Genomic DNA, 56746 nt, shown 5'->3' with positions numbered 1-56746 from the left:
CCACTTGGACATGCGGTGATAGTGGGCGTGAGTGTCGGCGTAGACATAGACCGAGCCTTCACGGTGGCGGTCGAGGATCTTGTCGCCGGCAGGCGAGTGGGCCCGGTTCGGGTTGATGATCTCGTAGCTGGCGTTACTGGCCGACTCGGCGATAAAGATCTTGCTGGCCGGGGTCGTGATCTCGCCGATGTTGCCGCCCGAAATCCCTCCTCGGAACTTGGAGACCGTACCGTCCGGCAGCGTGATGTCGTGGTCGAGGCGGTAGAAGTAATAGTTCAACGCGTACGACAAGAGCTCGCCAGGCACCGTCGGTCCGTCCGGTTCCGGGTTGTGCGCCAGTCCGGACGCGTCGGTCGGGCACCGGAACACCTGCTTGTTCTTCATGTAGGGCATGAGGACGTCCGCCCACGTCAAGCCGGCCACGCCCGCACCCTCCTTCCACGAGAATTCGGTGAAGGGCGGCCCCTTGAAGTACTTGTCATAGTTGGCCATCGGCAGGACGTCGTCGTCGTCTTGCAGGTACAGGTAGAGGCCCGTGCCCATCTGCTTGGCGTTGGAGAGGCACTGGGTCTGCTTGGCCGACTCCTTGGCCGCGGCGAAGACAGGGAAGAGGATGGCGGCGAGGATCGCGATGATCGCGATGACCACCAAGAGCTCGATGAGGGTGAACGCTCGTTGTCGCATAGTCTGGTACACCTAGAGGGCCAAAGTATACGATGTCATCGTCATTCAGAGTACGTTGCGTGAACGGATTACGGCAGGAACACCTAACGTACTTTAGGAGAGTCCAAGAAACAAGGCAGTATCTTGGGAACTCCTTATAAGATAACGCTAAAGAAAGGCTTGGCGACTGTGCGAGACACGGTCGGGCACGGAGCTGGACCGCCCTCTCCGGCTTTCGGGTGCTGGAGAGGGCGGGGAGGGGTGGTCAGGCCGGATCCAGCACGAGGTCGTGACCGGAGGGGACCGACAGGAGACCGCGCAAGTCGAGCCTGTCCTGGCAGAGGGTCACGAGGACGGCGTCCTGTGCCGTTCCCAGGTCGACGGCCGTGCCGGGAAAGGCGTCGACCTTATTTTGGAAGCCGCGACGGAGGTCGTTCAGGATCTTCTGCTTCATCGCGCCTTCGACGGCGCCGTCCATGAATTCTTCGACGATCTTCGTGATGCCGAGCGTGATGCCCGTGACCCACCAAGGCCAGTCGACGTCGACCGCAAAGCTCTTGTAGACGGCCAGGACTTGACCTTCGGGCGACATCCCGATATCGATCCGGGCGTCGACGTCGACGTCGGGGTCGAAGAAGTTGTCGATGGCGAGCTTCAACCGCAGCCGTAGGACGATCCCCGAGGGTTCGATCTCGACGACCGACTCCTTCCGCTTGGACACTGGATGGTCCTTGTTCTTCGGATCGGCGTTGTATTCGGCGAGGCTCTGATCGACACTGGCCAGGACTTCCGGCCGGACCAGGTCTTCCGGGATCTCCCGGACGACACAGCCGCTCGTGTCCACGGAGATTCCGACCGTACCGAGCGTCTGCGAGACTCCGGCCGCGCCGCAGTCCAATCGGTAGAAGACGGACCTCACGGGGTGTATCGTCCTTGATCCCTTCCGCGGGACTTGTCCGTGGTTCAGCCGGACGGAAAGGCCGCACGTGGCGGGAACATCGACGTCCCAACTCACAGTGACGGTCTCTCCGGCCTTCACGGAGGACTTGTCGGCTCCGAAGTGGACCAAGCGGGTTTCGCCGAGGCATTCCACGGCTTTTTCGATCATTTCTCTGGTAGGGGGCATTTGTGTTTCCTCTCTCCTTCTTGGTAACACGGCCCCTGGTAATTCGAACAGTCACTTTCGTCAGGGAAGGGCCCTGACGGACGACAGGGCGGTCGGGTCAGAAAGCGACCGTTATCAGGCCAAGGACCAGAGCTTCGAAGAGGACGTTGACCACGACAGAAGCGTAGTAGGTGCGAAGGAACGTCACCTTGACCGTCTTGTGCTGGAACACGGCCTGTCCGATGGCTCCGCCCGGCCAACCGCCGAGGACGTCGAACGTGTGCAGCGTGGTCTCTGCGATGCGCCACCCGCCCGTCACGGCCGTCAACTTGTCCACGCCGTAACCCAGGAACGACAACGCCGATACGAGGACGCTGACCGTGCCGGGCCAGTGGGACAGGCCGATGGCCGCACCGGCGAGCGAAAGGGCCGCCCAAAAGACCAGACCAAGGACGATCAGGAGCGTCCGGGTCTTACGGGGAGCGCCGAGCGGAGCGTCTTCACCGACGTACGTGACGAGCGCGGCACGCTTGTCGGTACGCCGTCTGCGACGAGGGTCTGCCGGAGCGACCCTGACTTCGTAGAGGACGGTGTCGCCGATGCAGGGCGAGCGCTTTCGGTTGACGAAGGCCGATTTGGGTAAGAACACGAGGTCCCCGGCGCCCGCTCCTCGGGGACGCACGAACCCGAAGCCTTTGTCGTCGGACCATTCGACGATTTCGCCCTGATAGCGGACCGGCGGCCCCGTGGACATTTTCGCAATCTACCTTGACCCTGGGAGGACCGGAACTTGGCCGGTCCGGATCCGATCACGGTAGCATCGGTGCATGCACAACGCCCATAACCGGCTCCGCGGCCGACTGCCGAAGGTCGGGATCCGACCGGTCATCGACGGCCGTTACGGTGGCGTCCGCGAATCGCTCGAGGGGACGGTCATGGGGATGGCGAAGGCGGCGGCGGACCTTGTCTCGTCTTCGCTGCACCATTCGTGCGGGCTACCCGTCGAATGCGTCGTCGCCGACGGTTGCATAGGGGGAGCAAGCGAAGCGGCCAAGTGCGAGGACAAGTTCCTGTGCGAAGGCGTCGGCCTGAGCCTGACCGTGACGCCTTGCTGGTGCTACGGGAGCGAGACGGTCGACCTCCATCCGACGCGACCGAAAGCGATCTGGGGGTTCAACGGAACGGAGCGGCCCGGTGCCGTCTATCTCGCCGCGGCCCTTGCCGGACACGCACAGAAGGGAGTCCCGTGCTTCGGGATTTACGGGCGCGACGTCCAGGAATCGGGCGACGCCACCGTGCCGGCCGACGTCCGCGACAAAATCTTGCGGTTCGTACGGGCGGGAACGGCCGCCGCGACGATGCAGGGGAACTCGTATCTGGCGATCGGCGGCGTCAGCATGGGAATCGCCGGGTCGATCGTCGACCAGCCGTTCTTCGAGAAGACGCTCGGTCTCAGGGTCGAGACGGTCGACATGTCGGAAATCGACCGACGGATCGCCCACGGCGTGTTCGACGTGGACGAATACGAGCGTGCGCTGTTGTGGACGCGCGCGAACTGTAGGGAAGGGAAGGACTGGAACAGCGACGACAAGAAGCGTTCGCGGCACCGTCACGACGAAGAGTGGGAGACGTCGGTCAAGATGGCCCTGATCGCGCGCGACCTGATGGTCGGGAACCCGAAGCTTGCCGAAATCGGCCATCAAGAGGCCGCTGAGGGCCACAACGCCCTCGCCGCCGGGTTCCAAGGACAGCGACAGTGGACCGACTTCCGCCCGAACGGGGATTATATGGAAGCCGTGCTGTGCTCCAGTTTCGACTGGGACGGCGTGCGTCAACCGTACGTTTTTGCGACCGAAAACGACTCGCTTAATGCGGCTTCCATGTTGTTGGGGCACCTGATGACCGGCACGGCCCAACTTTTTAGCGACGTCCGCACGTACTGGTCGGCCGGCGCGGTGGAGCGCGTGACCGGTTGGCGTCCGGACGGTGTCCTCGAAGGGGGGTTCATCCACTTGATCAATTCGGGCCCGTCGGCGCTCGACTGGACGGGGGCCGCAGGCGGACGTGTCAAGCCTTGGTGGGAGATGACGGAGTCCGACGTCGAAGCCTGTCTGCAAGCCACCGAGTGGTGCCCGTCGATGACGGAATACTTCCCGGGCGGAGGCTGGTCGACGGACTTCTTGACCGTCGGCGGTATGCCTGTCACGATGTGCCGGATCAATCTGGTGGGTGGCCTCGGTCCGGTCATACAGGTCGCAGAAGGTTGGACGGTCGATCTTCCGCCTCACGTCCACAAAGTGCTCGACGAGAGGACGAACCCCACGTGGCCGACGACCTGGTTCGTTCCGAGACTGACGGGTCACGGCCCGTTCGAGAGCGTGTACGGGGTCATGGCCGCCTGGGGCGCGAACCACGGCGCGATTTCCTACGGGCACATCGGCGCCGACCTGGTCACCTTGGCCTCGGTCCTGCGTATCCCGGTCGACATGCACAACTGCGACGACGTGTTCCGTCCCGCTGTCTGGTCGCGATTCGGGGCCCTTGAGGAACAAGGGGCGGACTTCCGTGCGTGCAGCGCCTTCGGTCCGCTCTGGGGATAGTCTCGTTCGCGTAAAGCTATGCGTTCCCTCCACGCAAGCCGCCCGTCCTCTTCCGGTATCCTTCGGCTTCTATGACCGACGTCAGGAAGAGGCTCGAAGCGATCGTCGCCGAACACAACTTGCTGAACCACCCGTTCTATCAGGCCTGGAGCGCCGGCACCCTGCCCAAGGAAGCCCTCGCCACTTACGCCGCCGAATGGGGCAACTTCGTCGCTCTCGTCCCGAAAGGCTGGAGCGCGCACGGCGAGGACGCGATCGCCGCAGAAGAAGTGACGCACGTCGCCCTCTGGGACGACTTCGCGAAGGATCTCGGAACTCAGGTCGCTCCGGCCTCGATCCCGCAAATGCAAGCCCTGGAAGGGGTCTGCGACCGGAACTTTTCCGACGCCGTGACGTCCGTCGGCTCGCTCTACGCCTTCGAGGCCCAGCAGCCGCACACGTCGACGTCCAAGCTCAAAGGTCTGCAAGAGCACTACACCCTTTCGGCCGAGGGCGAAGAGTACTTCCGCGTCCACTGCGACGACGTCCACGAAATGGAAGTCCTCGCGCAACACGCCGAGCGCATGTCCCCTGAAGACCAGGACCGCACCGTCGCGGCGTGCGAAGAGACGGCCAAGGCTCTGTGGAACGCCCTGAGCGGCGTCCACGACGTGCACTGCGCCGTCGCCTGAGCTTTTGACCGACGACTGCCTCGGTGCCCTAGGCCCGAGGCAGCTTTCGTACGGCCCCCCTCGACGCCATGTCCGACCGGATCGAACTGACCCGCACCGATGGGAGCGATGAAGCGTTCCGACTTCTCACCATGGAATTGGACGCGTTCCTGAACGTCCTCGACGGCCCGGATTCGGCCAAGTTCCAGGCATTGAACCAGAGCGGACCGATGATGTCCGTCGTCGTCGCCCGGCTCGACGGCAGGCCCGCGGGCTGCGGCGCTCTTCGAGCCGTCGACGCGAAGACGGTCGAAATCAAGCGGATGTACGTCCGACCGACGGCGAGAGGCCAGGGCGTCGGTGCCGCCGTTTTGCGCGAGCTCGAAACTTGGGCCAAGGAGACGGGCTATGAGAGGGCCGTCCTCGAGACAGCAGTCGAACTTCGACCTGCCCAAAGGTTGTACGAGTCGTCCGGTTTCGTCAGGGTCCCGAACTACGGGCCGTACGTCGGGATCGAAAGAAGCTTGTGCTACGCCAAGGACCTTGAGGCGTCCTAGCGGCCTTGACCGATCGGCTCGGGGAGCCGGAGAGCGTCCTGGAAGCACCGTGCCAGGAGGGAGTAGCCGAAGTCGTTCAGGTGCACGTTGTCGCTGAAGACGTCGTCGCGGCCCTTTAACCTGCGATAGGCGTCGACGTACGTCACGTGCCGTCCCAGCGACTTTTGTTCGAACACGACGCTCTTCAGCATGAAGTCGAACAGCTCGCACCGGGCGGTTTCGCCCGGGCCCTGGTCTTTACCGAGCAGCACGTTGGACCACACGATCCTCACGCCCGGGTCAGCCGAGAAGACGGCGTCGGCCAAGTCGCGGTAGTGCTGGAGCGACGCGATCCAAGGTGACGGGTCGTTGCGGCCGATCATGAGGATCACGACGTTCGGCCGGTACATCGAGACCCAATCCGCGGCCGTGCCGGATCCGTCTTTGCCGAACAAGAGGTCGGACGTCGTCCATCCGCCGTGACCGTCGTGCTCAGGATCGGTCAACGGTCCAGGGAAGGTCGTCAGACTCCCGACGAAATCGATCCGGTCGCCGAGGGCGTCCTTCAGGTAGGCGCGATACCCGCCGCCGCGGTTTCCTTCACCCGACCCGAGCGTCAGGGAATCGCCGATGCAGTGGACGGTCACGGCCGCATGGGCGAAGACGGCGCCCCAAAGAGCCAGGGCCACGGCGATGATCCTGGTCACGGTCATCACGTTACCATCCGCCCGCTCACGGCTCTTGTGCAGTACGGACCGATGAGGTTCAACACCGGTAAGGATGCCGGTCAGACTGCGGAGACGCTGCTGTCGTCTTGGTGGGCAAGGAGGGACTCGAACCCTCACGCCTCGCGGCGCTGGAACCTAAATCCAGTGCGTCTACCAGTTCCGCCACTCGCCCGGTCGGTCGCAGGGTACCTGAGGCCGGATCGATGGTCGCACGGACGGTCAAGACGCCGACTTAATGAGCGTCAGGTGCGTCGAGTCGCATTCCAGCCCTTCCTTTAGCTAGAATGGGCCCGATGGACCCGATGACGAGAAGGGACGTGCTGAAAAAGACCGGAGCCGCCGCGGCGGCCGTGACGATCGCGCCGTTCGCCAAGGCGGTGGACGTCGCGACACCTTGGAAGAGGCCGGTCTCGGCCAACGACAAACTGGTCGTGGGTCTGATCGGATGCGGCGGAATGGGTGCATCGAACATGCGGACGTTGATGCAGTACGACGACGTCGAGTTCGCCGCCGTGTGCGACGTCGACACTTCGCGCATGCCTGGCGACATCGCCGAGATCAAGAAGAAGTACGGCCGGGATCCCCAGGTCTACAAAGACTATCGTCAGATGCTCGACAGGAAAGACATCGACGCGGTGATCGTCGGGACTCCGGACCACTGGCACGCCTTGAACCTGATCCACGCCTGCCAGGCCGGAAAGGACTCGTACTGCGAAAAACCGATCTCGCACAACATCACCGAAGCCGTCGCGATGGCGGCCGCGGCCAAGAAGTACGGTCGGATCGTCCAGGTCGGGACGTGGCAGCGGTCGACCAAAGAGTTCACCGACGCCCTCGCTTATGTCAAGTCCGGCAAACTTGGCAAGATCGTGCTGTGCCGCGCTTGGATCTCCGATGGGACGCGGATCGGTCGAAAAAAGCCGATCGCCCCGCCGAGCAACCTCGATTACGACATGTGGATCGGCCCGGCCAAAATGGTGCCTTACCAGGACAACAAGGTCCACTGGAACTGGCGGTGGGTCATGAACACGGGAGGCGGACTGACCACCGACTGGGGCGTCCACATGATGGACATCGCACTGCTCGGCATGAGCAAGGGTATCGACCTCGTCATGCCGACGGAGGTCAGCACCGTGGGCGGACAGTTCGCGTTCAAAGACGACGACCGTGACGCTCCGGACACGATCGAATCGATCTATCGCTTTAAGGACCCTGACTTCGTGATGCATTGGTCGGTCAACCGCGACCATCCAGGCAAACCTGGCCACGGCACGGAGTTCGTCAGCGAAGACGGGAAGACCGTCCGCGTCTGGCGCGGCGGCTGGACCGTCCTCGATGCCGATGGAAAGGAACTGCCCAAGGAAGAGGCCCCGGCGCCTGAGAGCCACTGGCGTCAATGGGTCGACTGTGTGAAGAGCAGGAAGGCTCCGATCGCCGACGTTTCCTCGATCGCTCAGACCACCATCGTCTGCCATCTGTCCAACGCCGCCCTGATGTCCGGAGAGACCGTCCGGTGGGACAAGTCGAAAATGGACATCGTCGGCAAGGCCGGGAAGAACACCATGGCTTACCGTCGGGAATACCGGAAGCCTTACGCCCTACCGAAAGTTTAGGCCCGGCCCCTGGCTGTCGTCGAAATCGACGACGGAGGCGCCCTGACGGTGAACGATCGTCGTCAGAGCGCCAAGAATAGTCGGTGATGGGCCATGGGATCTTAGGCCGTACGGCCACCCTGCTGTTCGCGGACGGACAAAGGTCGGCGGCGAAAGTCGTCGGCGTCTCCGCCGCCGGGTGGATCCTGGAGGGCGATGACAGTCTGGCCGGCCTTCACGGCGCCGCCTATGCCCTTGTGAACGAGGCCGGACTGCTCGAAGCTTGGGCGTGCATCGTCGACGGAGGGGACGTCCGGAGGGTCGACGTCCGCCTCTCAGGCGACCGCGTGACCGTCTTGAACGGCAGACGGGAACGCTCGCACGTCCCAGGCCTCACCGTCAAGTCCGAGGACGGGACGACACTGACCGTCACGGACGTTTCGGAGCGAGGCTTCGGCTTCGTATGTGCCGGACTGCCGCACATCGGCGTTTTGTCCGCGTTCACCGCCTCGCTGGACGGCGTCACCGTACGGCTGACGGGCTACCAGTCCCACATTGTCGAAATCCTTCCCGGGCTCTATCGGGGAGGCGTGTCTTTGCGTCTGCGGAACGCTCAAGAACATCGAGAGTGGACCGGCTTCTTGGCCCACTCCCACTCGCGGACCGCGGCCTAACGCCGCTCTTGGCCGGCCCTGCTCGCCTTGACGATCTGCTCCAAGACCTTCTCCGTCAACGGGTCTTCCGTGCTTCCAGGGAAGCCTTGCCAGCGGACGATCCCGTCCGGACTGACGATCATCACGTGGGGGATGCCTTGAACTCCAAGGGCCTTCGACGTTTGTGACTTGGTGTCGACGGCGATGTGGTAGTCCATCTTGGTCGAGGCCATGAACTTCGTGACCGTGTCCTCGGATTCGTTGCTCAGCCCTACGAAGACGATGTCCTTCCCGAACTTTTTCGACCATTGGTTGACTTCAGGGATCAGCTCCCGGCAGGGGCCGCACCAGGTCGCCCAGAAGTCGACGAACAGGATCTTGCCCTTCATCGATTCCGGTGCGCCGTTGAGCCACTTTTCGATCTTGAGTTCGGGCGCTTTCTTGCCGCGAAGGTCGTTCTTCGCGTAAAGGGTCTTCTTGACGGACGGGTTCGGGTAGCCGTCTTCGACCGTTCCGGCCATGCAGACGGCCGCAGCGATGACGAGGACCGGCGAAAGGAAGCGTCGCATGCCCCCAATATAGTCGAATCTTGCTAGATTTGTTCGCTCCGGCTTGGTCGGAGGACGGGGACACTGGATTTATACTGGTACGAGGCGGCACGAGACCGCCAAGGTGTTTGACTTGATCATGAGAAGCCTGTTCGTCTTTTCGGGAGCCGTCGTGCTCGCGTCGGCCGCGTCTGCACAGTACGTCGGCCCGTCGCCTTATCTATCCTCGGCCGATTCACCCTTCGCCGGCGCCGTCATCGAAGACTTCGAGGACGGTTCGTTATCGTCCTGGGCGACCGCCAGCGGAGGAGTCGCCCTTGGCCCGGGCGCCCAGACCGATTCGGTCGACGGCGACGACGGCAATCTGGACGGCTTCGGGAACGCGGGTCACAGTTGGTATCTGAACGTCCCGTCCGTCACGTTCAAGTTCGACGCGGGACGGCTCGGCGGACTCCCGACCAAAGCCGGCCTCGTCTGGACGGACGTCGGCGCCGTCTCGTCGGGCGACTTCGGGTTTGCCGACGTCACCTTTGAGGCGTTCGACCAGAACGGCGCGTCGCTCGGAGTGACCGGCCCGTTTCTGCTCGGCGACGGGCAAATTTCAGGCGGTGCCGCGGAAGACCGGTTCTTCGGCATCGTGAACGCGGGCGGCGTCAGTGCGATCACGGTGTCCGTGGCGTCGAGCAGCGACTGGGAAGTCGACCACGTCCAATACTCGGACGTCGTCCCCGAACCGGCGCTTATGGGAGCCCTTGCTCTCGGTTCGGCGTTGCTGAAGGGTCGACGGAAGGCCGGGAAGCGCTGAACGGCGGCTAGGCCCGGAAACTTTTCAGGAGGGCCGTCCGTACAGTGCCCTGTGAGACAGGCACGAATTTGGACGGCCCTCTTGGCCGTCGCCCTCGCCGCGGGAGCGTTTGCGGCCGACGTGACCGGGAAGTGGTCTGGCAAGATCGAGATCGAGGGGAACCCGGAGATCAAGGCCAAGGTGAAGGCGCAGGGCGGCATGCAAGGCCCGACGATCACGATCGACCTAAAGTCGGACAAGACGTACAAGGCCGATCAGACGGGCATGCCCGGGGGTAAGGCGATGGCTTCGGAAGGTAAGTGGAGCGTGTCCGGCAGCACCGTCACCCTGACGCCGACCAAGCGCGACGGCAAGGCCGTTTCGGGCGAGGCTGCAAAGCCGAAGGTCTACACGTTGTCGAAAGACGGCAAAACGCTGACGATGGACATCTCCGGCATGGTCCGGGCCCAAGTCAAAGGGAACGACAAGGCGAAGGCAGCTATGCCCGCCGACTTGAAACTGAAAGTCGTCCTTCACAAGGCTTGAAGCGTCAAACCCGGTCGAGCTCCGTCCGGGTCAAGTCTCCGCCCGCGTCACCCGTATTGAGGGTGGACGCGGGCTCGAAGAGCATGACGCACACCTCCTCTTCGGCGACCGGCCGGTGCTCGACGCCTCGTGGCACCACCAAGAACTGTCCTGCCGTCAGTCGGACGTCGCCGTCGCGAAGCTCCATCGTGAACGATCCTGACACGACGAAGAACATCTCGTCTTCATCCTCGTGGCTGTGCCAGACGAACGGGCCCCGGAACCGGACGAGCTTGACCTGCTGACCATTGAGGTCGGCCACGATCCGGGGGTTCCAGTGGTCGGCGAACAGTCCGAACTTCTCCCTGACGTCTACTTTCTGCAACGGCACCGCCCAGTCTGGCACTCGTGCCCGTCGGGACGTCCGACCCAGATCGTTGTTGCACGGAAACCTGAAACCGTGCAAACGTGTATCTTGGTGACATGACGGCGACGACAATACTGCGAACGTCCACGAAGGACCTGATCCTGGACGCGACAGACCGCTTGATGGCCCGGTTCGGTTTTCGGAAGATGACGATGGACGACGTCGCAAAGGAAGCCGGGATCAGCAAGCGGACGATCTACGTCCATTTCCAGAGCAAGGAGGACGTCGGTCTCAGCTCGATCGGCCGCGTCGTCGAACGCGTCCACGACGAACTGCGCCAGATCGCGTCCGAGGACCTTCCGCGCGACGAAAAACTGCGTCGCATGTTGCGCCGGAGGGTCCTCGGGCGTATCGAACAGGTCCGCGATTACGCCCACAGCCTCGACGAGCTGTTCGAAGCCGTCCGTCCGGCGTATATGGCCCGCCGTGCGATGGTCTTCGCTGTCGAGCGCGGCCTGATCTCGAACGTCCTCGCCGATGGCATCCCGCCTTCCCCGAAAGTCGAAGCGATGGCCGAAAACCTCCTTCTGGCCACCAACGCCTTTTTGCCGTACAGCCTCAGTGTCCGCGAACTCGGTTCCCCCGAATCTCTCGGACACAAACTGGACTCCATGATCGACACCCTCCTTTACGGCGTCACCGCCTGAACACCACCATGACCCTTACCCCCCTTCTCGCCCTCTTCGCCGTTCTCGCGCCTGTCCCGCCGGCCCCCCAAGTCTCGGCTTCCGCTCCGCCGTCTTCGTCGAACGTCGACAAGGCGACGCGCACGGCCACGGTCGAAACCTTGATCAAGGAGATGAACGAGCGTTATGTCCTTCCCGATGCGGCCAAGACGATCGAAGGGTCGCTTAGGAAATGGATGTCGGAAGAGTCCTTTGCGTCCCTTGACGATCCGCTGGCCTTTTCGGCGAAAGTCAACGAGATCCTGAAATCCGGTGCGACCGACGCGCACTTGCGGTTCCGGTATTCGGCGTCCTCGCTTCCGAAGCGGGAACGTCCGACGGAGCCGTCTTCTGACGAACTTCGGCGGTACGCCGAACAGACCCGGTACGCGAACGCGAACTTTGAGAAGGTCGAACGCCTTCCTGGGAACGTCGGCTACGTCCGGTTCGGCGGCTTCGCCGATCCGAAGGACATGGAACGGCCGCTGGAGGGCGCCATGCGCTTTTTGGCCAATGCCGACGCGTTCATCGTCGACCTGCGCGGCAACGGAGGCGGCGACCCCGCCGGCGTCCGGTTGTTCTGCAGCTACTTCTTCGAAGCGAAACCGGTCCACTTGAACGATATCTTCTTCCGCAACGGGGCCAAGGTCGAGAAGCAGGAGTTCTGGACGTTGAAGAAGGTCGCCGGCCCGAGGTTTCCGAACGCGCCCCTCTTCGTCCTGACGAGCAAGCGGACCGGCTCCGGAGCGGAGGAATGCGCCTACAACTTCCAGCAACTCAAACGCGGAACGATCATCGGGGAACCGACTTGGGGCGGCGCCAATCCGGGAGGCATGGTCCGTCTCGGTGACCACTTCGCATGCTTCATTCCGGTCGGACGGGCCCAGAACCCGTATACGAAGACCAACTGGGAGGGCACAGGCGTTCTTCCGGACGTGAAAGCCGACCCGACGACGTCTCTGAAGGACGCTCACGTGATGGCCTTGAAGAAGCTCATTGCCGACAGCAAGGACGCGGAACGGAAGCGCCTGCTGGAGCAAGTGCTGGAAGAGACCGTCAAAGGAGCCTGACGACAGCCGCCGTCTTCTCCCTGTCGGAAGGGCCGATGGGGAGAAGGGCGGCTCGACGACCCGCGTTCCGGAACCCGGCCGACGGCGACCGAGTACATTGGCCTCAGTGAAACTCGCTTTCTTCACCCTCTGTTCCGTCCTATCTGCGGTCGTTTTCGCGCAGTCGGACGACCTTCCGCGCAAGGCCGCTTTCGGGGTCTCGCTCGGCCCGGCCACGGAGGCCGAGGCCAAAGCCGCCGGGATCCCCGCGAACGTGGCGGCGAAGATCACCCGCGTGTCGCCCGGAATGACGGCCGCGGCCCTGGACGTCAAAGTCGGCGACATCCTCGTCACCTTCGGCGGAGAAGCCTATAGGGGGCCCGCCGTCATCGGCGCCTACTGCAAGAAGAACCTTTCGGGTTCGCCCCTTGTCGTGGAGGTCTTCCGTGACGGGAAGAGGACGAAGCTCACCGGGAAGCTGATCGAGCGTCCGCGCCAAAGGGAGGAAGGACTCGACGTCCTCTACACGAGCGTCACGAGCAAAGGAAAGAAGATCCGCGTCATCGTCACGTCGCCGAAAGGAAAGACTTCGTCCCCGACCCTGTTCTTGATCGGCGGGATCGGCGCCTACAGCATCGACGGTGACTACGCAGGGACCGCCTACGGCAACGTTTTGGGACCGATCGCCCGCAAAGGCTATGCGATCGTCCGGATCGACAAGCCGGGCCAAGGGGACAGCGAAGGGCCTGACTACGGCGACCTGCTCTTCGATGACGAATGCGACGCCTATCTCCAAGCGCTCAAACTGGTGAAGACGCTACCCGTGGTCGACAAGGACCGGATCGCAGTCTTCGGGCACAGCATGGGCGGAGCTTTCGGCCCGATCGTCGCCGCCCAGGAGAAAGTCGCCGGCGTCGCCACGTACGGGACGATGTCGAAGACGTGGCTCGAGTACCAGTTGGAAAACATCCGCAGGCAATCCTTGCTCGCGGGAGCGGCTCCCGCTGAAGTCGACAAGATGATGCACTCACAGGCGGAAGTGAACTTCTACGTCTTCGGGAAGGGCATGAGCCTCGAAGACCTCCGGAAGCAGCACCCCGAACTGGAGGAAGCCCTGCGTGAATTCGCGCCGGACGGCAAGACCTATTCCGGGGTCGGCATCCCGTTCTTCCAGCAGCTCGCGACGAAGAACCTTCCCGAGGCCTGGGCCAAGGCAGGATGCAACGTGCTGGCGATGTACGGCGAGAACGACTTCATCACTTGCGAGGCCGACCACCGCTTCATCGCCGACACGGTGAACGCCGCTTCACCTGGAAAGGGCGAATTCCAACTCGTCGCTCAGAGCGACCACGGCTTCATGAAGACCGCGTCCCAAAAGGAGAGCATGACGAACTGGGGCAAAGGCGGAACCTTCAACCCGGCCGTCATCGACGTCCTGACCGCTTGGTTGGAGAAAGTGATCGGGAAGGGTGCGTAGGAAAGACCATTGCGTGACGGCCCGACGTCGAAGAGAGTTGTGACCGACCGCCGCCTTGCCCTCGCCAGGCTTCTCGATCATCTGCCAGAAGCCGGCCCGGGCGCGGATGCGGAGCTACGGATCCGGGCGGTGCTCCGACCGCTCGTTGAGGCGGCGGTCGCTTCCGACGAAGTCGGCCCCATCGCGACCGAACGTGGTGCCTGTCCGAACTGCGGGACCGCACACCGGGCCGAACGCACCCCCTACTGCAGTCCGGAGTGTCGCGATAGTGCCGCGTTCGTCCGACAGTTCCGACAGTCGGTGACTGACGGTACGCTGTCCGACCCCGAGCGTCAGGCGGGCATGGGCCAGGCCCTCTGGGCGGTCCAGGGCGGCGGATATCCGCGGCGGCAAGCCATGGTGCCGGACCGAGTGGTCGCCCAAGTCATCGCCAGGCACGAAGGGAAGTGCTCGGTGTGCGGCGCCCCGGCCACCGGGGTCGACCACACCGGGTCCGGGTGAAACCGCCCGATCAATCTGCGGGCGGTCTGTCCGCAGTGCAACCGCGCCCGGGATTTCGGTGAAGCCGACCTCGGCCCTGCCGTCTTGCGCCTCTACCGCGAGCTCGGTGAGCGGATCGCCGCCGTGCGTCCGGTCCGACCGTGCGACGACGCGGCGACGTGGGACTGGCGGGCGTGGCTGCGCGGACGTCAGATGCCGGATCCTTCATCCCTGGCTTAGGCGAGGAATCGCGACCACGTCTTCAGGAGGTTTGACGAGGGGCTTCCTGGACTAGAGCGCTGGGGCAGAGGAAAAGAACGACGGAATTCCGATCCGAAAGGAGCGAGCTTCGTCCCCGACCATCGGCTACTATTCCGTCATGAAACGTGCCTGCATCGTTTCGACGCTGATCCTCTCCGTGAGTGCCGGGGCTGCACAGGTCCGCCCGACCGGAACCATGGAACTCGCGCTAGTCCGGGAGCGGCACAAGACTCTCTTCGGTGCGCTCGGCATGCCCGAACCTAAGAACGCGATCGCGCTTTTCAAGCTCACGTACGCTTCTCGCGACCCGAGGGGGCGATCGACGACGCTCAGCGCGCTCGTCGCTGTTCCGAAGGGCGTCGCACCGCGCGGACTTGTGGTCTATTGTCACGGGACGCAGACAGAGCGGGCACAGTCACCGAGCAAGTTTTCGGGCAAGAACGGAGTCGCCGAGGCAGAAGCGGCCGTACTCGGCCTCGCCACAGGCCCCTATGTCGTGCTGTTGCCCGACTATCTGGGTCATGGCGACCATCCGGGAGTGCACCCGTATCCGATGGGTTCAGTCAACGCCGACGGCGTCCTCGATGCGGTCCGAGCTTTGCGCAAGGTTCCTGGAAGGCCGTTCGCGCTCGGTTCGAAGCTGTTCGTCACGGGCTATTCGGAGGGCGGCGCGGTCGCCATGTGGTCGACGAGGAAGATGGAGTCAGCTTCCGACTTTGACTTCGGCCCGGACTACTCCGTGCCGATGTCGGGCCCGTATGACCTGCAGGACACGATCGTCGACTGGCTGACTTCGAAGACGACCGACGGCAAGCTTTACGCGTTCAAAGTGCTCGGCCTGGCGTATTCGGCTTATGGGCTCCAGCGCAATCGACCCGGGCTGAAGCTGGACGACTTTTTCGTGCCCTCGTTCGCGAGTTACGTCCCGAAAGTGTTCGGTGGCGACGAAACGAAGATCGCGCAGCGGCTACTGGTCAAGGCTGTCCAGCTTGGCGCACTTCAACAGGTCGATCGCATCGTGCAGCCCAAGTTTCTCAAAGCGATGCAGGAGAGGGACCGCAAGAACCCGCTCGTGGCTGCGTTCGTGCAGAACACCTGCCTCGATTGGACGCCTCGGACACCGATGACGCTCGTCTACCTTCCGACGGACACCGTCGTCGTGCAGCGACACACGTTGAAGGCGGTCGCGGAGTTCCGTCGGCGCGGGATTTTGGAAGATCAGGTGAAGGTGGTCGCGCTTCCGCCCGGCCAACTCGGACATGTCACAGCGATGGTGCCTGCGTTGTCTGTGGCACGACGGGCGTTCGACGGTCGATAGTCCGTCTCGCAAGCCTCGCCTTGCACGTCACTTGTCTTCTGCGACGGCTCCACGGCCACCTTTCGAGGGTGTAGCCGTCAGTTTTCAAACGGCCACGTCGGCAGGGTTCGCGCCAACGGTTTGTCCGACCGGTAGCCCATCTCGTACTCGGCCTGCATGAGGGTGTGGATCTCGTGGGTGCCTTCGTAGATCATCGCGCCGCGCGAATTGCGGAAATAGCGCTCGACGGGGAACTCGTCGCAGAACCCGTACGCGCCGTGGATCTCGACCGCTTTGTTCGCCGCGTCGAAGGCTGCCTCGCAGTTCACCCACTTTGCCATCGAGACTTCGCGCGTGTGCCGCAGGCCTTTGTTCTTCATCCACCCGACCTTGTAATAGAGGAGCCTGCCGATCTCGCGTCCGCGCACCATCGATGCGATCATCTGTTGCACGAGCTGTTTGCGCCCGATCGCTTCTCCCCCGACCGTCCGCTCGTCTGCGTACCGGACACACGCGTCGAGGCAGGCCGTGATGATGCCGACGGCGCCGGCCGCGACCGTGTAGCGGCCATGGTCGAGGGCCGACATCGCGACTTTGAAGCCGTCCCCTTCTTGGCCCAACATGCAGTCGGCCGGGACGCGCATGTCTTGGAAGAAAATCTCGCCCGTGTTGCCCGCCCGCACGCCAAGCTTGCCGTGAATGGGGCGGCTCGAAAATCCGGGAGTGTTCCGGTCGACGATGAACGCGGCATAAGGAGCTTTGGCATCCGTCTCCGCGAGGCGCGTCACGACGAGGAAGGCGTCAGCGTAGTCGCTCAGGCTGATCCAGGCCTTCTGCCCGTTGATCACATAGGAGTCGCCGTCTTTGCGGGCCGTAGTCTTAAGGTTCGCCGCGTCGGATCCGGCGCTCGGTTCGGTCAGTCCGAACGCGCCGATCCGCTTGCCCGTCGCGAGGTCGGGGAGCCAGCGGCGTTTCTGCTCGTCCGTGCCCCATTGCATGAGGGTCATGGTGTGGAGGCCGTTGTGGACGCTGAGGACGACGCGGGCCGAAGTGTCCGCGCGTTCCAGCTCTTCGCAGACGATGCCGAGGCTGACGTAGTCCGCACCCATCCCGCCATAGCCTTCGGGGACGGAGACACCGAGCATGCCGGCTGCTCCCATGCTCTCGAGGGTCGCACGGTCGGACTTCGCTTCGCGGTCGCGGTCGCGGAGTCCGGGGACGATCTCGTTCTGACCGAACTTGAACGCGGCCTCTCGGATCTGCTCGTGCTCGGGGGTCGGTGCGAAGTCCATGGACTGGATTTTGGACCAAGGGACGACCGGTTTGCCGGACCGTCGGGCACCCGGCTCGGAGGGCTGTAACGATCGTGTAACGCTCGTCGGAAGACACTGGTCGCTGACAGCCCATCGGAAAGTGACGGGCGGGACGGGAACAGATGATACACACCTGGAAAACGGCGGCACTTGCCCTCCTCTGCGGAGCGGCCTCGACGACTCTAGCGGTTCCCAGACTTTGGAACAACCCTGCGAACCTCGACGACTCGGGCACGGACATCACCGTGGACAACCTCGGAGTCAGCCATGCGGTCGGAACCACCGACTCAGGCGGGAAGAGCGGCAAAGACCTGGTCGTCTGTCAAAGGGACATTTTGGGAGGGCTTACTTGGTCGTACGTTTACCGGACGGGATGGGGATGGACGGAGACAGGGGACGCGATCGATCGGGTCGGGTCCGGCGATGTCTATGTCGTCGGTACGAGACGAGGACCGTTCGTCGGAAAGGGCGGGCTGTTCTCGGCTCCGGCCGAAACGATCGTCTTGAGGTTCTCCGCAAGCGGCACGTTGCTCAATCAATCGGTCTTCACAGGACTGGGCGGAGATACGGCGCCCACCGACGTCGCAGTGTTCGGAGGTTCTGTCTACGTTTCAGGATCGTCCCGAGCGGCCGGGTCGAAACGCGACGGGTACCTCCTTCGCCTGCCGCTCGACCTTTCGACGCAAGCCGTCCGCTATGTCGCGGGGACGGCGGGTCTCGACGACGTCGTCACGGAACTGACGGTCGACACGACGGGCAACGTCTTCTATGTCGGAACGGTGTCCAACACGGGATCCGGAGACGACGTTGTCGCCGGTTCCGTCGACCCCACGTTGGCGTTGCGCTGGCAGGCGGTCTTCAACGGTGCCGGAAACGCGACCGACACCGGGACCGGAATCGCACTGGACACTTTGAACCACGTGTACGTCAGCGGGCAGACCGACGGTGGTGTCGCCACTCGGGACGACGGTCTCGTCCTGTTGTTCGACAAGAACGGCGTCGGCCCAGGGGTCTATACCCACAACCGTGTGGCGGACCACTTCGATTCCTTCGCGGACATCGCGACCGACGGCGCCGGGAACGCGGTGGCGTGCGGTACGTCCCGAGCGTCGACGAACGATTACGCCGTCGTCAAAGTGAACGCCGGGTTGGTGCCCGTTTGGACCACGTATTACGACGGGACGGCCGGTCTCGGCGATTCTGCCTCCTCCGTCGCCGTCTCGGGAACGGCGACGTTCGTCACCGGCCGTTCGAGCGGGACCGGTGCCGTCGGGTCTCCCGTCGATTGCACGACCATCTCCTTCACGGCGGCTGGAGCCGTCAATTGGGTCAACCGGTTCGACCAGGCGGGTCATCTCGATGCGGGCGTCAAATGCGTCCTTGCCGCGAACGATCTGTGGGTCGTCGGCGGTTCGGAGAGCCCGGCCCTCCAAACTGACCTGCTGATGGACAGGATCCACCGGGTGACGGGGTCGTCGATCTGGTGAAAGACGCCGATCGTGGCGCCATGAGTCCGGAGCTAAACTGGGTCCGACATGGGAGGAGATGTCGGACCCGCACCCGATTGGCACTTGACGCTGTTCGGGCCGCTGACGTGCAGATGTCGCAACGGGCCGCCCGTCAAGTTCCGGACCCGGAAGACGGCCGCCTTGGTCGCGTACCTCGCTCTGTTCTCAGACCGGAAGCACGACCGGTCCGACGTGGCCGCGACACTGTGGGGCGAAACAGAAGACGCGTCCGTCATGCAAAGCCTGCGGACCGCCCTCACATCGGTACGGCAGGCGACGGACGTTCCGGACTCTGAAAAGTTTGTCATGAACGACCGCGAGTTCGTGTGGTTCGATTCCGACCGTGCGACGACGGACGTCGGCGAATTCGACCGACTTCGGAAACTGGCGAAGACGGCTCGAGACGACGTCAAGGAATCGGCGTTGGAACAGGCCGTCGCCCTGGTCAAGGCGCCTTTGCTCGCAGGTTCGGACGAGACTTGGGTCTATCCCCAATGGATCCGGCTCGAAGAGGCCTATGCACAGACCGTAGTCGACCTGATGCGCGTGAGGTTCGAACAGTCGAGGGCTCAGGACGCCGTCCTGGTCGGCCGTTCTGCAGTGGCCCTCCTCGGGGCAAGGGAAGACGTCCATATCGAATTGATCCGGGCCTACGGCCTGTGCGGCCAACCGTCGCTCGCACTGGCACAGTTCGAATCGTTAGAACGCCTTCTGGACGAACAGTGGGGAGAGGCGCCGAGCGAGGCGGCGCAGGCCGCTTTGGAGGCCGTTCCCAAGGCCGTACCGGGAGCGGTCAAGTCCAAGCGGCCACAGACGGGGGTCGTCCCCGGTTCGCGAAGTCGGCTCTTCGGCCGGGAGGGCGACCTTGAAGACATAGGGAGACTGCTCGACCCCGTCCACGGCCCCCGTCTGATGACGCTGCACGGTCCGGGAGGTTGCGGCAAGACTTCGTTAGCGGCTGAGTTCGCCAGGCACTGGTCTGGTGAAGGCCGTCCGGCTTGGTTCGTGTCCCTGAGTACGGTCGAAGATGCGGCCAATGTGTGGACCACGGTCGCGCGCGCCCTCGATCTGCCCGTCATCGGGGCATCGGCGAAGTCGGTCGGCAAGGCGCTCGATTCCGACGGTGGACTTCTCGTCCTGGACAACGTCGAACAGTTGGGCGAGGCCGGGGGACTTCAGGTCGGCCATCTTCTGGACGCGACGGCGGGACTCCGGGTCTTGGTCACGTCGCGACACTTGCTGAGGATCGCGGGCGAGCAAGCGTTCCCCGTCCGGCCGCTTCCGGTCCCGCAACGTGGGTCCAAGCTCGCTGAACTCCATAGTTCCGCCAGTGTCCAGCTCTTCGTCGACAGGTGCCGTTTGGTCCGGCGCGACTTCGAACTGACCACGGCCACTGCAGCGGCCGTCGAACAGTTGTGCCGGATGCTGGACGGGCTCCCTCTGGCTATCGAACTCGCGGCGTCGAAGACAGGGACGATGTCCGTCGCCGAGGTCGCGGCCGAGTTCGGCCGGAGCCCTCGGTCCCTCGTGGCCCGTGAGGCGGACCGTGAAGACCGGCACCGCTGTTTGGAAGCCGCGCTCGAATGGAGCCTAAAGGGCCTTGAGGACCACGTGCGGCGCGCTTTCTATGACTTGTCGAGCCTTCGAGGCCCGTTCCCGATGGAGGCGGGCCGGGCCGTGATCGGTCTCGAGGACGCTGATCGCGCCGTATCGACGCTCGTCGAATGTTCCTTGGTCGAAACGAGTCGGGACATTGACGATCGGACGTGGATCCGTCTCTTAGAACCGGTACGCCAGTTCGGCCGGTCCAAGCTTGAGGACAGCGGCCGGTACGAAGAAACGGCGGCGAGGACGTTCGTCCACTATGAGACCCTCGCAAAGTCCGGAACCGGCGACCTCGCGTCTCTGTCCGACTGGTCCAAAGAGGCAGCGAATCTGATCGGAGCTGTCGAAGCCGGTCTTGCGGGAGGAGTCGACGCCGACCGAGTCTGCCGGTACGCGCTCGGACTCGAGTTCTTTTGCCGGACGAAGGGGTTTTCCAGTGAGTGGCGGCACGCGATCGGCAAGCTTTGGGGTTGGGCCCGCGGCAAGGTCGACGACGCGACTTTTGGAATCCTGACCCTGGAGCACGGCCGTGCCAACGGGAACGTGATGCCGGTCGAGGACCTGCTTGTCGTTTACTCGGAAGCCCAAGACCTGTTGTCGAGGACGGATCAACGAACGCACCTCGCCCGATGCTGGAAGGGGCTCGCCGCGACCAATAAAGCGATGGGTCGCTACGACGTCGCGCACGGTTTTTACGAACTGGCCGTGGCGCATTACGAATCCGACCCAGACCCAAAGTCTCTCGCCGACTGCTATCGGGACTGGGCGATGAACGCCAACAGCGTCAAGGACTATCGTTCGGCTGCCGAACGGCTTGAGAAGGCTGTCGCCGCAGCAAGGACGGTCGACGATCCTGAAACGCTGGCTTGGTGCCTGACGGACCTCGGGACCGAACAAGCCATCAATGGAAACCCTAAGGCGTCCGACGAGTGTTTCCAAGAAGCGTTCGGATTGTGCGACCTGCTTGACAACCCAAAGTTGGCCTCTATCGTCCACTGGCAGCACGGCGAATCCCAATACCGGACCGGAGCTTTCGAGAAGGCGTTAGGCTCGCATCAGAAATGCCTGGCTTCCGCTTCGAAGGCGGGCTTCACGGAAGGGACGAAGTGGTTCTTTCTGACCTTAGGATGCTGTCTCGTCAAGCTCGGCCTCTACCCGGAGGCCGCTCGCTGCTGGGGCAAGATGCACGCGATGCGGACGTCCGAGGGCAGAGCCTATACCGGAGACGAACTCGAGCTCTACGAACCCGCTGATCGCGAGTGTTCCGCCAGGCTTGGACCTGCCGGAAACGAACGACATCGGTCTGATGGCGCGGCTTGCTCCTTGGAATCGTTGATCCGGGAGATGATGGCCGTCGGTCCGTCTACGGACGACCCATCCTCGATATGACGGACGCCAGGACGTCCTGAACGACCGCTTCGGCGTGAGACCGGCCTTGACCGCGGTCGACCGTCTGGACGTCGTCACTGAACCGGCACGCGGGCGCTAGGTCTGCCAGACGGTACGTACGGCCGGTTCCGTCGTCGAGCACGTCGTCCGGACCACCAAGCCGGTCATCGAAGTCGATCCCGCTCATCGTCAACACTGCCGCCGTCCACATGCGGGGCACGGTCGTCCGTTCGTATCCGCCGCCACCGACCATGACGGTCGGCAGTCCGAACGATTTGACGAGGCGGACGACGTCCAACCAGTCCTGCGCCAAAACTTCGAGATGGCCCAAAGGATCAAGGACGTGCGGATCGGCACCCGTCTGGAACACGACGGCTTGAGGGAGGAAGGCCTCGAGTGCGGCGGGAAGAGTCCGAGCGACGGCATCGGCCCAAACGTCGCCGCTCGTACCTGCGGCCAAAGGGACGTTGACTTTCGTCTGGCCTGCGCCGGACTCTCTGACGAATCCCGTTCCCGGGTAGAGCGTCCGTCCCGACTCGTGGACCGAATAGGTCAAGACCGAAGGATCGTCATAAAAGATCCATTGCACGCCGTCACCGTGATGAAGGTCGATATCGACATACGCGACCCGGTCGAACCTGTCCCGCAAGATACTACAGGCGATGGCCGGGTCGTTAAAGATGCAAAAGCCGCTTGCTTCCTCCCGACGGGCGTGATGAAGCCCGCCCGTGATCGCGCAGGCCAAAGGGAGGCCGTCGGCGACCCGACGGGCGCCTTCTGCGGCGGCGGCGGAATAGTGGAGTGCGGCCTCGTACATGCCGGTAAAGGGCGGATTGTCGCCTGGCCCGAATCCATAGGCCGCTCCACCTCGGGCTTTCGGGTCGGCTCCGAGTGCCTCGACCGCCTCGACGTACGCCTCGGAATGCACCCTCAGAGCGTCGGCCCGAGTGGCGGGTGGCGGGACGTGGACTTCGAGCCCAGGCGCGACATGTCGTAACAGGGCCATCGTCCGGGACAGCCGTTCCGGCCGCAACGGGTGCTGCGGCCCGAAGTCATAGGATTCGGCACGGACGTCGTGGAAGAACACGCCTTTACCTATTCTGGCCGTTCGAGAGCCTGGTGGAAAACCGAGGGAACGTTCGGGGCTTTCGCAGGGTTGCTCCGAACGGAGGTTCAGCATGCGATATCTTCCGTATCTCGCGTGTGTCTCGGCGGCTGTGGTCGCTGCCGGATGCGCGTCGACGGACCGGATCCTGCAGACGGCAGGTTCCGACGTCGTTCTCGACACCCCTCGCCAGATCCAACCACCGGACGCGGTCTTTTCGTGCTTCAGCCCGGACGGTCGGCTCTATGCCGTGATCGTTCCGGATGGCGAAAAATTGACGTTCGAGGTCCGCCAGACGGACGGGGACAAGACCCTTTACCGACAAGGGCCGGATCATCTTGCAGAGGCCCTTCCGGTCCTCTTCCTCAACAACGGGCGCGAACTGGCGTGCCTCGGCGAAGTCGACGGTGCGTTGGAAGTTTTGGACTGGGAACACCGGACATGGAGGAGGCTCCAAGCTCCTCCCGGAATGACCGTGGGCGACGTCGCGTTCTCTCTGTCTCTGGTCCCTCTGACGAACGCGTCCGCGACCATGACGTATCTGGGATCGTGCGTCCTGACGTCGGAGGGGGTGGTGACCCCGGTCCGCAACCCGCGTGCGACGAGCGGATGGGATCCGAACGGACGGTTCCTCGTCCAGGAAGAGGGGGCATGGACGATGATCGACGGTCACGGTCGCGAGAGCCGCGTGCAAACTCCGGTCCACATCGACCCATGCCCTTTGCTGTCCAAGGGGACGATGAGGGTCTACGAGAAGAGTGAGAACCTCAAGCGGAACGGATCGGACGTGTTCGCCTCTGCACTCTGGTTGGATCCGGCTCCAGGCTCGGCGCGTTCCGACGCCCGGACGCCTGATTCTGCGCTCGTCTTTCTGGGCTATGACGTGAAGGCCTATGGGTTCGTACCGGGACGGGACGCCGTGTTCGTGAACAGTGGAGGCGGATCGTTTATCGTCCCGTTCCGGACCCGGTCGTCGCCTGACAGAGGCGGCCCTGCCATCGAGAGGCCCGAAGAATAAGCTGCGTCCCTTGAAACCGGTCTAAGCCGGGTCTTGGAACACCTGGATCCCGGCTTCCTTCATACTCAGGCGGATGGCGACCGCGGCAAGAGGCTGGCACGGCTTCCGGGCCTATCTTGAGATGATCAAGATCGAGCACAGCGTGTTCGCTCTGCCGCACGCGCTGATCGGCATGATGTGGGCGTCGACGGCCACGAACGGGACGCCGTGGCCCGGCTGGCGGACATTCGGTCTCGTCCTGGTCGCGATGGTGTCGTGCCGGAGCGCGGCGATGGCCTTCAACCGGATCGCCGACCGCGACATCGACGCCCTCAACCCCAGAACTAAGGCCCGCGCGATCCCGTCCGGTCTTTTGAGCCTCCGGACGTCGAACCTCTACTTCTACGGAAGCTGCGCCCTGTTCTTCGCTGCGTGCGCCGGGCTCAATCCTCTGGCCCTCGTTTTGAGCCCGATCGCCTTGGGCGTCACGCTCCTTTACTCCGTGACCAAGCGCTTCACGCCCCTGTGCCACTTTGTGCTCGGGTTAAGCCTCGGCATCGCGCCGGCCGCGTCCTGGATCGCCGTCGCCGGCCGCCTTGATCCCGGCATCCTCTGGCTGACCTCGAGCGTCCTCTTTTGGACGGCGGGTTTCGACGTCATTTACAGCCTACAAGACGAAAAGTTCGACTCGGACCATCACCTCCGGAGCCTGCCACAGACTCTTGGAAAGAAGCGGGCGCTGGTCGTCAGTCGGATCTGTCACGTCCTTGCCGTCGCATCCTTGGCGGCGGCGGTCATGGCTAACGGAGGAGGCTCCTGGGCCTGGGTCGGAGTCGGGCTCGCCGCCGTGCTTCTGGCTTACGAACAGAGTCTTGTCCGTCCGGACGACCTCTCGAAAGTCGATATGGCCTTCTTCACCCTCAACGGGTTTGTGTCCATCGGCCTGTTCGCGTTCGTCCTCATCGACGTCTTGACGAGGCTGGGGCGATGACGAAGGCCTACGTCAACGGTCGGACGATATTCGGAGCGCCGCTGTCGTTCAGCGTCGCCAACGGCCGGTTCGTCGAAGTCACGGACGGTGCTTCACCGAAGGCGGACGAGACGGTCGACCTCGCGGCGGCCGTGGTCCTTCCCGGATTCGTCGACGCCCACTGCCACATTCTTCCGACCGGACTGGACCTCCTCAAACTCGACTTGACCCCGCACGGGACGCGCGAAGAGATGTTGGAAGCGGTCGCCGATTGGCACCGCGAGCGGCCCGACGGTTGGCTCTTGGCCGTCCAATACGACCAGACGCGGTTCTCCGACAGCGTCCACTTGACGCGGGACGACATCGACCGAGTCGTTTCCGACAGGCCCGTGCTGTTGAGACACTCGAGCGGGCACGCGAGCGTCGCCAACTCGAAGGCCCTCGAAGTCGCAGGCGTAGCCGAAGACGTCGCCGACCCGAACGGCGGGGCGTTCGTCCGCGACGCGTCCGGTCGGTTGACCGGGGTCCTTTTGGAACGGGCCCATGAGACGGTCACGGCCAAGGCGCCCGAGCCGACGCTCGAAGAGATGACGGACGCCGTCCTCCGGGCCGGAGAGAAGATGGCCGCGCTCGGTATCACGTGCGCGACGGACATGATGACCGGACGGTGGAACTTGGAACGGGAACTCACCGCTTACAAGTCGGCTGCCGAGAAGGGTTGCGCGGTCAGGATCCGCTTGTTCGCCCAATGGGGCACCGTCTTGGGTCGGCGGGCCCTCGATCAAGGGCGCCTCGACGAGCTTACGGGAGCGATGGACCCGGCGTCGTGCCGGCTGGAGGGGCTGAAGATCTTCGCAGACGGTGCGATCGGGTCGGCGACGGCCGCCATTTACGGATCGTTCCTGACGACCGGAGGCGACGGTCAATTGATCTACGCGCCTGATAGGTTCAAGGACATGGTCCGGACGGCCGACGGCCGGGGCTACCGACTCGCCGTGCACACGATCGGCGACCGTTCGACCGACCTCGTCATGTCGGCTTACGAGGAGACCGCCGATGCGAGGCGGCACCGCGTGGAACACGCGATGCTGCTCAGCGACGGTCAGATCGCGCGGTTGGCCCGCCTGGATCCGTCCGTCACGATGCAACCTGAGTTCTTGCTCCGCTTCGGCCACGCCTACATGAAACAGCTTGGGCCCGAAAGGGCCGCGACCATCAAGCGGACGAGGTCTGTCTTGGACGCGGGCCTGCGTCTCAGTTTCAGCAGCGACCGTCCGATCGTCCCTGGAGACCCATGGGACGGTATCCGTTCCGCCGTCGACCGCCCGTCAGGGTTCGACCCCTCCGAAAGCGTGTCCCTCGAAGAAGCCGTCCGCATGGCCACCAAAGACGGTGCGGGGGCGAACGGAGACGACGATCAAGGTGCGATCGTGCCCGGTCACCGCGCCGACTTCCAAGTGTATGCCGGGAACCCTGGCGACTCGGCGCCGGTCAGCGTCTACGTCTCGGGTCACATGACCGCTGGGCGGCCCTGAGGGCCAAGGCCGTGAACGGCGTCCTCTAGCCGGACGCGGACGTCCCGTCCCTGTCCGCCCGAGACGTATGCGGGGGTGCTGTCGAGCACGAATCCTCGGGCCTCGCCAAGGCCCTGGGGCAGGTCGAGCGCGATCAGTTCGCCGGGGGAGGGGTCGGACTTCGTCAAGAACCGGATTCCGTTGTGGCTCGAATCGACGATCTCGCCCGACGATCCTCCGAAACGGAAGGACTGGCCTTTGAACAGCGTCGTCCGGCCTTCCTCACGCCTGTCCGACCTACGATAGGCTTTGGCCGCGGCCAACAGCACCGTATGGGCGGCGCCGTCTCGTGAAACGACGGCGGTGTGGAACGTCAAAAGCCCTTCGGTGACGCCGCATTGACCGACGACGTGTTCGCCAGGTCGCAAGGGGACGTAACGGTCGTCGTGGAGCGGGGCGCTGACCAGGATCCCGTCGGGGCCGGAAGCGAGGACGCGGCAGCGGTACGCGCCTCCAGGACACAGCAGCTTGAGGTTGGCACCGATGGGAACGTCGAGGACCTGCGCCCGGCCCGATCGTCGGAAGCGGAGGACGACCGTCGTCAGTGCGAGGGAGACGGTGACGGCAAGCAGGAAAGTGAGGAGGATGTCGAGGTTGTCAGGCATCGGGCGCCTCTAGGCGCCGTACTTCCGTTCCAGACCGAACATCTGCCGGACCCGCGGCTGAAGCTTCATGGCTTGTCCCAACGATGCCAGGGCTTCTTCCGCGATCTCGGGGTCGTTCGTCTCGACGAATTTGAGCGCCTCTAGAGCGGCCTGAGCGAGCAAGATGTGTGCCAGCCTCCGGCTCTCGTGCGAATCCGCATAACGCTTTGGGGCGGTCAACCCTGCCACGAGGACGCGCATCGATTCCGTCAACCGGGCGGTGCGTTGGGCAGAAGCCAGGACCGCCGGATCACCCTCTTTGGTCCGGGCCGTCGGAACAGTCGCTTTCAGTGTCTCGGTGAGAGTCGGCAATGCCCTCTCCAGGAACAAGACGATGCTCTCGTACTGGTCGATGGGAACCGGGCCGGCCGGTGCCGATTTGAGCGCCTCGGCACATCGTTCAGGCTCGCCCATCAAGGCGTAAGCGACGGCCAGCCGGAGCGCAGACCTCGGCTCGGCCACTTGGGCGTAAACAGCGGCGGCTTTCTGAGGATCGCCGGAAAGGAGGTCGACGTCGGCTTCGACATGGCGGAACCGTGACGTCGTTCCCAGGGCCTGGCGGCAGAGATCGAGGGCGGCAAGGGCCCGGCCTGACTCTCCAGACGCGACCCACGCTTCGGCACAGGCCAATTGGGCGCCTGGGTCGCCAGGGTTCAATTTGGCCGCTTCCGCCGCGACGACGGCGCCTTCCTCGGGAAGCCCGGCTTGGACAAGCGTCCGCGCCAGGTGGAGCCGCAACGGACCGTCGAACGGCCGTGCGTCGCAAGCGGCCCTCAAGAGGCGGACGGCTTGGGCGGCTTTGCCGTCGGCGAGGAGCCAGTCGGCGACCTCCAGTACGTCCTCGCGGCGGGCCGCCTCCAGGAGAGGGTCGGGGCCTTCCGCTTTCAGGCCCGTCGTCCCTTCGCCGTCCAGTCTTGGACGAGCTGGAAGGTCCTTGAGGGGGCCGTCGCACAAGATGACGCGCCAACTGTGGGAGATGGCCCGGGCCGACATGTCCCAATCGGGGCCTTTGTCGGTCATGACCGTGAAAACACTGTAGTCGATAAGCCCCGGGATCTTCGAGGAGAACTCACGGATCGCTTTGGCGTCGACCTTACCGTCTTCCGAGACTTGAAGTTCCGACTTCTTGCTCGGATCCTTCGGGCCCAGTCGCCAGCGGCTCCGGCCGGCTACGAACAGTTCGGCGCTCGGGATGAAACTCCCGCCGTCGCTCCAGACTTGCACGACCAAGACCCGCTCGACGCCGAGAGACCGCGCGCCGTCGAGGGCCGTCCGCAAATCGGGGTACGGCACGAAGTCCTGTTCGGGACGCGAGGCCGTCCATTGTCGGAATACGGGATCTGTGTTCGACCAGACGACGGGTCGGACGCGTCCGTCACGGTCGAGCTCCTCGGCGAGATAAGGGGCGACGAGGAGCGGGGAAGAGTCCAAGGCAGCCTTTGAGGGCCGGACCTGGACGATCAGGAGGTCAGGGGCCGCACAGGCGGCCGACGCCAAGAAGCACGAGAAGACTAGGCTCGCAGCCCGGCCCTTCATTGCAACATCTTGATGAACTGACGGCATTCGGCCATGTAGCTCTCGACGAGCCGTTTATCGCCGACCCCTTGGTCGAGCATCGACTGGTAGGCGGCCAGCGCCCTCTTATAGGCTGAGAGGGCCTCAGACCTCCGGTTGAGATTGACGTAGCACTGGGCTAAACGATGGTTGGCGCTCGCCGGGCTTGCGCCGAGCTTGAGGGCCCGTTCATAGGATTTCGCCGCTTTGTCGTATTCGCCGGCAAGGAAATACTCTCTAGCGACCTGGATCAACGTCTTGCCTTCGTTGCCGTTGTTCTCGTGCGGCTTCGATCCGTTGACGGTGTTCGTATTGGAAGAGCCGGCGCTCGGTCGGATATCGATCACGGGCGGCCGCGCGGTCGCATGGGTCTCGGACGGTTTCGGTCCGGAATCTTCTGCGACGGGCGCCGGGTCGCCGTCGGTCTTCGGAGTGTTGTCCTGGACGACGGTGACTTCGGGGGAAACGGGCTGGAACCCGCTGTCGTTGGCGGCCCGTGCGAGTTGGTCGCCGACCGGGTCGATGCCTCGAGCGGGATGGTTGCTCGTGCGGCCCCGGTCGATACCCGTCGACGGTCGCTCGGTCTCGTCACCGCTCTCAGGTTGTTCCGCTTTGGACGTACCGGTTTCGGAGGATCTTGTCGCCGACTTTGCCGCCGTGTCCTTGTCGCTTTGAGTCGGTACGGGCGCCGGTGTCAAGAACGGCCGGCTCACGACTTCCGCCTCCTTCTTCTTGGGCTCGCTCGCGACCTTGACGTTCTGGTTGGCAAGGACGAGGGCCGACCCCGTGGCCGCAAGCATCACGACGGTAGCGACCGCGGCGAAAACGGTGTTCCGACGGTCGGGCTTGTCCTCCATCGTTAAGGGCTGGGCGGAATCGAGCCGCCGCAAGTGGGCGACGCGGATGCGGTCGAGCGGAGAGTCGGGCTTCAACGTGACCACGTGTTCGTAACACTCAAGGGCGCCGGCGATGTCGCCTTCGCGCTCGAGGCAGTCGCCCTTGAGAGCCAGAGCCGAGATGTTGTCGGGGTCGCCCGTCAATACGGATTCGGCGACCATCATCGCGTCCCTCAGCTTGTTCTCGCCGAAGAGCCGTTGAGCTTCCGCGACTTTGGCGTCAAGGTCTTGTGAATACGCCCGGTTCTCGGCCTCTGAAATGGGCCATCCGCACTGGCAGCAAAACTTGCTGTTCAGCTTGTTGGGTGCCGAGCACTGCTGGCAGTTCAACATAAGGGGACACCGACGAGCGGTACGATGTTACCGCAGGATCGTCCATCCGTAGACGTTGTCGACCGCCCTACAGGTTCAGTCCGGTCCTCTTGCCTGGGACTTTGACGCGTCATTTCGGGCGGGGCGCCCCTCGTCGGACCTCGTCACGGAACACTTGGTGCAGGCCCCGGTAGGGATAGTCGGCCCAAGCTCGGACCAGCTTCTTCGCCGCCTGGAAATAGATGTTCTGGGCACCCTGCTTCGAATGTCCGTACCGGACGCCGATCTCTTCGAACGTACGGCCCTCCAACCGAAGCGACAAGACTTCCGACTGTCGGTCTGTCAGTCGCGCCCTTTCGACGACTTCCCGCCATTCCTGACGAAGCAGGTAGTGCCACTCCTTGCCGCCAAGGGGGTACGGTGCCCCGAACGCCCGACGGTTCGCGTCGATCACCTTGCGACGGAACGTGTTCTCCGTGTAGTGCGGCGCCGAAGCGTCGCGCTCGACCTGAGACAGGAGCGCGTCGGCGGTGCGGGCGAGATCCGTCCTCTTCATAAGCTTGCTGGGGGGAGTATACATATGTCTACTGCTCCTTGCCGGTCGGTCTGACGGGCCAGTACGTCCCGCCGTTGGCCGCCGAACATCGTTCGGCGTCTTCGTCATCCGGCTTGCGTCCGGTTAGGCGATCGGCGTGACGACAGTCAACATGCTAGGCAAAAGCCATCATGATCATTAGACACGAAACGTTCAACTTCGAAAGATTCGAAGAATGTTCGGCTATTTTCCGATGCAAAACGTCGAGAAGAGCTTATCGAGGAGCGAATCGTCGGCGACGCTCCCCGTGATCTCTCCGAAGCACCGGAGGACGCTTTGTAGATGCACGGCCGCCAGATCGTGGGGACGGCCCGTCCGGAGGGTTACAACCGCTTCGACCAGTGCCTGCGAGGCGGCCTCTACAAGTGGGACATGGCGTTTGTTCAGGAGCCCGGGCTCCGATTCCTCTCCCATCGCCTGTTCGACCGTAGCGTCGAGAAGGCGTTGCGTCCCTTGGCCCGTCGTCGCGCTGACAGCCCAGTCCGGGCCCGTCGGGGCCTCGGCCAAGTCGGTCTTGTTCGCGACCCGGAGGCACGGCCGGTCGATCGGGGCCACCGCTTCCTCGTCCTCTTGGCTCCATCCCGCGCTGACGTCGTAGACGTACCACACGATGTCGGCCGAAGCGACCGCGTCTAGGCTGCGACGGACGCCAAGGGCTTCGACCGGGTCGTCCGTGTCCCGAAGCCCGGCCGTGTCCACGAGGTTCAAGACCAACCCTGAGTGCTCGACGAGCGCTTCGACCGTGTCCCTCGTCGTGCCGGGGACAGGCGTCACGATCGCACGGTCCGTCCCCGCGACCTTGTTGAGAAGAGAGGACTTGCCCGCGTTCGGAAGGCCCGTGATCGCGACCGTGATGCCCTCACGGACGAGGCGGCTTTGGACCGCCCCCCGGGAAGCGGCAGCCAAGACGTTCTGCGCCGATCCCAATCGCTCGAGCGCCAAGTCCCGATCGAGCGGGCCGGTCTCCTCCTCGAAATCGGTCGCGGCTTCCACCGCCGCCAAAACGGCAAGGACGAGTGCGGCGGCTTCGTCGACCGATTGTCGCAAGGCCCCTTCGCGCAGACGGTTCGCCTGACGAAGTTGTCCTTCCGTCAAAGCGTCGACGGTGTCCCTGACGCCTTCGGCTTGGGTCAGATCGATCCGGCCGTTCAGAAAGGCCCGGTACGTGAACTCGCCGGGATCGGCCGGACGGGCGCCGAGCCCGCAACAGGCCTCGCTCAGGCGGCGGACCGAAGCAAGCGAGCCGTGGACCGACATTTCGACCGAGTCTTCGCCCGTGTACGAAGCGCCGGCTTGAAAGGGCAGGACAAAGCCGTCGTCACCGGACGTGAAGCGACCGTAGGTCGCCATACGGGGGACGGTGGGGTCTGGCCATGGCGAGAAGACTTGGGACGCGATCTTCCAAGAATCTGGCCCCGAGAGCCGGACGACGGCGACGGCCGCCCGGTTCAGCCCCGTAATCGGCGCGACGACGGTATCGGCCAACGGTCGCACCCGTTGATCGTACCGACAACGGCCGCACCGGGTCGGTCGTGCCCCCGTCCCAGGGTCCATAGGCCTGTACAATGAGGGCGATGAAGCTGTTCCTCGATACGGGCGACATCGAAGAAGTGCGCCAAGCGGCCGACTGGGGCGTCATCGACGGCGTCACGACGAACCCGACCTTGATCGCAAAGTCGGGCAAAGGCTTCCGCGAGACGGTCCTCAAGATCTGCGAACTGGTACCGGGCGGTGCGATCAGCGCCGAAGTCGTGGCGACCGATTACGACACGATGGTCAAGGAAGCCCTAGAAATCTCGTCTTGGCACGAGCAGATCGTCGTCAAGGTGCCTTTGATCGAGCCTGGCGTCCGCTTGGTGTCGACGCTGACCGAGCGGGGCGTGCGGACGAACGTAACCTTAGTGTTCACGGTCAGCCAAGCCCTCTTGGCGGCCAAAGCCGGGGCGACGTACATCAGCAACTTCGTCGGCCGGGTCGACGACATCAGCGGCGACGGAATGGAAGCCGTGGCGGCGACGGTCGACATGGTCGAGTCTTATGGTTTCGAGAGCGAAGTCCTCGTCGCCAGCGTGAGGCACCCCCAACACGTCGTGCAGTCTGTGGCGGCGAGGGCCCACGTGGCGACCATGCCGTTGTCCGTGATGAAGCAGCTCTTCAAGCACCCTCTGACCGACAGCGGCCTTCAACGCTTCCTCGACGATTGGAACAAGGCCGGCCTCTCGATCTTCGACCCGGCAGGCGTAGCGTGAAACGGACGACGGTGTTCGCCGTGGGAGCCGCCTTCGCGGTCCTTCTTTCGGTCGGTTGCGCCCCGCAACAGGAGCCGACAAAGGTCGGCCTGTCCGACGACAGGCTACCGAAACTGAGGGCCGGAGACAAAGAGACGGTGCTCGTGCCCCATCCTGTCACCGAAGAAATCGCCGCGGCCGCTCAGGAGCGGCCGAAACCGGAGCCGAAAAAGCCCCTTCTCGAGAAGAAAGGGTCCTTCAAGGCCGGAAAGACGGACCCGACGGTTTACGGCGACTACCAGATCGAGGTCACGGACGAGACCAAGCGCCAACTCGACAACGGCATCAGGAAACTTAGAGAGCAAGGAGCGAACGGCGACCCGAAAGCTGCGACGGCTCTTGAATACGCCGAAGCCGCCCAACAGGCCGCCGAACGGATGTCGATCCAGTTGAGGGAAGACGGGAAGTTCTTCGCGGATTTCGTGACGGGCAAGAGCTTCGGCACGTATAGGATGGACGGCCTCAACGTCCGCCTGCTCCCGAACGAGGTCCTGACAGAAGCGGGTTCGCCCACGAGTTTCGACCTGACCTATGACAAGGGGGCCAAGAAGCTCACGCTTCAACTCCAGGGCAGCGAACTCGTCTTCGTGAAGGTCAAGACACCGCGTTCCAATTGACCCCGTTGTTCTCGGGAAGGTCTTTGGCAGACCCGGCCGAGCGGACCCGCGTCGGATCGAGGGGCGCCACAGGCAACCGGGCACGGATCCCTCCGGAATCGTCGTCCTCGTCCCAACTGGAGAGGACGTCGGTCACGGCGTCCGCATAGGCGACGGCGGAAAGGCCGGGATAGAGGTCGTCGCACCAGTCGGCCCACGTGGGGTTGACGGAGGAGATCAGGATCTCGCGTTTCCTCGGGCTCAAGGACAGGAACGTCTTTTCGAACTCCAAGGATTCGAACAACGAGTCGAACGCACGGGCGAAGACGAGACGTGCGGCGTAGGCCTTTTCGTCCGGCCCGCTACGCAACATCCGCATCGCCCCTTCCAAGTTCCTCGTGACTCCCGTAACGATGTTTCGCGAGTCGTCGGACGCCACATAGAAGTAGGTCGCCATGGCCCTTGGAACATTGTACTGTCGATAAGGCCGTGCGTGTCACCGAAAACACGAACTTTTCTTCGAGTTTTCCCGTCGGTCACGACTCCGTGTCTTCCAGGGTCCTTGGCCAGTCGGACTTCAGGAGCCGGGACAAGGCCCTGTCAGCCAGGAGCCGGCCTTCGTTCTGACACGCGGCACAATAGTTCGTCTCGTTCTCCGCATAGACGATCCTCTGGACTTTGTGGCCACACTTCGGGCACGGCGCGCCGAATTTGCCATGGACGGCGAAGTCCGGTCGGAACGCCGTGACGTCGCCCGGGCCTGGAAACTTGTCCTTGAAGTCTTCGGACAAACGGTCCTTCCACGCCGTGAGCGTCGTCCTCGTCGCCTCCCACAGCCTTCTGGTCTCTTCGTCGGTCAGGTGCGACGTCAGTCGGAGCGGAGAAAGACCGGCCGCCCAGAGGATCTCGTCGCTGTACGCGTTGCCGATCCCGCTCAACGTCTTCGGATCCGTCAGGGCCCTCTTCAAGGTGCGGTTCTGGAGGTGGAGCGCGGTCGAGAACGCCGCGAACGGACCGAGCAAAGGGTCGACCCCGCCAGGATCGTGCGCGACCAAACCCTCCTGACCCTGGACGACGTGCAGGGAAGCACGCCGCTTCTTGCTCGCCTCGGTCAGGACCAGGTCGCCATGGTCGAACGAGAAGACGGCGAGCGTGATGCGGCCGGGCGGTCGAGAACCCGAAGCCTTCCACTGGAACCGGCCGGCGATCATCAGATGGATCACGAAGAACAGGTCGCCGTCGAAGCCGAGCACGATCCGCTTGCCCAGGCGGGTCACGTCGCGCAACGCCTTGCCTTGGACCGCCGTGACCGGCGGATCGGTGCTCCGGAGGAGGAAAGGCGTTTTCAGACCGGTCCGCAGGAGCGTCGTCCCGAGTGTCCGTTCTTTGATCTTCGAGACGTAGAGTTCGACGTCGGGAAGCTCCGGCATCGAGCGCCATCCTACACCTTTTCGGGCCAGCAGACCCAATGGCCCGGACGGAGGACGCACAATCCCTCCCGTGGAAGCAAAGCGGCTGGAGGGGGTATCGGCGGTCTACTTCGACCTCGACGACACTCTCTGCGGCTATTGGGACGCGGCCAAGGCGGGTCTGGCGGAGGCGCTGCGCCGCCATCCGGTCCCCGGGCACACGCTGGAAGAGTCGCTCGCCGCATGGGCGAACGAGTTCCGCCGCTTCGCCCACGAACTCAAAACGAGCCACTGGTACGAGATTTATCTGACGCAAGGCTCCGTCACTCGCATCCAACTGATCAACGAGTCGCTCGAAGCCCTCGGCATCAAGGACGCCGAACTGGCGTGGAAGATCGGAGACGCCTACGGTCGCGAACGGGACGCCCGGCTCAAGTTGTTCCCCGAGGTCATGGGCGTGCTCGAACGCCTTCACGGCCGTTATCCCCTCGGACTGATCACGAACGGTCCCGCCGACGTCCAGCGTCAAGAAATCGAGACCTTGAAGATCGGCCATCTGTTCGACCATGTCCTGATCGAAGGCGAGATGGGGGTCGGTAAACCCCATCCGTCGGTCATGCGGAAAGCGGAACTCGCGGTCGGGTGCAAAGGTCGCGAGATCCTCTTCGTCGGGAACAGCTATGCGCACGACATGCTTCCGGCCATCGAAGTCGGTTGGCAGACCGCATGGATCCGGAGGCCGAGCGACGTGCCTCCCAGCTCGAAGACCGGTCGTCCTGAGGACAAGCCTGCCGAAGGTCCGACGCCGGATCTGGAAATGGACTCGCTGACGAGGCTTCTGCCTGCTCTCGGGCTCGATTGACCTAGGTCCGGACACACTGGAGCGGTCAGTCCCGTCCTGCTAGAATGAGGGCGACGCGGCCCTATGAGGTTGAACGGATGACGACCTTTCCCCCTGGCATCGGCATGACCACGACCCGGGCGCCTTACATCGAGGACGCCAGGGAACACGGTCGGCTCTACATCGAGCAACCGTACGACCTCTATTCCACCGAGAACCATGAAGCTTGGCGGCAGCTCTTCAGCAGGATGGTGCCTCAATGGCACAAGTACGCCAACGAGCACTTTCTGAAAGGGATCGAAAACCTGTGCCTCGATCCGGACCAGGTGCCGAAGCTTGACGACGTCAATAAGTTCTTGTGCCCCCTCACCGGTTTCCGGGCCAAGGCCGTCAGCGGCTACGTCCCGGCGTTCCAGTTCTTCGACTGTCTCCGTGAGCGCGATTTCCCGACGACGATCACGATCCGTGACGCGTCCAAACTGGACTATCTTCCCGAGCCGGACATCTTCCACGACATCGCGGGCCACGTGCCGATGCATACGGACAAGGCCTTCGCCGATACGCTCGTCAAGTTCGGTGACTGCGCCCATACGGCGGCCGACATCGCAGCAGGCATCCAGGACAAGGACGAAAAGCTTCGGAAGCTGACGAGCGTCATCAAAGCGATGGCACGGTTTTTCTGGTTCACCATCGAATTCGGTCTCATGAAGGACAAGGCTACGGGCGGACACCGGGCCTATGGGAGCGGCTTGCTGTCCAGCTTCGGCGAACTCCAGTACAGCATCGAATCTCCCGACGTGCAACGGTATCCCGTCCAGCTCGAGTGGGTCGTCAACCAGTACTTCGAGATCGACCATTACCAGCCGTTGCTCTTCGTCGTCGATTCCTTCGACCACTTGTTCTCGTTAGTGGACGAACTCGAGACCTGGATGAAAGAAGGGAAGTTGGACAACGTCTCGCCTGGGGAGCCCGCAGTCGGCGAAGAAGACCTCAAGAGCTTCCTCCATGTTCCAGCCTGAAGAACCTCCGTCACGGTAAGGGTTAGCTGCGCGAAGAAACTCGGTTTCACCGGTGTCTTTCCGGTTGAGAAACCCCTATAATCGTCCTGATGCGTCTTGTCGCCCTCGGATTGGGACTTGTTCTGGCCGTTCAGGTCTTCGCCCAGAAGCTGCCGGCGGACGGTAGTTGCCAATGGTCGATCGGCCCGCAAGGCGAGACCGTCTTCACGGTGCTCGAAGTCAGCTGGAAGTGGACCGATAAAGGCAGAAGGACCATCTACCGCAACGACGACCTCCAATGCGGGGGCTTTTGCCGAGGTAAGAAGCACCTGCTGCACGAACAGTGCGATCAGAGTTGCGACACACCCTGCACGGCGATTCACGACGTCTCGCTCGGACCGCTGTTCCCTGACATGGAGGTTCCGGAACAGCTCGATCAAGACGTTGCCCGGTTCACCGGAATGAGCGAGACAAGGAACTACGGGTACACGGCGATGACGGCGACTTACGAGCGCATGGGAGGACAGGCGTACGAATCCGATCCCGCGCTCCAACTGAAGGCTAAATTCGGCTGCTGGAACCAAGATCCGTGCTCGTACAAGCAGAAGGTCTACGATGTGCACGACATTGAATGCGTGTTGACCTATACGCTGAAACGGGAGACCCGTATGCCGGACGGGTCCGTCGTCACGACACAAGGCCCTGTCAGGACTTCGAAGATCTCTGGAACCGTTCCCGTCCCTGACAGCGTCCGGGACGGCGAGGGCAAAGAGGTCGTCTGCCGCTGCAGTATCGTCAGCGACGACAAGGACAAGGAAGTCGGCTTCTGGGGACCTGGCGACAACGGGACAGGGTTGGTCTGCATGCACGGCGACGACCGCCACCGTCTTGACGGCAAAGGGCTCGAAGGCTTGGGCCTTACGCTTGTCGGTCAGTCGATGGACCGCTTTACCGTGACCGTGTCGAACAAGCCGCCGGACTGCGACAAGCTGATCATTCCCGCCGGATGGGAGTTCCAGTGCGTCGACGGCTCGCTCCAAGACACCGTCTTGGTCGAGGACGCCACGATCGAGTTCATGACCGGCAGCAACGTCGGTTCCCTGACGCTCAACGTCGAGGCCAATCCATGGAACGTGTTCGACCGAGCCGTCAAGGACGTCCGGACGCTTTGTCTGAACATCAAGAAGCGAGAACCGGAGCCGGGGAAACAGTATCGGTTGGTTCCGCCGTCCCGGCCTGCCGTCGTCGACCTGGCCCGCATGACCCGCGATTCGAGGTTCAAAGGGCCGTGGGACCAGACCCGGCTTTGGATCGTCACCGACCGTGCCAGCCTCGACGACGTCGGCAAGGTCCTCCTTCCCGGTCCGACGCCCAGGATGTACCTTCGTGAGCTGTACACCGTCGTCGAGCGCAATCTCTTCAGGATCGATCCGAAGACGGACCTGAAGCTTGCCGACAACCGCCTGTTCGTCACGTCCGCCCCCGATGAAGGGCCCCTGGACTGGTTCGTGGCCTGGAAGGTGCGGAACGACAAGGCCAAGTCGCTGGCTTGGCTAAAGGGCAACACGAAGGCTCTTGTTGCTTTGTTCGAGAAGGAGAAGGTCGAAGAAGCCGCCGAAGGCGTCGCAATGCTCGCGGCCGCCTTGACGAAAACACGCGACAAAGACGCGACGATGACGGCGGTCGAGATCTTGCTCGACCCTCATCTAGAACCCTATCGCAAGCCGGTCGCAAACGATCCGCACTCCAGTTCGGTGACCGCCCTATTGACTTGGACGACCGACGCTGTGCTCGCCGGCAAAGTCTTGGACTACATCGAAGCTTGCCGACCACCATCGGCCCCGTTCGCTTGCCGGAACGTCTCGAAAGACTTGCCGCAAGACGTCCAGGACAGGGCGAAGAGATGGACGACGGCCCTCCGTCAGGCCGAGGGCCTCGTTCGAAACTCGGGGAACCGGGCCACGGATCGCCCCTTCGGTAGAATCTGACCTATGCCGGTAGAGATCCTCATGCCCGAACTGGGCGAGTCGGTGCACGAAGGCACGGTCAGCCGATGGCTTAAGAAGATCGGCGAATTCGTCAAGGAAGACGAACCGGTGGTCGAGATCATGACCGACAAGGTCAATACGGAACTGGGCGCGCCCGCGAGCGGCGTCCTGGTCCAGATCCTGATTCCGGAGGGCGGTGAAGTCGAGGTCTTCCACGCGATGGGCCTGATCGAAACCGACCAGTCCAAAGCGCAATCCATGATCGACGGAGCCGGCGCGGTCGAGAGCGCTCCCGCGAGCCCCGTTAAAGAAGAGACCCCCGCCGCTTTCGCACCGGCCCCAGAAGCTGCCGAAGCGCAGCCGGCTGCGGCGACCGACGGACGTCGCTGGTACTCGCCGTTGGTCCGCTCCATCGCTAAGGAACACGGCGTCCAGGAATCCGAGCTCGCCTCGATCCATGGCTCGGGAGCCGGTGGACGGGTCAACAAGAAGGACCTTGAGGGCTTCCTTTCGCAGCGCGGCAAGGGCGCCGCGGCTCCAGCGCTGTCCGCGCAGGCCGCTGTCCCGACGTTCAGCCAGCCGCAAGCGGCCGCCGGTGGGCTGGACAGCGAGACGCACGCCCTCGTCGGTATGCGCAAGATGATCGCTGAGGCGATGGTGCGTTCGTCGCAAGTCCCGGTCGTCAGCACGCTGACGGAGGTCGACGTGACGCCGCTCGTCCAGTTCCGCGACGTCAATAAGGACAGCTTCCTCGCGACGCACGGGGTCAAGCTCACGTACACGCCGTTCTTCATCAAAGCGATCACCGAGGCCTTAGCGGAATATCCGTATCTCAACGCGAGCCTCGTCGACGGCCAGGTGACCGTCCATCGGACCGTGCAAATGGGCGTCGCGGTCTCCCTTGGCGAGAAGGGTGAGGGCGGACTGATCGTCCCCGTCATCCGGGACTGCCAAAGCAAGTCCTTGGTCGACATCGCCAGAGACCTCGAGTCCATCGCCTCCCGGGCCAGGGGCAACAAGCTGGACGTGAAGGACGTCCAAGGCGCGACCTTCACTCTGACCAATCCGGGTTCCTACGGGGCGATCCTGGGCACGCCGATGATCAACGCCCCCCAGAGCGGCATCATCGGGGTCTACGGGATCGTGAAGCGCCCGGTCATCGTCAACGACATGATCGCGGTGCGCTCGATGATGAACATCGTCCTGACCTACGACCACCGCCTGGTGGACGGACTGACGGCGGGACGCTTTCTGCAGTCGATCAAAGCCAAGCTCGAATCCATGGCCTTCTTCAAGTAAGGGCCACGTCGAACCGGAACGGCCCGCCTTCTCTCGAAGGCGGGCCGTCCGTTCCTCTCCATGTGGCGTGTTATCGGTTGTTGAGCGCGCTGCCGGGCTGATTGACCTTACCGGCGTTCGGGTTCATTTGGATCTCTCCGCCGGATTTCGTCGGTGCCGGTCCGTCACCGGACTTGACCGGATCCGGCTTAACGGGCGGCTGCTGGGCTGCCGGTTCGGGTTGCGACGAGCAGCCGGCCAAGAGCGCGAGGCCAAGAACGAGCGTCAGGCCTTTCATCAGTCCATGTCCCACAGGTAGCGCGACTTTTCGGTCAGCTTGACCGTGTACCCGGCCTTCGTCGGACTCCAGTCGGTCCCTGCGGCCAACGCTCCGGCCGACATGACTTTGACATGGCCGTCCGACATGGCGACGATCGATTTCTTCGCCTTGCGCAGTGCGACGCCGCCCGTCAAGCTTCCTTCCTCTTCCGACTGGCTCGAGTAGGCCGTGCAGCCCGTTCCCCAGCAGCCGTATGGCACGACGTAAGAGTGCGGGTTGACGACTCCGACGGGCGTGTCGTTGAAGTTCAGGACCGGCGGGTTGACGAGGTTGGCGCCCCAGATGAGGGAGCCGACCCAAAGCCAGTCGGGGTTGCTGTTCCGCGACTTCTTCATGATGAACATGACCGTCTCGGCGGGTTGGGCGAGAGCGGTCTGCACCGTCGGCGTGGTGATCCAGGTGTTCCCGGAGGGCAACGTCGGCGAATGGATCGTGAAGGCATAGCCGTACTGGGTGCGGTACTGCCAGATCAGGCTGTCCGGCGCCCCCTGGGCGGCCAAGTCGTTCGGCTCCTTCTGGATCAGCGGGTCTTGGAAGATGTCGCTGTTCTTGCAGTACGGCGTCAACAGGTAGGCCCACGGCTTGTACGGGTTGCCGAGAAGGAGGAGCGGGGCGTCCCCGTCGCCTTGCGCCATGAGGACGGGATGGTCGTCGTAGTCGGTGAGATAGATCATCGAAGCGGTCGACACCTGCTTGTCGTTGCTGATGCTGGCCGCTCCCTTCGCCGCGACCTTCGCCTGCGCGAACACAGGGAAGAGGATCGCAGCCAGGATCGCGATGATCGCGATCACGACGAGAAGCTCGATGAGCGTGAAGGCTCGTTTTATGGACATAGGGCTATGTATCCTCCCGGACGGACTGCACCGAACCGGGTCCCGCGCGGTCATGCCCCGCGCATTAGCGCAACTATATAGGCCTGACCATAGCGAAACAAGTAGACAGAACGGTACTTATTGAACTTTTCGCCGCCGTCAGACCGTCAGGGACGCTTTTTCAGGCTGAGACGAGTTCGCGCAAATCCTCTTCACCGACCTCCGTCTTCGTGTCCGCGACCTCCAAGAACCGGTTGTAAAGGTCTTCGAAACGGTCCTCGTTGAAGCTGAACCCCATTTCGGCCAAGCGGTGCCTCAACCCGTGGCGGCCCGACCGGGCGGTCAGGATGATTTCGCTCTTCTCGGCGCCGACGAGTTCGGGCGCAATGATCTCGTAGGTCGACCGTTCTTTCAGGACTCCGTCCTGGTGGATGCCGGAACTGTGGGCATAGGCGTTCGCCCCCACGACGGCCTTGTTCCGCTGGACCATCATTCCGGTCAGTCTGGAGACGAGCTTGCTGACGGCCAGGAGCTTCGTCGAGTCCACCTTAGTGTCGACTTGAAACAGGTCTTGGCGGATCCGGAAGCTCATGACGACTTCTTCGAGCGCGGTGTTGCCGGCCCGCTCGCCGATCCCGTTGACCGTGACTTCGACCTGTCTCGCGCCACCAAGGACGCCGCCTAGGGTATTGGCCGTCGCCATGCCGAGGTCGTTGTGGCAATGGCAGCTCAGAACGGCCTTATCGATGTTGGGCACGTTGTTGCGGATGCCCGCCATGAGCGCACGGTACTCCTCGGGATAGGTGTATCCCGTGGTGTCCGGGACGTTGATCGTCGTCGCACCCGCGGCGATGACCGACTCGACGACGCGGTACACGTATTCGCGGTCGGCCCGGCCTGAATCCTCCATGAAGTACTCGATGTTGTCGGTGTACTTGCGCGCGTGCTTGACGGCGTTGACCCCCGTTTCAAGGGCCTGGTCGGCCGTCATCTTCAGCTTGTGCTGAAGGTGGTTCTGACTCACTCCGAGGCCTGTATGGATCCGCGGGTCTTCGGCAGGTTTGAGCGCTTCCCCAGCGACGTCGATGTCTTTCTCACGGGCTCGCGTGAGGCCGCAGACCTGGACCCCTCGCAGTTCACGGGCGAGCATGTTCACCGCTTCGAAATCGCCGGGCGAACTGATGGGGAAGCCGGCTTCGATAATGTCGACGCCGAGTTCGACCAGAGCGTGCCCGATCTCGAGCTTCTCGGGCATCGAGAGCCGGACGCCAGGGCTTTGCTCGCCGTCGCGAAGGGTCGTGTCGAAGACGTACACGCGGTCAGACATGTCTTTGCTGGATTATACGACGCGGACGGGCGGAGGGCTCCCGCAAGACGAAAAGGACCGGGCAAGGGAACACCCTGGCCCGGCCGTCGCACGAGCTTGACCTTAGCCGCCGATCTTGGCACCCTCTTCTTCGAGGGCCTTTTTGATGGTCGCGCGCTCTTGTGCGGTCATGGATTTGACCTTATCGAGCATCGACATGAACCAGGCGATCTCCTCCGGCTTGGCCGGGTACCCGATGTTGCCGCCGGCCTTGCCGTTCGCACGCGAATCGGCGAGCGCTTTACCGCCCGCGTCGAACACGATCGAGTACGGAATGCCTTCGGACGAACCGCCGTACTTTTTGAGCCAGGCGTCGCCGCCCGGGTTCTCGTCGGCCTTCTTTCCCTCGCTCTCCATGACGGTCAGCCACACCGTCACGAAGCGCTTGTCCCAGACCGACTTGATCTCAGGCTTGTTCAGAAAGCCTTCGAGCTTATGGCACCATCCGCACCACGACGCGTGGAACGAAAGGAACACGGCCTTCTTCTCGGACTTGGCCTTGGCAAAGGCCGACTTCATCAGGGCGTCGGCGGGTTTCGCCTGGGCGAGCGCAGCGGCGCTGGACGAGACGACGGCAAAGACGAGGGCGATCTTGAAGCACCGCATGGCCTTATTCTAGACGAGGTTTTCCGATTCCGGGACCGTCGTCGCAAACGTGTCCGGACGGGCCGGGTCGGGTGCCGCACCGGACGGTATAGTCCTGAGCGGCCCTTGACCGCACACCTCGCCCTCAGTGACGGAACCGTCCTCGCCGGCCGCCGACTCGGCGCCGAAGGGACGAGCGTCGGAGAGGTCGTGTTCAACACGGGCATGACCGGCTATCAGGAAATACTTTCCGATCCCAGCTACGCGGGACAAGCCGTCGTCTTCACGTATCCCTTGATCGGGAACTACGGCATCAACGACGACGACTTCGAATCGGACCGGATCCAACCGACCTCGATCGTATGTAAGGAGGTCTGCGAACACCCTAGCAACTGGCGGAGCAAGCGCCCTCTCGACGACTTTCTGCACGAACGGGGACTCGTCTCGATCCAGGGTGTCGACACCCGGTCCCTGACGCTCCATATCCGGAATTCGGGGGTCCTCATGGGGGCCGTCAGCACCGAAGGGCCGGAAGCGGCCCTGGCCGCCGCCCAGGGCGCAACGCGCTACGACGAAACCGATTTCGTCCATCAGGTGACCACGCGCGCGCCCTACGCCTGGGGCCGGGAGGGCAGGGAAGGCGTCGACGAGCCGAGCGGCGACATGCGGCATAAGATGGTCGCGGTCGACTGCGGCCTGAAGTACAACATTCTGCGGAGGTTCGCGGCCCTCGGCGTCCGCACGATCGTCCTTCCCGCCACAGCGACGGCGGACGAGATCCTCGGCTGGAACCCGGACGGTGTGCTCTTCTCTCCCGGCCCGGGCGATCCTGCAAGGCTGGGCCGTGTCGTCCAGACCGCGCGCGACCTACTCGGACGACTCCCCGTCTTCGGAATCTGCTTAGGCAACCAGGTCTTGTGCCAAGCGGTCGGGGGCTCGACGTATAAGCTCAAATTCGGCCATCGGGGGTCGAACCATCCCGTCCAAGACTTGGAGGACGGCACCGTGACCATCACAAGCCAAAACCACGGATACGCGGTCGACCCGGCGTCTTTGACCGGCACGGGTGCAAAGGTCACGCAAGTGAACCTGAACGATGGGACGGTCGAAGGCATCCGGATCCCCGATGCCGATGCGCAAAGCATCCAGTACCACCCTGAAGCAGCGCCTGGACCTTGGGATTCGCGGAAGTACTTCCAGCAGTTCGTGGCCCAGATGGAACGCCGACGCTGACGGCTTTCAGCGAGGCTGCAGGGCGACCCACTGCACCCAGACCGTGCCCGAAACGATTTTCCTGAACTGTCCGGTCCGGACGTTTCCCGCGAACATCGGACTGACCCAGACCTGCGTCTTCTTCCCAAGTTTGCCGAGGGAACGGGGAAGCATGTACACCGTCTCGTCACGGGACGGCCAAAAGTCGGCCATGGCGTAGTCCTCGATCCGGGGCACGAGCCGCCGTCCTGCCCAGTCGACGGTGTAGAGCCAAAAGTGCGTGCCTGTCGTGCTGTCGTGGTCGCGCGTCCGGATCCAGACCCGGTCTCGGGCCGGTTCGACTTTCGCGTCGTAGAACATTCCTTGGTGGGCCAGGTCCTTCGCAGCACCCTGACTGTCGAACAGGACGAGTTTCCCCTCGTCGTCGTCGTTGATCCGTAGGCTCCACTTGCCGTCCTTCGACGAAAGGTCGTGACTGATGGCGGCAAAAGGCGAGACCGGAGTCGTCGTCTTCGTGAGGGCCCCCTCCGGAGTGACCGTGTACCACACGGGTTCCACCCCCGAGGCGTCTTGGAAGTACGGCGTTCCGGGGTGGCTGTGCCACGGCTCGGGATTGGAGACGGTCCCGATCTGGCGGGCGTCGGCCCCTTGGGGCGTCGCCGTCCAGACTTCGTCGGGCCCCGTCTTGCCGTCGCAGAACCACACGAGGCGGCCGGAGCCCGCCCAGACGACGGCGTAGACGTCCTTTTCTGGCGTCGCGACTTTCCGCGTCCGTTTGCCGGTCCAGTCGCAGACGTACACCGCGGAACGGCTCTTGGCCTTGCTGTTTTCGGGCGTGTAATAGCGTGCGATATAGGCGATGTCGGGCCCTGTCGTCTGGACGGGCGCCTGCGCCAAAAGGAATGCGAGCATCGTTGTCCCTACGTCTAGTTTGAACCTGGGCGAGGCCGTTTCTAGGACCCAAACCTAAAGTTCCCCGAAAAGATTACCGACCATGCACCAATGACGGTCCGAGCTAGGTGCAACCTGGCTCCACGACGCCTGACGGCAGAGGAAAGAGGAAACTTGGCAACGTACAACCTTCCGAAAAACTGGAGCGCTTTCCACACGTGCTTCACGCACTTCAACAAAGCGTTCAACACCAACGCGAAGAAATATGGCTACAAAGCCAGCGACATCAAGTTCGTCAACCAGTGGTACAAGAACTGGCAGGCTAGCTACAAGGCTTACGGCACCTGGAACAAGTCGTTCCAGACGACCGCGTTCGCGACCTATCAGGCCTACATGCAGAACATGGTCTCCATGATCTCGGCCAACAAGAATTTCGACGGCAACTGGTCGAACTGGTTCGGCGGCACGACCACCACCACGGTCGCGAAGAAGACGTCCACCGCGAAGAAAGCACCGAAGACCACGGCCAAAGCCGTGAAGACGACGAAGACTGCGACCAAGAAGGTCGCCACGAAGAAGATCGCGGCCAAGAAGGCCACGACCAAGAAGGCACCGGCCAAGACGGCCGTCCGAAGCACTCCGAGGGCGAAGACCGTCATCAAGTCGGCCGCCACGGTCAAGCCGGTCATGAAGAAAACGACGGTCAAGAAGGTCACGGCCAAGAAGCCGGCGATCAAGAAGGCCGTCATCAAGTCGACCCCGGTGGTCAACACGGCCAAACCGATCGTCGCCAAGGGCAAGACGACTGCGAAGCGCACGACCGCCCGCAAAGCGACGACCGTCAAGAAGACCGTCGCCAAGAAGGCCGTCGCCACGAGCAAGTCGTCGACCCCGGTCAAGAAGGCCGTCGTCAAACCGGCTTCCAAAGCCGTGAAGGCGATCAAGGCCGTCTCTAAGACGACGAAGCGCGTTTCGGCCCGCTCGACGTCCAAGGTCGCGAAGTCGACGACGTCTAACGTCAAGACCGCGGCCCCGTTCGTGTGGTTCACCGGCTCCAAGAGCGGCGTGAACGTCTACGTCGGCAGCAGCAAGAACGGCACGTTCTCGCTCCCGAGCGGCACTAAGGCCGCCTACGTCGAGGTCAAGAACGGCAGCAACAGCTGGAAGAAGCTCACGCAGGGCGCGAACTTCCCGTTCGTCCACAACTACTCCGGCAACGGCAAGGTCCAGTACCGCGCCTGCTGGATCAACAGCAACGGCAAGAAGGGCAGCTTCTGCAAGCCCATCTCCTACAACAACTCGCCGAAGGCCGCCGCCTAAGGCCCAGTCTCGTCGCTCAACGGCCCTCGCCCCAGAACGGGGCGGGGGCCTTTCTCGTCTTCCGACGAAGGTCGGCAGGTAATCTCACGCGACCGGCGACGACGCTGTCTGCCGACGTGCAAGGTCCAGCGAACATGACAGAAGTGATCATGCCCAAGATGGGCGACGGCATGGAGGAAGGCACCCTCGTCGAGTGGTTGAAGAACGAGGGAGACGCAGTCAAGTCCGGCGAGACGATCGCCAACATCCAGACGGACAAAGCGACCCTGGAAATGGAGGCTCCCGCCTCCGGTACGTTGGCCGGGATCATCCTTCAGGCGGGGCAGACCGTGCCTGTGGGAACGCCGATCGCCGCAGTCCTCAAATCGGGAGAGTCGCTTCCTGGGGGCTGGGGAGGCGGAAAGACGGATGCTCCGGCACCGGCGGCAACGACAGCCCGGTCTGCAGAAGCGATGGCGCCCCCTGCCGAGCGCACCGTCGAGCCTGTCGCGACCGCCACGCCTGTAGCGCCCAACGGCGGTAGGGTCAAGGCCAGCCCCCTTGCCAAGAAGATCGCCTCTGAAGCCGGCATCGACATCGCCCGTGTCCAAGGTTCGGGCCCGGGTGGCCGGATCGTCGAGAAGGACGTCCGTGACGCCATAGGGAGCGCACCTCCGCGAGGAACCGTTACGGCACCTGCGGCCGCTGCCTCCGATACGAAAGTAGCCTTGACCCCGCTCCGTCGCATCACCGCCGAACGGACGCTGCAAAGCAAGCGCGAAGCACCCCACTTCTACGTCACCGTCGAGGTGGACGTCGAACGGATCATGGCCCTTCGCGATTTCTTTAAAGAGGAAGAGAGCGGTGCGGTCAGCGTCAACGATTTCATCATCGCCGCCAGTGCCCGGGCCCTCCGCGAGATGCCGGAGGTCAACGCCGTCTTTGGCGGCGACCACGTCCTGCTGAAAGGAGCCGTCAACATCGGCATGGCCGTCGCGGTCGATGACGGCCTGACCGTGGCCGTCCTCCGGGACGCCGACACGCTGACTTTGAGGCAGGTCTCACATGCGTCCAAGGACTTGGCGGCTCGGGCCAGGGACAACAAGCTGTCGCTCGACGAACTGAGCGGTTCGACGTTCTCGATCAGCAACATGGGCATGCTCGGCGTCGACAACTTCGCCGCCATCATCAACGGTCCGAACGCGGCCATTCTGGCCGTCAGCACGGCCGGGCGCAAACCTGTGGCGACCGACGACGAGTCGATCGAAATCCGGTGGCGGATGAACATGACGGGTTCGTTCGACCACCGCGTGGTCGACGGGGCCACCGGCGCCAAGTTCATGAACGTCGTGCGGAAGTTCCTTGAGAACCCCACGCACCTTCTGAGCTGACCGCACTTTAAACGGGAGACCGGGACTCGAGGACCCGGTCCGCGAGGTCGTCCACGTGCCCGGGAAACGGAGCAGGTATCGACACGGCTTCGCCCGTCACGGTCTGGTAAGCCATGGCACCACGGACGTTCGCCCAGTTCGCGAACCTTTCGTAAGCGCATCGTCCGATCCCGCCTGTCCGGTCGGACCGCAACCTTGCCGACTGTTCTGCGAACGTCAGCAACAGCAGGTCGCTGAGTGCGCCGACAGTGACTTGGTCTTTGGCGAAACGGTCGAACGCCTTCGTCGTGAGCTCGTTGAGGAACGAGTCGCCAGAACCTTCAAGGCTCGCCTTGCCTTCGTCGGCCTTTCTTTTGAGCCGGTCGGCCAGGAACACCCTGTTGATCTCGTTCGTGCCTTCATAGATCCTGCTGACGCGGGCGTCCCGGTAGATCCGGGCGAGAGGGAACTCCTCTGTGAACCCGTATCCTCCATAGATCTGAAGCGCTTCGTCGACGATCATCGACTCGACTTCGGTCGCGAGGACTTTGACCGCGCTGCACTCGACCGCGAACTCCTCGGCCGCGGCCCGGTTTCCGTCCACCGTCCCCGCCATCGCGGAAAAGGCATCGTCGATGTTCGAACCCGTGCGGTAGAGGGCCGATTCTGCCGCGTAATAGAGCGCGGCCATGTCCGCGAACTTCTGACGGATCAAGCCGAACTTGCTCAACGGCGAACCGAACTGCTTCCGGTCTTTCGCGTATCCAGAGCTTTCGTGGATCGCGTCTCGGGCCGGGCCTAGGGACATCGCCGCGAGCTTGAACCTACCGATGTTCAAGGCGTTGAAAGCGACGTGGTGGCCCTTGCCCGGAACGTACAGCAGGTTTTCGAGCGGGACTTCGGCGTTCTCTAAAACGACGCGGGCCGTCGAAGATCCCTTCAGGCCCATCTTGTGCTCTTCGCGGGCGACGCTGACCCCGGGGAACGACCTTTCGACCAGGAAAGCGGCCAGATCCGTACCGTCGATCTTCGCCAGGACAAGGAAGAATTCGGCCCACTTGGCGTTGCTGATCCACATCTTGGTGCCGTCGAGCACCCACTTGTCGCCCTTTTGGACCGCCCGCGTCGACAGCGACAAGGCGTCGCTACCCGAGTTCGGCTCGCTGAGGCAGTACGCGCCCATCCATTCGCCGCTCGCAAGGCGAGGGATGTAGCGGCGCTTCTGGTCGTCTGTGCCGAACAGCGACAGACCGAGTTGGGCGATGCCGCTCGTGACCCCGATGGTGACGCTGAAGGAACCGTTCAGGGAGAGGTGCTCGAGGATCCGGGCCGCCAAGTTCTTGCTCATACCAAGGCCGCCGTAACTCTCAGGCGTGTCGACGCCGCAAAAACCGATCTGACCCGCCTTCCGGATCAAACCGGGCATCAGGCCGTCCTCTTGGTGGTCGAGACGTTCGACGACGGGCAGGACCTCCTTACGACTGAACTGCTCGGCCTGCTCGACCATGAGCTTCTCGTCGGTCGCAAAATCTTCCGGGCAGAAGGCCGATCCCGGAGTCCGGCTGAGGAACGAACAGCCGGTTTCGTTGAGCTTCGCGGCGGTCTCCATGGAGCGTCGGGAAGTCAGTATAACCCGACCTGGAAGGAGCCTCCGGACAGGCGTCTCTTGCGTGAGTCGTTCGAAGGGGATAGGTAGACTCACCGGTGTAAGGGCCTGTAGCTCAGTGGTGAGAGCAGGTGGCTCATAACCGCTTGGTCGTGGGTTCGATCCCCACCGGGCCCACCAATCGTTGACGACGCCAGAACTTTGGAAGCGATCCGGAGTCATGGCGTAATAGGAGCAAGGAAACACCAGCCATGACCCGATTCGTACTCGGCTCGGCCCTTCTGACGACCGTTTGGCCCGCTGCCGCGCAAGACCTCCGGTTTGAAATCGATCCCGCGAAGACTTGGACGGACGGGACGACTCGGGTCCAGTTCTGGTCCCGCGGATCGTTCCAGGGCCTCTTCGATGCTGTCAAGCGGCCCTTCGGTACTCAGACGAAGGTCGGGGACGACGGTTGGGGCGTCTCGGAGAACGATCCTGTGCCGGCTGCACCCTACTTGGAACTCGGCCATGCGGCGCTCGTCCGGACAGCAGGCACGTTCCGGCTCGTCGTGGACACCACCCGGCTGACGGCGACCCTCAGCGACTATCGCGCCGACCGGATACCGGACCGTCAAGGGATCCGCCTCTCGGCCACTGTCGCCTTGAACAACGCGGCCTTCAAAACGATCAAGCCGACGGGCGACTTTGCCGACCACCTTCGACCGTTAAACCTTGGACTCGTCACGGTCGATACGTTCACCATCGCACAAAAGACCGGATCGCGGACGTCGACCATGGTCCCGCTCGGCGGAGGCGACTACCTTGTGGCCGTCACCTTCATGGCGACCGCACGTCTCGGCGTGAAAGAGTTCGGCCAGACGCTCCCGTTCACGTTCGATGTCCCTTGTTCGCTCGTCGGAAAGCTCCATATCGGCCCGAGGTCGGCCACCTTCGGACATCCCCGCGGACAAGGCGGAGAGAACGTGACCCGCGACGTCGACATCCCGGTCCGGTCCTTGCCGTTTTTCGTCCTCAACGGACAGCGGCTCCCGGCGAGCCTGCTTCTCGACGCCCGTGTCGGCAAGATAGGGATCAGCGTGAACGGCGTCCGCAGCTTCCAGGCGAACGCCGTCCTACCGTGACCTCAAAGTCCGTCTTCGATGCGAAGGCTGTCGATCGAGACGGTCGTTCCGGCCGGGATGCCTGTCGCATAAAGCCGGAAATAGGTCGTCTTCTCGAAGTCGACGTACTTCCAGAACTGCGCAACACCGATGGCGGTGGTCGAAGGGGACGTCCCCGGTGCGCCGCTCCAGACCGTGACCCAGTTGCCATAGGGATAGCTGTTGCTCGTCCAGTCGTAGAGCTGCAAGTACTCTGTACCGCCCGCCGCTGAATACCTGCGGTTGATCCGCAAAGTGTTCGTCTGGACGGTCGTCAAGTTGCGGAACGTCCCTTGAAGGACGATCTCATTGTTTCCATCGGGATGACCGACCATCTCCTGACCGTCGTCGACGACCGTCTGGAAAAACCCGCCGTCGACCCATGCCGAGGGTTCCGAGGCTTCGACGAGCGGATGGCACGTCCGGAGGGAGGGCGGGTTCGGCACCGTCGCGACGAGGACCGGGCCGTTCCAGACCGTCAGGTCTCCCGTCTGCTTCGGCGAGATCGTAAAGTCGACCCAGTCCCGGGAGCGCCCGACGACAGGTACGGACTTACCGCCGCGCTTCACGATCAGATTGGTCAGAGCTTGGAAGCCGCGACCGTAGATCCGAGCCCTTTGAGAGCCGGCGGTCCCGATTCCGGTGACGGCGGGCCCCCGGCCCATCGTCGACACGTACCTCACGACCGCAGGCTTGGGCGTCGTCGATCCGGCGAGCAAGGCCTGCAGGGCCGACTGGACGTTGATGAGGCCGTAGTTCGCGAACTCGCCGTAGGGCGGCTGGTCGAGCGTCGTGGCCGTGTCTTCCAAGGCGGTCCGGACCTGTTCCGCCGTCGGCGAGCCTCCTGCGGCGAACAAGAGGGCGGCCGCGCCCGCGACGTGCGGGCAAGCCCCGCTCGTTCCGCCGAAACCGCCATAGCCTCCGCCCGAGCCGGTCGTCGTCAGTCCCTCTCCGGGAGCGGCGACGTCGACCCAAGAACCATAATCGGAGAACCACGACCGTTGGTTCGAGCCGTTCACGGCCGCTACGCTCAAGACGTTCTCGTAGGCCCCAGGATAGAAGGGGACGACGCTGGAAGCGTTGCCTGCCGCCGCGACGGGGAGGACGCCCAACGACACCGCATAGTCCATCGCCGCCTTCTCCGCTTGGCTGACGCGGTCGGAGAAGAAGCTCATCGAGAACACCTTTGCGCCCATGTTCGCCGCATAGACATAACCGGGAACGAGGTACGAGTCGAAAAGGTAACCGTCGTGGTTGCAGGCCTTGATCGCCATGATGCGGGCGCGAGGGGCGACGCCCGACCCGCCCTTGCTGTTGTCCTGGACGGCGGCCACGAGGCCCGCGCAAGGGGTGCCGTGCCCCCAGACGTCCTCGGGATCGTTGTCGTTGTAGGCGAAGTCCCAGCCGTAGCGGTCGTCGATATAGCCGTTACCGTCGTCGTCCAGACCGTTGCCCGCGATCTCGGCAGTGTTCTCCCACATGTTGGAGGCCAGGTCTTCGTGAGTCCGAAGGACCCCCGTATCGATGACCGCGACGACGACGCTGCTGTTGCCTTTGTCGATGTCCCACGCTTTGTCCGCGCGGATCGAGCGCATGTGCCACTGGTCCGGCCAAAGCGGATCGTTCGGTTCGTAGGCCAGCTTGGCCGCCCGGTCGAACTCGACCTCTTGGACGCCCGCTTGGGCTGCCAGCCAGGCTTTGGCTTGTCGGAGGCGGCCGTCTGGGACTTGGACGACGGACCACCCGATCTCAGGAAGGCCTTTCAGGACTTTCAGTCCGGCAGCCGGCGCGACCGAGGCCACCCGGCTAACGGGTGCCTTGACCAAAAGACGGTTTGGATGACACAGCTCTCCCTCGACGACGATGGGGAGCTCTCCTCCGGCCAACGCGGCCGAGAACGTGAGAGCCAGGGTGAACATGACACCTCCATGATATCGCACCGAAGGTGCGTGCCGACCTCTGGGAAAGTTACCGTTCTTCTAACGGTCGGCTTGACGCAGCCAGTCGACGAGGGGAGAACGGCGGGACGTATCGATCAGGTCGTCCAGGCCGGCGTCGCCATGGATCCACCGCAGGATCTGGTGGGGAACGAGGACGATCTGGTCCGGTTCGAGCGGGTTCGGCCAGTTGAGATGGAGGTGAGGCCGCTCCGCTGGAAGAAGGACACCTCGTAAGAGTGACAAGATCCGCGCATCATTGGGGACCAAGGGCAGGACCTGGTCCACCATCGCTTTGACGACCTCGTCACGGCTCGAGTGCGCTTCGAGCGGGCTGGAGAGGATCTGTCGCATCCGTTCGCTCAGGTTTTCCGGCGACGTCGGCTTGTTGGGGTCTCCCCGGACCTGGTCGGATGGCGACAGCGGGTCGACCGGATCGTACAGTCGGGCCTCCTGCAAGCCGAAGAACCGTCGTGCGCAATCTTCGTACACGGTGAAGACGACGTCCGTCGCCCCGTCCATCGCCTCGTCTAGGCCGGATCCGGAGACGACCGGAAACCCGACGTCTTCACGCTCGAGGCATTCGCGGACGAGCCTGTCGGCCAGATCGAGGCGCTCCTCGTTGGTGTCGTACAGCCGAATGTCGGCGAGTTCGTCCGGACACCAGACCGCCAAACCGGACGCGACGGCCGGCGCGCAACGCATGTTGCCCGCTCCGACGACCGTCACGACCCGCTTCGCCATCGGCCCGAAAGTTTATCCGCAGGTATGCTCGCCTGTACCTCCATGGACCGATTTGAGGACGAACGTTCAGACCTCACGGGAAACTTGGTCTCCTTGGAGTTCGGAAACGGCGGGCGCGTGACCCAGCTCTGGGCGAGCGATCCCGCGCTTCCTGACGAAGGCGAAGACTTTCAGTTCGTCCTTCCACCCGTGCTCTTTAACGAGGAGAACTCGGACGACTATCTTCCCGGCACGATCCTGATCGGCGCCCGGACAGGCCCCGACCAGCCTTGGGTGCTGTCCCGGAACAGTTCCGCACAGCACCTCTTCCCCCTAGGTGAGGAGGACGGAGAGCCCGGCATCGTCGCTTTCGACTACGAGTTCCCGTTCCTTGAGGACATCCAGGGCCGGGCGCGATGGTACGAAGAGATCGCGGGCTTTCCCCAGATCGTTTGGGACCTCGAGATCAAGAACCGGGGACGGATCAGCATCGAGATCGGCGAACTCGGCTTCCCCTTGGCGTTCAACAACTTCTACGACGGTTTCGGCTGGAACGACGACCAGCTCCGGCGACTTTGGACGAGCCGCGTCTACGTCCACAAGTACATCGGAGGCGGGGCGAGCTGGGTGTTCGCCCAACGGATGACGGCGGAGCCGCCCGGACTCCTCGTCTTTCCGGGCAAGAACACGGGATGGGAGTTTTTCGCTCACGTCCCGTCCAGCTTGAACACGCCTTACCAGTGGGAAGGGATCCCCGTCGTCTATGCGTACAGCAAGGCCACGGTCGAACGCGAGCAGTGGCCGAACTGGGCGAACGAACACACGTCGCTCATCCTCGAACCCGGAGACAGCCGGAACGTCCAAATGCGGTTCGTTCCGACCGAAAGCGACAAGCAGGAGGGCCTCCACCAGACGCTCGTGACCTGCGGTAAGCCCGCTGTCCGGCTACTTCCGAGCGCGGTCGCGCCCACGGACGTCGGCATCGCCGTGGAAGTGAGCGGAACGTCCCCGAAACACTTCTGGCTCAGCAGGGACGCTGCGACCGAAACGGACGTCGACGAAGAATCGGGCTTCTGCTTCGTCAAGCCTGTGGAAACCGGCCCCGTCCGCGTCACCTTCGAGGACGACGACGGCGTGGCGTGCCACGCCCACCTGATGTTCACCGAGCCGATCGAGAACCTGATCAAAAAGCGCGCCGCGTACATCGCCGGGAACCAGGTCGTCAACGATCCGGAGTCGGCGCTCAAAGGCGCCATCACGCTCACCAACATCTCCGAGAACAAGCCTGTCACGGACGCCGAGGAGTACGCGGACGCGTCCGGCATCGAGTGCAGCCTGGCGGATGCCCTCTATCTGGCTGAAAAGAACGCGCTCTACCCCGACCGGGGCGAGATCGCGATCCTCGACCGCTACATCGACGAGTTCCTGCTGGACGACGTCCAGAACCCGGCCAGCTTTGCCGTCGGCAGCGTCATCGAGCAGTGGGGCGCGACCGCGACTTACTTCGGCCGTCCGCTCGGCTATCCCCACGTCTTCAACTTCTACCACGCCCTCTACCGCATCGCGTCGACATATGGCGAGACGGCCCGTCCGGCCGGCGAGTACCTCTCCATGGCGTGCGAAACGGCGCTGGCGATGTTCCAACAAGGATGGCGTCTCTATGTCCGGACGGTCGGCGTCTTAGGGTTTTCCCGGATCCACGACCTTCTCGCCGACCTGAAGAGGGAAGGGATGACCGCCGAGGCCGACGAACTCGCACGGTGCATCGACTTTAAGGCGACGGAGCTCATGAAGCTCCAGTTCCCCTATGCCGGAGAGTCCGTCCTCGACACTTCGGGCTTTGAAGAGGTGTTTGCCGCTGCACGCTTCAAGGCGAACGACGAACATCTCGAAAGGACCGTCCGGTGCGCCTTCGCGACACGGAGCTTGGCACCGAGCTGGTGGTGGTACGGCAGCGACAAACGGAACTGGGACGGCGCGGACTCGACCCCGCTGAAGTCGCTCTTGGACCGCGGCGAACTCTGCCTCGCTCACACTACGATCCCGAATTCGCTGATCTTCTTCGGACTGATGGACCGCGACTATCTCGCCCTGCCGGAAAGCTACATGAGGATGGCGTTCGGCGGCATGATGGGCCCCTGGGCGCTCGTCCGTCGGGACGGCGCGGCCTCGATGTGCTACTGCCCCGACCTCTCGTCCAAGCACGCCGGATACAACGTCTTCACAGGCGCCTCTGGGCTCGGACTGTTCCACTATCTGCGCGGAGTCGGGTCGTACGTGCTGCCGAACCGCGTTCAAGGCACGTTCACGTTCGGCTGCCACACCGAACAGGACGAGGACAAGGTCGTCGTGCGGCCGTGGGAAGGCGTCGGCCGGAGGATCGTCCTCCGTCAGATCGGCGTGGAGTTCGAACTGACGTTCGGGACGTTCAAGGAACTGCGGCTCGACATCCGCAAGCGGTGGTTCGAAGCGGACGTCCACAATCCGTGTGACAAAGACGTCCGCGCCGTGATCCGGTTCGTCGGCCTTTGGGGGCGGAACGTCGAGGTCGAAGGTGCGACGGTGTCGGGTGAAGACGGCCGGAACGAGTGCCCGGTCCTGCTCCCCGCCGCGAAAACGACGACTGTAAGAGGGAAGGTGGTGCGATGACGGTTCCAACTTGGGTGACGACGTCCGTCGGGATATACGCGTTGATCGGAAGCGTGGTCTTCCTCGTCTACGGGGCCATCGCGTTCTTCCTGTTGCTCATCCTTCGGGACATTTCGATCCAGGTCAAGAACCTCACGGGCAAAGTCGAACAGCTCACGGACAAGGTCAAGGGCATCGCGGACCAGGTGAACGCCGTCACGACCGAAGTCGGCGCACGAACGACCGGCATCGTCCGCATGGTCGACGAATCCGCTGGCAGCGCGATCCGAATCCTGGAAGTGCTCGCGCCCGTGCTCGTGGTCGTCGGCGCGTTCATCAAGCTGCGCAACATGGCGGGCGGCCGCCTTCGGCGACGCTGAGGCCCGCAAACCCGCCGGGGCCTCCTAGACCGTCCTCCGCGAGGGCTTGTATCCTTCGCACGTGCTCACCGCCCTCGCCTTGGCCGTCGCCGCTCCTTGCCGGCTCACGTTCGTCCGACACGGTGAGACCGTGGCCAATGCGACGGGCAAGTACAACTCGCGGACGATCGACACCTTTAGCGCCAAGGGCGCCAAGCAAGTCCGGACCCTCACCGCAGCCCTGCAAAAACTGCCGAAGTTCGACCTGATCCTCGTCTCGCCCTCCCCGCGGGCGCTGCGGACGGTCGCCCCGTACCTCCAGGCGACGGGCCAGAAGGCGACGGTCTGGCCTCTCCTCTACGAGTGCTGCACGGGCCGGCCATCGGGAAAGCCCGCCTCCCGCTTCGATTGGGGCGGCAAGATCGTGCTGCCCAAGGACATCGCGGGCCTCTTCCGCCTCGCGCCCGGGGCCAAGTACCCCTCCTCGCCGACGTGGGAAGCGGGTCTGGCCCAGGTCGAAGCGAGCGTGCGGCAGTTCAAGAGCGACTACGCCCGCGGCCGCGTGCTCATCGTCGG

Annotated in this window: 53 protein-coding genes and 2 tRNA genes (1 of these 55 cut by a window edge); 31 read left to right on the top strand and 24 right to left on the bottom strand. The window is 63.4% G+C overall.

Annotated features, from left to right (window positions below; all coding sequences use genetic code 11):
* From JST30_05425 to JST30_05415, 3 genes are all read right to left on the bottom strand, one after another.
* A protein-coding gene (locus tag JST30_05425) for a prepilin-type N-terminal cleavage/methylation domain-containing protein (GenBank protein ID MBS1713759.1) crosses the window boundary here: on the bottom strand, window positions 1-684 show its 5' portion. It extends 105 nt beyond the left edge of the window; 684 of the gene's 789 nt are visible here — the first part of the coding sequence; it begins with the start codon at window positions 682-684; the stop codon falls past the left edge of the window.
* Window positions 685-928: 244 nt separating this feature from the next.
* On the bottom strand, window positions 929-1789 hold the full coding sequence (locus JST30_05420) for a hypothetical protein (GenBank protein MBS1713758.1): 861 nt from the start codon (window positions 1787-1789) through the stop codon (window positions 929-931).
* 97 nt (window positions 1790-1886) lie between these two features.
* Complete coding sequence (locus JST30_05415; GenBank protein ID MBS1713757.1) at window positions 1887-2522, bottom strand: cold shock and DUF1294 domain-containing protein; 636 nt, start codon at window positions 2520-2522, stop codon at window positions 1887-1889.
* Window positions 2523-2595: 73 nt separating this feature from the next.
* Between JST30_05415 and JST30_05410 the strand changes: the two genes are divergently transcribed.
* From JST30_05410 to JST30_05400, 3 genes are all read left to right on the top strand, one after another.
* Window positions 2596-4368, top strand: a complete 1773-nt coding sequence (locus tag JST30_05410; GenBank protein MBS1713756.1) for an L-fucose isomerase — start codon at window positions 2596-2598, stop codon at window positions 4366-4368.
* A gap of 71 nt (window positions 4369-4439) precedes the next feature.
* Window positions 4440-5039 carry an iron-containing redox enzyme family protein gene (locus JST30_05405; protein MBS1713755.1) on the top strand — a complete coding sequence of 200 codons (600 nt, stop codon included), beginning with the start codon at window positions 4440-4442 and terminating at the stop codon, window positions 5037-5039.
* 68 nt (window positions 5040-5107) lie between these two features.
* The gene (locus JST30_05400) at window positions 5108-5575 is read left to right on the top strand and encodes a GNAT family N-acetyltransferase (GenBank protein ID MBS1713754.1); all 468 of its coding nucleotides are present in this window, start codon (window positions 5108-5110) and stop codon (window positions 5573-5575) included.
* On the opposite strand, the gene JST30_05395 is transcribed toward JST30_05400, so the two are convergent.
* Both JST30_05395 and JST30_05390 read right to left on the bottom strand, forming a co-directional pair.
* The gene (locus tag JST30_05395) at window positions 5572-6267 is read right to left on the bottom strand and encodes a hypothetical protein (protein ID MBS1713753.1); all 696 of its coding nucleotides are present in this window, start codon (window positions 6265-6267) and stop codon (window positions 5572-5574) included. The genes JST30_05400 and JST30_05395 overlap by 4 nt on opposite strands.
* 102 nt (window positions 6268-6369) lie before the next feature.
* Window positions 6370-6454, bottom strand: a tRNA-Leu gene (locus JST30_05390).
* Between the two features lie 121 nt (window positions 6455-6575).
* On the opposite strand from JST30_05390, the gene JST30_05385 reads away from it, so the two are divergent.
* Both JST30_05385 and JST30_05380 read left to right on the top strand, forming a co-directional pair.
* Window positions 6576-7895 carry a Gfo/Idh/MocA family oxidoreductase gene (locus tag JST30_05385; protein ID MBS1713752.1) on the top strand — a complete coding sequence of 440 codons (1320 nt, stop codon included), beginning with the start codon at window positions 6576-6578 and terminating at the stop codon, window positions 7893-7895.
* An 86-nt stretch (window positions 7896-7981) separates the two neighbouring features.
* Complete coding sequence (locus JST30_05380) at window positions 7982-8548, top strand: hypothetical protein (GenBank protein MBS1713751.1); 567 nt, start codon at window positions 7982-7984, stop codon at window positions 8546-8548.
* On the opposite strand, the gene JST30_05375 is transcribed toward JST30_05380, so the two are convergent.
* Window positions 8545-9096, bottom strand: coding sequence for a TlpA family protein disulfide reductase (locus JST30_05375; GenBank protein MBS1713750.1), 552 nt, complete (start codon window positions 9094-9096; stop codon window positions 8545-8547). The genes JST30_05380 and JST30_05375 overlap by 4 nt on opposite strands.
* A 118-nt stretch (window positions 9097-9214) precedes the next feature.
* Here JST30_05375 and JST30_05370 point away from each other — a divergent pair, with 118 nt between their 5' ends.
* Both JST30_05370 and JST30_05365 read left to right on the top strand, forming a co-directional pair.
* On the top strand, window positions 9215-9880 hold the full coding sequence (locus JST30_05370; GenBank protein MBS1713749.1) for a hypothetical protein: 666 nt from the start codon (window positions 9215-9217) through the stop codon (window positions 9878-9880).
* 51 nt (window positions 9881-9931) lie between these two features.
* A complete protein-coding gene (locus JST30_05365) occupies window positions 9932-10405 on the top strand; it encodes a hypothetical protein (GenBank protein MBS1713748.1) in 474 nt (157 codons plus the stop codon).
* 4 nt (window positions 10406-10409) lie between these two features.
* Here the strand turns inward: JST30_05365 and JST30_05360 are convergent, their stop codons facing one another.
* On the bottom strand, window positions 10410-10769 hold the full coding sequence (locus JST30_05360) for a cupin domain-containing protein (GenBank protein ID MBS1713747.1): 360 nt from the start codon (window positions 10767-10769) through the stop codon (window positions 10410-10412).
* Window positions 10770-10867: 98 nt separating this feature from the next.
* Here JST30_05360 and JST30_05355 point away from each other — a divergent pair, with 98 nt between their 5' ends.
* The 5 genes from JST30_05355 (at window position 10868) to JST30_05335 (ending at window position 16061) form a co-directional block, all read left to right on the top strand.
* Window positions 10868-11458, top strand: coding sequence for a TetR/AcrR family transcriptional regulator (locus JST30_05355; protein ID MBS1713746.1), 591 nt, complete (start codon window positions 10868-10870; stop codon window positions 11456-11458).
* 8 nt (window positions 11459-11466) lie between these two features.
* Window positions 11467-12546 (top strand): S41 family peptidase, encoded by a 1080-nt coding sequence (locus JST30_05350; GenBank protein ID MBS1713745.1) that lies wholly within the window; start codon window positions 11467-11469, stop codon window positions 12544-12546.
* Window positions 12547-12652: 106 nt separating this feature from the next.
* A complete protein-coding gene (locus tag JST30_05345) occupies window positions 12653-14002 on the top strand; it encodes an alpha/beta fold hydrolase (GenBank protein ID MBS1713744.1) in 1350 nt (449 codons plus the stop codon).
* 39 nt (window positions 14003-14041) lie between these two features.
* Window positions 14042-14503 (top strand): hypothetical protein, encoded by a 462-nt coding sequence (locus JST30_05340; GenBank protein MBS1713743.1) that lies wholly within the window; start codon window positions 14042-14044, stop codon window positions 14501-14503.
* Between the two features lie 358 nt (window positions 14504-14861).
* Complete coding sequence (locus tag JST30_05335) at window positions 14862-16061, top strand: alpha/beta fold hydrolase (protein ID MBS1713742.1); 1200 nt, start codon at window positions 14862-14864, stop codon at window positions 16059-16061.
* Window positions 16062-16138: 77 nt separating this feature from the next.
* On the opposite strand, the gene JST30_05330 is transcribed toward JST30_05335, so the two are convergent.
* On the bottom strand, window positions 16139-17332 hold the full coding sequence (locus JST30_05330; GenBank protein ID MBS1713741.1) for an acyl-CoA dehydrogenase family protein: 1194 nt from the start codon (window positions 17330-17332) through the stop codon (window positions 16139-16141).
* 143 nt (window positions 17333-17475) lie between these two features.
* Between JST30_05330 and JST30_05325 the strand changes: the two genes are divergently transcribed.
* Entirely contained in the window at window positions 17476-18840 is a 1365-nt protein-coding gene (locus tag JST30_05325; protein MBS1713740.1) for a hypothetical protein, read from the top strand.
* Between the two features lie 48 nt (window positions 18841-18888).
* Window positions 18889-21855 (top strand): AAA family ATPase, encoded by a 2967-nt coding sequence (locus JST30_05320; protein ID MBS1713739.1) that lies wholly within the window; start codon window positions 18889-18891, stop codon window positions 21853-21855.
* Here JST30_05320 and JST30_05315 read toward each other — a convergent pair.
* Window positions 21830-22942: an acetoin utilization protein AcuC gene (locus tag JST30_05315; GenBank protein MBS1713738.1), complete on the bottom strand. Its 1113-nt coding sequence runs from the start codon at window positions 22940-22942 to the stop codon at window positions 21830-21832. The genes JST30_05320 and JST30_05315 overlap by 26 nt on opposite strands.
* A gap of 91 nt (window positions 22943-23033) precedes the next feature.
* On the opposite strand from JST30_05315, the gene JST30_05310 reads away from it, so the two are divergent.
* The 3 genes from JST30_05310 to JST30_05300 all read left to right on the top strand — a co-directional run bounded on the left by JST30_05310 (window position 23034) and on the right by JST30_05300 (window position 26462).
* The gene (locus tag JST30_05310) at window positions 23034-23978 is read left to right on the top strand and encodes a hypothetical protein (GenBank protein MBS1713737.1); all 945 of its coding nucleotides are present in this window, start codon (window positions 23034-23036) and stop codon (window positions 23976-23978) included.
* A gap of 73 nt (window positions 23979-24051) precedes the next feature.
* The gene (locus JST30_05305) at window positions 24052-24948 is read left to right on the top strand and encodes a UbiA family prenyltransferase (GenBank protein MBS1713736.1); all 897 of its coding nucleotides are present in this window, start codon (window positions 24052-24054) and stop codon (window positions 24946-24948) included.
* The gene (locus JST30_05300; GenBank protein MBS1713735.1) at window positions 24945-26462 is read left to right on the top strand and encodes an amidohydrolase; all 1518 of its coding nucleotides are present in this window, start codon (window positions 24945-24947) and stop codon (window positions 26460-26462) included. The genes JST30_05305 and JST30_05300 overlap by 4 nt, the downstream gene beginning before the upstream one ends.
* Here the strand turns inward: JST30_05300 and JST30_05295 are convergent.
* The 5 genes from JST30_05295 to mnmE all read right to left on the bottom strand — a co-directional run bounded on the left by JST30_05295 (window position 26438) and on the right by mnmE (window position 31996).
* Entirely contained in the window at window positions 26438-27106 is a 669-nt protein-coding gene (locus tag JST30_05295; GenBank protein ID MBS1713734.1) for a flagellar brake domain-containing protein, read from the bottom strand. The genes JST30_05300 and JST30_05295 overlap by 25 nt on opposite strands.
* A 9-nt stretch (window positions 27107-27115) precedes the next feature.
* Window positions 27116-28681: a hypothetical protein gene (locus JST30_05290; GenBank protein ID MBS1713733.1), complete on the bottom strand. Its 1566-nt coding sequence runs from the start codon at window positions 28679-28681 to the stop codon at window positions 27116-27118.
* Complete coding sequence (locus JST30_05285; GenBank protein MBS1713732.1) at window positions 28678-29928, bottom strand: tetratricopeptide repeat protein; 1251 nt, start codon at window positions 29926-29928, stop codon at window positions 28678-28680. Before JST30_05285 ends, JST30_05290 begins: the two co-directional genes overlap by 4 nt.
* A 109-nt stretch (window positions 29929-30037) precedes the next feature.
* Window positions 30038-30463: a hypothetical protein gene (locus tag JST30_05280; GenBank protein MBS1713731.1), complete on the bottom strand. Its 426-nt coding sequence runs from the start codon at window positions 30461-30463 to the stop codon at window positions 30038-30040.
* 222 nt (window positions 30464-30685) lie between these two features.
* Window positions 30686-31996, bottom strand: a complete 1311-nt coding sequence (gene mnmE, locus JST30_05275; GenBank protein ID MBS1713730.1) for a tRNA uridine-5-carboxymethylaminomethyl(34) synthesis GTPase MnmE — start codon at window positions 31994-31996, stop codon at window positions 30686-30688.
* 80 nt (window positions 31997-32076) lie between these two features.
* On the opposite strand from mnmE, the gene fsa reads away from it, so the two are divergent.
* Both fsa and JST30_05265 read left to right on the top strand, forming a co-directional pair.
* A complete protein-coding gene (gene fsa, locus JST30_05270) occupies window positions 32077-32751 on the top strand; it encodes a fructose-6-phosphate aldolase (protein MBS1713729.1) in 675 nt (224 codons plus the stop codon).
* Complete coding sequence (locus JST30_05265; protein ID MBS1713728.1) at window positions 32748-33407, top strand: hypothetical protein; 660 nt, start codon at window positions 32748-32750, stop codon at window positions 33405-33407. Before fsa ends, JST30_05265 begins: the two co-directional genes overlap by 4 nt.
* Here the strand turns inward: JST30_05265 and JST30_05260 are convergent.
* Together JST30_05260 and JST30_05255 are read right to left on the bottom strand one after the other, a co-directional pair.
* Window positions 33385-33843: a hypothetical protein gene (locus tag JST30_05260; GenBank protein MBS1713727.1), complete on the bottom strand. Its 459-nt coding sequence runs from the start codon at window positions 33841-33843 to the stop codon at window positions 33385-33387. The two genes, JST30_05265 and JST30_05260, sit on opposite strands and share 23 nt — an antisense overlap.
* 79 nt (window positions 33844-33922) lie before the next feature.
* Window positions 33923-34816: a formamidopyrimidine-DNA glycosylase gene (locus JST30_05255; protein MBS1713726.1), complete on the bottom strand. Its 894-nt coding sequence runs from the start codon at window positions 34814-34816 to the stop codon at window positions 33923-33925.
* Between the two features lie 70 nt (window positions 34817-34886).
* Here JST30_05255 and JST30_05250 point away from each other — a divergent pair, with 70 nt between their 5' ends.
* From JST30_05250 to JST30_05235, 4 genes are all read left to right on the top strand, one after another.
* Entirely contained in the window at window positions 34887-35657 is a 771-nt protein-coding gene (locus JST30_05250) for an HAD family hydrolase (protein MBS1713725.1), read from the top strand.
* Between the two features lie 77 nt (window positions 35658-35734).
* A complete protein-coding gene (locus tag JST30_05245) occupies window positions 35735-36655 on the top strand; it encodes a phenylalanine 4-monooxygenase (GenBank protein ID MBS1713724.1) in 921 nt (306 codons plus the stop codon).
* Window positions 36656-36744: 89 nt separating this feature from the next.
* Window positions 36745-38622 carry a hypothetical protein gene (locus JST30_05240; protein ID MBS1713723.1) on the top strand — a complete coding sequence of 626 codons (1878 nt, stop codon included), beginning with the start codon at window positions 36745-36747 and terminating at the stop codon, window positions 38620-38622.
* Between the two features lie 3 nt (window positions 38623-38625).
* Entirely contained in the window at window positions 38626-39921 is a 1296-nt protein-coding gene (locus JST30_05235) for a 2-oxo acid dehydrogenase subunit E2 (GenBank protein ID MBS1713722.1), read from the top strand.
* A 70-nt stretch (window positions 39922-39991) separates the two neighbouring features.
* On the opposite strand, the gene JST30_05230 is transcribed toward JST30_05235, so the two are convergent.
* The 4 genes from JST30_05230 to JST30_05215 form a co-directional block, all read right to left on the bottom strand.
* Window positions 39992-40198 carry a hypothetical protein gene (locus JST30_05230; protein MBS1713721.1) on the bottom strand — a complete coding sequence of 69 codons (207 nt, stop codon included), beginning with the start codon at window positions 40196-40198 and terminating at the stop codon, window positions 39992-39994.
* Window positions 40198-41073, bottom strand: coding sequence for a prepilin-type N-terminal cleavage/methylation domain-containing protein (locus JST30_05225; GenBank protein ID MBS1713720.1), 876 nt, complete (start codon window positions 41071-41073; stop codon window positions 40198-40200). The genes JST30_05230 and JST30_05225 overlap by 1 nt, the downstream gene beginning before the upstream one ends.
* Before the next feature lie 160 nt (window positions 41074-41233).
* Window positions 41234-42379 (bottom strand): 2-isopropylmalate synthase, encoded by a 1146-nt coding sequence (locus JST30_05220; GenBank protein MBS1713719.1) that lies wholly within the window; start codon window positions 42377-42379, stop codon window positions 41234-41236.
* Between the two features lie 102 nt (window positions 42380-42481).
* Entirely contained in the window at window positions 42482-42895 is a 414-nt protein-coding gene (locus JST30_05215) for a thioredoxin family protein (protein ID MBS1713718.1), read from the bottom strand.
* Between JST30_05215 and carA the strand changes: the two genes are divergently transcribed.
* A complete protein-coding gene (gene carA, locus JST30_05210) occupies window positions 42854-44236 on the top strand; it encodes a glutamine-hydrolyzing carbamoyl-phosphate synthase small subunit (GenBank protein ID MBS1713717.1) in 1383 nt (460 codons plus the stop codon). The genes JST30_05215 and carA overlap by 42 nt on opposite strands.
* A 6-nt stretch (window positions 44237-44242) precedes the next feature.
* Here the strand turns inward: carA and JST30_05205 are convergent, their stop codons facing one another.
* The gene (locus JST30_05205) at window positions 44243-45127 is read right to left on the bottom strand and encodes a hypothetical protein (GenBank protein ID MBS1713716.1); all 885 of its coding nucleotides are present in this window, start codon (window positions 45125-45127) and stop codon (window positions 44243-44245) included.
* 153 nt (window positions 45128-45280) lie between these two features.
* On the opposite strand from JST30_05205, the gene JST30_05200 reads away from it, so the two are divergent.
* Complete coding sequence (locus JST30_05200) at window positions 45281-46426, top strand: hypothetical protein (protein MBS1713715.1); 1146 nt, start codon at window positions 45281-45283, stop codon at window positions 46424-46426.
* A gap of 134 nt (window positions 46427-46560) precedes the next feature.
* Complete coding sequence (locus tag JST30_05195; protein MBS1713714.1) at window positions 46561-47796, top strand: 2-oxo acid dehydrogenase subunit E2; 1236 nt, start codon at window positions 46561-46563, stop codon at window positions 47794-47796.
* Window positions 47797-47803: 7 nt separating this feature from the next.
* Here the strand turns inward: JST30_05195 and JST30_05190 are convergent, their stop codons facing one another.
* A complete protein-coding gene (locus JST30_05190) occupies window positions 47804-49384 on the bottom strand; it encodes an acyl-CoA dehydrogenase family protein (GenBank protein ID MBS1713713.1) in 1581 nt (526 codons plus the stop codon).
* A 101-nt stretch (window positions 49385-49485) separates the two neighbouring features.
* On the opposite strand from JST30_05190, the gene JST30_05185 reads away from it, so the two are divergent.
* A tRNA-Ile gene (locus JST30_05185) sits at window positions 49486-49561 on the top strand.
* 71 nt (window positions 49562-49632) lie between these two features.
* The gene (locus tag JST30_05180) at window positions 49633-50505 is read left to right on the top strand and encodes a hypothetical protein (protein MBS1713712.1); all 873 of its coding nucleotides are present in this window, start codon (window positions 49633-49635) and stop codon (window positions 50503-50505) included.
* A gap of 2 nt (window positions 50506-50507) precedes the next feature.
* Here the strand turns inward: JST30_05180 and JST30_05175 are convergent, their stop codons facing one another.
* Together JST30_05175 and JST30_05170 are read right to left on the bottom strand one after the other, a co-directional pair.
* Window positions 50508-52442, bottom strand: coding sequence for a S8 family serine peptidase (locus JST30_05175; protein MBS1713711.1), 1935 nt, complete (start codon window positions 52440-52442; stop codon window positions 50508-50510).
* A 60-nt stretch (window positions 52443-52502) separates the two neighbouring features.
* Window positions 52503-53204 (bottom strand): hypothetical protein, encoded by a 702-nt coding sequence (locus JST30_05170; GenBank protein MBS1713710.1) that lies wholly within the window; start codon window positions 53202-53204, stop codon window positions 52503-52505.
* Between the two features lie 42 nt (window positions 53205-53246).
* Here JST30_05170 and JST30_05165 point away from each other — a divergent pair, with 42 nt between their 5' ends.
* The 3 genes from JST30_05165 to JST30_05155 all read left to right on the top strand — a co-directional run.
* A complete protein-coding gene (locus tag JST30_05165) occupies window positions 53247-55832 on the top strand; it encodes a hypothetical protein (protein ID MBS1713709.1) in 2586 nt (861 codons plus the stop codon).
* Window positions 55829-56191, top strand: a complete 363-nt coding sequence (locus JST30_05160; protein ID MBS1713708.1) for a hypothetical protein — start codon at window positions 55829-55831, stop codon at window positions 56189-56191. Before JST30_05165 ends, JST30_05160 begins: the two co-directional genes overlap by 4 nt.
* Before the next feature lie 61 nt (window positions 56192-56252).
* Window positions 56253-56746: histidine phosphatase family protein (locus JST30_05155; protein MBS1713707.1), on the top strand; the 494-nt coding region annotated here is incomplete at its 3' end.

This window comes from Armatimonadota bacterium (assembly GCA_018268395.1).
GTDB lineage: Bacteria > Armatimonadota > Fimbriimonadia > Fimbriimonadales > Fimbriimonadaceae > JAEURO01.
Note: the sequence above shows the minus strand (reverse complement) of the source record. Positions and strands in the feature narration are given on the sequence as shown.

Coding starts and splice junctions, on each gene's coding strand:
- JST30_05320 (MBS1713739.1), top strand. CDS start 18,889: ATGGGAGGAGATGTCGGACCCGCACCCGATTGGCACTTGACGCTGTTC.
- JST30_05305 (MBS1713736.1), top strand. CDS start 24,052: ATGGCGACCGCGGCAAGAGGCTGGCACGGCTTCCGGGCCTATCTTGAG.
- JST30_05235 (MBS1713722.1), top strand. CDS start 38,626: ATGCCGGTAGAGATCCTCATGCCCGAACTGGGCGAGTCGGTGCACGAA.
- JST30_05180 (MBS1713712.1), top strand. CDS start 49,633: ATGACCCGATTCGTACTCGGCTCGGCCCTTCTGACGACCGTTTGGCCC.
- JST30_05420 (MBS1713758.1), bottom strand. CDS start 1,789: ATGCCCCCTACCAGAGAAATGATCGAAAAAGCCGTGGAATGCCTCGGC.
- JST30_05195 (MBS1713714.1), top strand. CDS start 46,561: ATGACAGAAGTGATCATGCCCAAGATGGGCGACGGCATGGAGGAAGGC.
- JST30_05255 (MBS1713726.1), bottom strand. CDS start 34,816: ATGCCGGAGCTTCCCGACGTCGAACTCTACGTCTCGAAGATCAAAGAA.
- JST30_05190 (MBS1713713.1), bottom strand. CDS start 49,384: ATGGAGACCGCCGCGAAGCTCAACGAAACCGGCTGTTCGTTCCTCAGC.
- JST30_05350 (MBS1713745.1), top strand. CDS start 11,467: ATGACCCTTACCCCCCTTCTCGCCCTCTTCGCCGTTCTCGCGCCTGTC.
- JST30_05370 (MBS1713749.1), top strand. CDS start 9,215: ATGAGAAGCCTGTTCGTCTTTTCGGGAGCCGTCGTGCTCGCGTCGGCC.
- JST30_05335 (MBS1713742.1), top strand. CDS start 14,862: ATGAAACGTGCCTGCATCGTTTCGACGCTGATCCTCTCCGTGAGTGCC.
- JST30_05225 (MBS1713720.1), bottom strand. CDS start 41,073: ATGTCCATAAAACGAGCCTTCACGCTCATCGAGCTTCTCGTCGTGATC.
- JST30_05380 (MBS1713751.1), top strand. CDS start 7,982: ATGGGCCATGGGATCTTAGGCCGTACGGCCACCCTGCTGTTCGCGGAC.
- JST30_05300 (MBS1713735.1), top strand. CDS start 24,945: ATGACGAAGGCCTACGTCAACGGTCGGACGATATTCGGAGCGCCGCTG.
- JST30_05260 (MBS1713727.1), bottom strand. CDS start 33,843: ATGGCGACCTACTTCTATGTGGCGTCCGACGACTCGCGAAACATCGTT.
- JST30_05205 (MBS1713716.1), bottom strand. CDS start 45,127: ATGCTCGCATTCCTTTTGGCGCAGGCGCCCGTCCAGACGACAGGGCCC.
- JST30_05330 (MBS1713741.1), bottom strand. CDS start 17,332: ATGGACTTCGCACCGACCCCCGAGCACGAGCAGATCCGAGAGGCCGCG.
- JST30_05395 (MBS1713753.1), bottom strand. CDS start 6,267: ATGACCGTGACCAGGATCATCGCCGTGGCCCTGGCTCTTTGGGGCGCC.
- JST30_05280 (MBS1713731.1), bottom strand. CDS start 30,463: ATGAAGAGGACGGATCTCGCCCGCACCGCCGACGCGCTCCTGTCTCAG.
- JST30_05170 (MBS1713710.1), bottom strand. CDS start 53,204: ATGGCGAAGCGGGTCGTGACGGTCGTCGGAGCGGGCAACATGCGTTGC.
- JST30_05245 (MBS1713724.1), top strand. CDS start 35,735: ATGACGACCTTTCCCCCTGGCATCGGCATGACCACGACCCGGGCGCCT.
- JST30_05325 (MBS1713740.1), top strand. CDS start 17,476: ATGATACACACCTGGAAAACGGCGGCACTTGCCCTCCTCTGCGGAGCG.
- JST30_05410 (MBS1713756.1), top strand. CDS start 2,596: ATGCACAACGCCCATAACCGGCTCCGCGGCCGACTGCCGAAGGTCGGG.
- JST30_05230 (MBS1713721.1), bottom strand. CDS start 40,198: ATGAAAGGCCTGACGCTCGTTCTTGGCCTCGCGCTCTTGGCCGGCTGC.
- fsa (MBS1713729.1), top strand. CDS start 32,077: ATGAAGCTGTTCCTCGATACGGGCGACATCGAAGAAGTGCGCCAAGCG.
- JST30_05405 (MBS1713755.1), top strand. CDS start 4,440: ATGACCGACGTCAGGAAGAGGCTCGAAGCGATCGTCGCCGAACACAAC.
- JST30_05285 (MBS1713732.1), bottom strand. CDS start 29,928: ATGTTGAACTGCCAGCAGTGCTCGGCACCCAACAAGCTGAACAGCAAG.
- JST30_05165 (MBS1713709.1), top strand. CDS start 53,247: ATGGACCGATTTGAGGACGAACGTTCAGACCTCACGGGAAACTTGGTC.
- JST30_05355 (MBS1713746.1), top strand. CDS start 10,868: ATGACGGCGACGACAATACTGCGAACGTCCACGAAGGACCTGATCCTG.
- carA (MBS1713717.1), top strand. CDS start 42,854: ATGGCACCATCCGCACCACGACGCGTGGAACGAAAGGAACACGGCCTT.
- JST30_05160 (MBS1713708.1), top strand. CDS start 55,829: ATGACGGTTCCAACTTGGGTGACGACGTCCGTCGGGATATACGCGTTG.
- JST30_05400 (MBS1713754.1), top strand. CDS start 5,108: ATGTCCGACCGGATCGAACTGACCCGCACCGATGGGAGCGATGAAGCG.
- JST30_05415 (MBS1713757.1), bottom strand. CDS start 2,522: ATGTCCACGGGGCCGCCGGTCCGCTATCAGGGCGAAATCGTCGAATGG.
- JST30_05375 (MBS1713750.1), bottom strand. CDS start 9,096: ATGCGACGCTTCCTTTCGCCGGTCCTCGTCATCGCTGCGGCCGTCTGC.
- JST30_05240 (MBS1713723.1), top strand. CDS start 36,745: ATGCGTCTTGTCGCCCTCGGATTGGGACTTGTTCTGGCCGTTCAGGTC.
- JST30_05310 (MBS1713737.1), top strand. CDS start 23,034: ATGCGATATCTTCCGTATCTCGCGTGTGTCTCGGCGGCTGTGGTCGCT.
- JST30_05220 (MBS1713719.1), bottom strand. CDS start 42,379: ATGTCTGACCGCGTGTACGTCTTCGACACGACCCTTCGCGACGGCGAG.
- JST30_05385 (MBS1713752.1), top strand. CDS start 6,576: ATGGACCCGATGACGAGAAGGGACGTGCTGAAAAAGACCGGAGCCGCC.
- JST30_05290 (MBS1713733.1), bottom strand. CDS start 28,681: ATGAAGGGCCGGGCTGCGAGCCTAGTCTTCTCGTGCTTCTTGGCGTCG.
- JST30_05295 (MBS1713734.1), bottom strand. CDS start 27,106: ATGCCTGACAACCTCGACATCCTCCTCACTTTCCTGCTTGCCGTCACC.
- JST30_05175 (MBS1713711.1), bottom strand. CDS start 52,442: ATGTTCACCCTGGCTCTCACGTTCTCGGCCGCGTTGGCCGGAGGAGAG.